Below are 57671 nucleotides of genomic sequence, written 5' to 3'. Positions count from 1 at the left end.
ATCTTTTAATGCAACAGTTCCTGATGTTATATCTGAGTCAATTTCTGTGGGTTCTTGTACCTTTCCTAGGAAAACGATATATACTTGCGAAAACACTTTTTCGTTTTCGGGATACATGATTTGAGCCATTTCAAAAGTCCCTGATTTATCGTTTTTAGTCAAAAGGTTTAAACTATGAACTTGTTTATCTTCTCCAAAATTGCTAAAAATAACTTCCTTCAAATCTTCAATCCCATCTGGAGTCATAATCAGGATATCTTTTCCCTGACCAGGAGCACATGAAGAACCTAGAAATATCAGTACTAATATTGTTATACTATATATTACTTTCTTCATATTATTGATCTATCGATAAAACTCCATTCTCATCTACTTCAAAACGAAAATCATAATAATTAGTCACTATATTTCTACCTTCTCTTGTTGTAGCTTCACCCTTCTTAGTGGCTTCTACATAAAAATAAGAAGTTACTTTTTGGTCTTTATTTACTTCAAATTTCCAACTGTAAAGAGTAAAATCTTCATACTCGTCTGATGCGTCTTCTATAAACTTAACTGCCTCTTCAAATTTTACTGAAATTTGATCCAAGTTAAATTCTGAAGCCTTTATCTTTCCGTATTTTCCTTTCTTTTCAATTCTAGCTTTTTTAGGATCGTCTAAGGTTTTTCTAGAATTAGAGTAATATTGTTGAAAATCAATATCATCTTGATTAAAATCTACACTAAAACTTTCAAAATCACTAGTGAGATGGTCAACCGCTGTAATGTCTAATGTATATAATTCTGTATCTTCTCCATAAGTTTCTGTTAAAAGTGTTTTTAACTCTGTTAAATCTTCTGGGTTATTGATAGACAACGACTTTAATGGATTACTACAAGCCACTACTAAAAAGCCAAAAATAGCTATTGCACAATATGTAATTTGTTTCATAATTTATTATTTATTTGATTTTGCTTATTAAAATTTATTTTCTCTTACTCTTTTGTTTTGTTATATACATCATTTATAAACTAGAAATAGTTTTTTGCATCTACATTCTGTTTTTGGGTTTCAGAAGCATATTCCCATTCCCTCTTTTTCATTCCTATAACAGTTGCAATTATATTAGCAGGAAAACTACCTATGGCATTATTATAATTGGTAATAGTACTGCTTACATATCTTCTCCCGGCAGATATCTGTTCTTCGACCTCATTCCAACTCGCCTGCAAATGTGTAAATTGTGTACTTGCTTTTAATTCTGGATAGGCTTCTAATTGCAGCATTAGGCCTTTTACAACTTCAGTTCCCTGCTTATCTTCTGTAGCTGTAGAGGTTGAATTTACATTCCTTAAAGCCGTTACTTTCTCTAAAGTTGTAGACTCGTAATCAATATATTGTTTCACCAAAGTAATTAGATTGGGTAGTAAATCCGATCGTTTGATAAAAAGAGCATCTAGAGAGGAAATAGCATTTTCTATCTGATTTCTTACTCTAATCAACTTATTAAAAATCATGATTAGCATTACAATCAATGCTATTACTACTCCAAGAATTATTAAATTCGTATTCATCATTATGCTACTTTCCATATGTTAGTACTTAATTTCAATTCTTCGATAAAAGAAAGTTGATCATACAACTCTTTATAAAAACCTTCTATAGCATCATTTTTTGTAATGGATTTAAACAATTTTGTTTCAAATTGATTGATTCTGTTATTATTTGCTATCGTTATTCTATCATCTTTAAAAGAAATAAAGTATTGACCTTCTCTATCCTGTGATAATTGTTTTACTCTTAGCATTAACGAAGTACTTAAAATGTAACGCGCTTCAATTTGATCCTTTGCATAAACATCGTAAAGTTTCATAAACTCTGGATCTTCTAGCATTACTTTTTCCCCCAGGTCAAAGTTTAAATGATCTTTTATATCATTTCCTCCTAAGGATTTCCATGATTTTTTAGGAATAAGAAATACGGATTGATTAAAGCTTTTATTAAACTCTGCCATAAAGACCTGTCCTTTAAACACCTGATCCGGAGAACTGTTTTCTTTAGAAAAACTCAAAGTTCGTTCTACCGTTAGGTCACAAAACTGAAATGGAACGCCTTGATGATTTCCAAGAATTTGATCATTCCCTTTTAGGTCATACTGCTTCTCTTGAAACAGGCCTATATCCAAAAATTCTTTTAAGGTAATATGTCCATGTAGAATATATCGAAAGTCTGGATTCATAAACTGAATCATGGGTTCAAAGATCTTTCTTTTAAACTGGTAGTTAGTATCTGCCTCTATTGATTTTCCCTTTCCTCTTATTTTGGTGAAATATATAACCAAATAGTATATGGCAAACACACCTATAAAAGCACCTATAAATACTTCTGTGCTTATTTTTATCGTTTGGGTTGCCTGTAAATATTGAAAACCATACCACCCGGCCATAAATACACCAATGATAACAAAATATAAGATGTAGTTCTTTTTCCCTTTTACTCTTTCTTCTTCTATTTTTTCTATATCTGGCATCAAGGTACTCTTCATAAACGGTTTAAATAATTCAACAGATTTTAAAGGTTCTTTTGATGTTTTTGTTTCAGTTAATTCGTACCAATCCTTACTATCCTTTGCTTTATTACCACTGCTTATTATCTCTTTCAATGCCGGTATAACGTGATAAGGAACTGCAAAATTATATCCCAAAGTATTGGTTTTTATACCTTCTTTATTTACTAAACCAATATTTACAAATTCTACCGGACATAGGTTTAATTTTATTTTTATTAGTGGTATTACTATTTTATACACTGTATTTTGATGTATTCTTTCTGCCATACATCCTTCTTCTAAATGTGCTATAAACTCAGCTATAAGTGCGGGTCTTTTATTAAGTATATATAATTTCCGAATGGGAAATATTAGATATCCAATAAAAACTAGTGGAAGTATATATTGATAATAATTACTGTATGAAGTTGTCAAATTAGATATGAAACCTTCTAAGGTTTTCACAAAAATTTCTGCAGCAAAAAAATAAATTAAAGATGCAATAATAATAATGGTAAAAAGAATTAAAACATACCCTAATACAGTAAGCTTTTTATCTCTTTGATGTTCTTCTAACAGGTGTTTTCTAAGTTCTAAAACATTCATTATCTATCAATAAAATTATAATTACTTTATTTTTATTTACTATCTATAATGCACATATCGAATGCTAAACTAATCCATAGGTTATGTTTAGAAAACAGCAAATTTATATTCGTTACAAATTTTTTAAAATTCGCTACACGTAAATATTTTTTCGATTTTAGAAGTAATAGTTACTTTATGAAGAAATGTAAAATGAGTAGTAATAAGAGTATTTGAATCAAAACACAGAACACTAGCAATAAGGAGCTACGTTAAGTAATATCATTTTCTTACAGCAATTTTATATTCTAAAAAGAATAGTTATGATGACAATAACATTCTCAAATAAATTAGTTAGAATATTTTAGAAATAATCTCTTCTCTTTTCCTTGTAGATACAGGAATTTTAGTTTCATTTGCCAAAATTAAATACCCTTTTTTATCATATCTATCAATATAATCACGATTTACTAGATATGATTGATGTGATCTAATAAAAACGTTTTGAGGTAATTGTTTTTCGAATTCTACGATAGAACCAGAAGCCAGAAACTTTCTGCCGTCGCTTAAATAAAATGTAGTGTATCCTTTATCTGATTTGCAATATAACAATTGATCTAAAATCACAAACTGAAGACTTTCTTGAGTACGTAAAACAATTTTCTTTCCTTCTCCCTTAAGATGATTCTGAACAATATCCATTTGTTTTAGAATGTCTTTAGTATTGATATTACTTACTTTTTCAATAGCTTCTTTAAGTTCATCTATTTCTATAGGTTTTAACAGATAATCTACTGCCCCTATTTTTAATGCCTGAAGTGCATATTCTTCATAAGCAGTAATAAATATTATTTTAAATTCTAGATTTTTAGTTTGTTCCAAAAAATCAAAAGCAGTGCCATCTGCAAGATTAATATCTAAAAAAATCAAATCTGGTTTACAGGCATTTGCCAAAATAACCGCTTCGTTTACAGATTCACATTCTCCTAATACATTTATCTCAGTATCTAATAATTCTAACAAATTAAGCAAGCCTTTTCTAATATACACTTCATCTTCAATGAGTAATGATTTAATCATATACTATTAATTTTATAAGGGACTACCAAAGTAATTAATATTACTGGTTTGTTATATATTTTTTTAAATTTCAGCCATTTGTTGTATTGCACAAATATCTACTAGTTCATTTTTACCTTTTAATTTAAGAGCTCCGATTTCTTTCACAGAAAACTCTTCTTCTATTTGTATATCACTCAGCAATTCAGAAGAAATCAAAAAGAATTCATTGTACGTGTTGCATTGTGACTGAATTCTGGCAGAAATATTAATTACATCTCCGTGATATGCTAATTCTTTTTTAACCGTCCCTACCTCAGAAACCATTATTTGTCCACCATGCAATCCTGCCTTGAACTCTGGAGAAACTCCGTATTTATTTAGATAATATTCCTTTTTTTCATCTAGATTGTTTTTAAAACTAAAAAATATACCGATACATTTTTGTTGGGATATTCCTTTTCTATAAGGCCAACATAATACCGCTTCATCACCAACATATTGATAAATCTCGGCATCATATTTTGGAACTACATCATTAAGGTCATAAAAACAGTCTTGTATAAATTGGCTATAGGCATAATGTCCTAAATTTTCTGCTATAGTTGTAGAGTCTTTTAAATCTAAAAACATAAATATACGTTTCTCCTCCTGCGGATTTTTGTATTTTCCTAAGAGCATTTTTAGAAAAACTCCTTTGCCAAATTTTTCAACTGCGATTGTAATAAACGAAAAAACAAAAGAAACCAGAACCAGATATATAATAATGGCCCAAAATGACTTATCATCCCTCCACCATCCTTGTTCTGTATTAAAGTCAACGTTAAAGATTTTAGATGAAATCTTTAACATCATGGTAAAAATAGTAATGGTGATAGTAAAATCAATAAAGCTCTTAACAATAATTCTCAACCCCAAAGTTATTTGTTTTGAAAAGAATTTATCAAAAATAAAATCTACTGTAGCATATATTAATCCCAGAAACATTCCTAATATAACAAAAGCAAATAAAGCTTCTTTAAATCTAAAATCTGGATTCGTCTGTATCCCTACTTCTTCATCTATCCCAAAAAATCTAAATATTACATAACATCCCAGGGCAATCCCCCAAAAAAAGATAGATTGCCATAAAAGTGTACTATATTGTTTAAGGTTTCGATTCATCTTCTATAATTTGGCACTAAAATACTCCAACAATTTTTTAGTTTATATTTTCTGTCAATTTACCATTTTTGGTTCTAACCATAGATATCCAATACAGATTAAAAAAATCAAAAAGAATCCTAAAGGGTTTACTAATCTAAAAGCTTTATTTTCTTCTTTACTCTCCTTTGAGGAAACAGCAGAATACTTGTTATTTTCTACTATTTTTTCATAATGAGTCTGCGATCTCCAATGAGAAGTATGAGTAACAAAGTATGGAAAGACTTCTGTTGTATCTTGTTGTATCAACAGAGTGTCCCATCCTAAGGTTTTTGGATATGTAGTAGCACTCCATAGGTTAGATATATCAATATCTTCACGCATTGAAATTTTATATCCATTTATCGTATTAACCATAGGTTTGGCTATAGATGTTCTTAACTTGAATTTAAAAGGTTGATTAATATATGCTATATTTCCTCTTGACCTCCATTCTGCTGAAGGAATTTCCTTATTACTTATACTACTAATCAATTTTGACCATAATTCCTGATAAACTTTAGTCCGGCCATTCAATACTAATTCATACGTGTTTTCTAATACTGTAGTTCCTATTCTTCCTTTCCCCATTGGTTTATATGCAGATAGTACTTGATTGTTGGTATTTTTATGAATTGGATGTAATAAAAATTCATCTTTAAAAAAGAAAGGGGATTTAGAAATTTTTATTTTTGATTGACCTTTAAGATTTGTCTCTACGTTTTTTTGGGTAACAAAATCAAATGAGCCAAAGTTTCTCGAAAATCTAAAAAAGTCCTGATCAGACTGTATAAAAAGGCCTAAACCATTTTCTCTGATCGAATTTCTTAAAACTGTTCTGGATGTTTTTCCTAATTTCTTAAATGAATTTGCATCGATAATAACCAAATCAAAAGGCTGTAGATTTTTTTCTGAGAAAGTACCTATAGGTAGTCTTTCCATATTAAAATATTCATATTTGTATCTTCCTTTGGTAATTTGACTTCTAACTAATACCTGATGCCCCATTTCTGCCAAATAATTTTTTAAGTATTTGGTTTCAAAAGTTGGAAATCCATTCACTATTAATATTTTTAAGGGAATCGGATCTTCTACAAGAAGGGGAATTGGATTTTTAGAATGAATTTTACCTGTAGTATCCTTTTCTATCAGAGAGAAAACAAATTTCCCTGGTAGATTGAGTTTTGTAGATAATCCAAATATTTGTTGCTCATCACCCCCTAATGAAACTGAATCTAAATATACTCCTCCCGGACCTTCTAATACTAGTTGATTTTCCTTTTTAGGCTTATGATAAAGCCCATTAAATATCATTTGTTTTCCCACGGTATTTTTGTGATCATAGGTAAATCTAATCACTCCTGAGGGTATCGAATCGTTAAGGTATTTTACTTTACAATTATCGAATTGCCAAAAGTCGAAGGGTTCTACACCATAGCCCAGTATAAAAACAGAATCCGGAATATTTATATCTTTAAAAATTAACTGATTGATGTTATACTTGTATACTTTAATTCTTTTGTGAACTTTCTTTATACTGTCTAACCTTACCTGATCATAACCTTCTGTCAGTATCACCATTTTTGTAGCATCCCCGGGCACACTTATTACTGGCTTTAATACCAAGATAACAAGAGCACCAATAGCTAAAAATGATATCATTACTTTGATCCAAAATCTAGGCTTCTTGTTTGAATACCATTCTTTCCAAATAAAAACACACCATAACAGGATTGCTCCTATACTTAATGGCCACATCAATTCTGCATTCAAAAAAGTAAGGTTATCAATCATGAACTTCAAGTTCTTTTAATAATAATTCATTAATCTCGCCAGTTAGTACTTTTCTTTTTACTGCATTATACTTTAGTTCTGGAAGTGCATCAAATAAACCTCCTTGTATTTCAACCAATGCGGACAATGGTATTTTTTTATTTTCGGTAGTTCTTTTTAATTTTTGTAATGTTCTTAGATATTTTCCTGGATTTTCAAGTGCTTTGATAGCCAATTCATTTCCTGCTTTCTCAAAAAGTTTTCTATCATCATCATTAATCTTTTCTTTACCTACTATCAATTCTTCTAATCTTAAGATTGTTTGTCGTATCGATGGATATATCTCTGGTTCTTGTAATTCTTCTTTTTTCCTAAAATTAGATACTTCTTCTATTTTACCCGTAAGTCTTTTATCCTCCTTAATAGGCGGTGGATCAAAGCCAATTCGATGTACATAGACACGAGCACTGTTTTTAATCTCCTGTATAAGTTTTAATGCTCTATATTGATATGGCAATGATTTCTCTGGAGTATATAATCTTAAATATAGTTCTGCATCCCACATCTCATTTAAGGCCTGTCTTAGTTTACTTTTTAGAGATTGTGTAAATAGCGTAGATTCTTCGGGATCTTCATGGTTATGTAAGTATTCATGTAAAGGATCGTTCTTTTCTTCACTATCTCCTTCTTTATGATCGACCAGATTGTGCTCATTATCGCTATCATGTTTGTGTGTATATTGCTCCAAAGGATCTTCTTCATCATGATCTTCATCTCCATGTTCGTCTTCATTAGAAATCTCAGGATTTTCTTGATTAACAAGTTCTGATTCTGATTCGTCCCCCATGAATTCTGCATATTTAAGGCGTAGTACTTTTTGGTCAAAGCCTAACTCATTACTTTTAAAATTAAATTCTTTTTTAGTCAATTTTGATTTCTCCCGAATTAACTTTTCTGTATCTATAATCAATTGTCGTTGACTTCTAAAATAATCGGGCATTAAATCTACTCCCATAGTACCTTCAACTGCAAATTGATCAGAGAGTGTATCTTTTATAACTGCAAAAAAGGTTTCACTTCTAGATGTATTAGACATCGGTTGCTTGCGATCCAAAGCTTCAATATAAAAATAAAGTTCATCTCCCGGCTCCATTTTCATCTTATCTAAATCTATACTTTTTAATAACTTCAAATTTTTACTCCCTCTAATAACCTTAGTATCAAAGCTTAATTTTTCTTCTCTAAACTTTACTGATTCCCCAGAGCCTTTGCTTACTGTAGCAATAATATAAACATCTGCAATTCCAAAATCATCAGTAACAGAGGTTTTAAAAGAAAGCTTTTTATTTTCATCAAACTCGAAGGAAGTAAACTGTTTTAGTCCAATAATCTCTACTCCAGGACCCCTATCCTTTATCATTTCTATAGCATACAAATCAGAAGTATATGATGTATTTTGTACATCGGTATATCTAAAATTATAAAACCCCGAAGCATTCAATGTAGAAGTTTGAGTATATATTTCATTACCATAATTCATGGATTGACTACTTCCCATACTTTCTATAGTTACATCTTTTATATGTGTATTAAACTTGATTCGCCAGGTTAATTTTGAACCTTCTACTGCTTTTACATCCATTTTTGTAGTTCTAAAAGAAGGTATTTGTGTATAACTTGGATAATCTATAATTAATTCCTGGTGTTCTAATTTAGGTTGCTTACCTCTTTTTGAAATTGAATCTGTAGCTGTGAAAACTATTGTATTTGCAGGTATTTTTGGTTCCTTTGCCTCTTGTAAATAATTGATTATCTTAAATTGATACATTAGAAATCCTACTATTGCAAATAAGCCCATAATGACACTTCCTCGTAACAAATTGCTTGGTGGACTAATAGTACCCAATTTCTCCACAAGTTCTTTCGCTACTTTATATTGTTGAAGCTTTGCCAGTCCTGATAATTGTTCTTCTGGTAATAATAAAAGGCCAGTACTATACTCTGCTGTATCCAGATGTTGATCTATGTAACCACTTACTTTTTTTAAATTGGGCCTCCATGGTTTTATAAAAATAAACATAAATCCAACTAACACTATCGATACAAGTATTGACCAAAGTAATTTGAAGAATAAAAAATACACCAAAATAGCTGGTCCAAGAGAATACAGTAAAATCTCAACCCACAACATGAATTGCCAACGTCTCCTAAACCGATTTAATATCATATTTCCTGTCATCTTCATTGTCTTCTGTATTTTGCTATTATACGTTCTATAATTAATAAGAAGACTAATACTATCCATAGCCATTGTGAGATATCAAAAATTGAAGCATTTTTTTTATCAATTTTGAGATTAGATACTAAAGGAGATAATTCTTTTATATCCATGACCCGTTTGTCATACAAATCAATTTTTTCTTTTGCCTCTTTATGTATATCGATTAAATATAAAAGTTCTTCAGAAAGATGTTTATTAATACTATTTTCTGTATTAAGGGGAGAGGTTAAGTAAAAGGTTCTGGAAGAAGGTCCTTCTTCAATAATATTATGAGCCAACTCATCTGGTCTATATGCCAATACTTTTGCAGAAGTCTTTGGAATTGGATTCTTAGACAACCATACCATCAAATCAAAAGTATCAAAATCAATCGTATCCTTTTTCTTTTCAATTTGCAATTCTACAGGTCTATTAATATACTTTGATATTGCTCTAAATGCTGCGTTGCAATACTTCATCTCGTTAGATAAACTATCTTCATAAAACAATAGTATAGTAATGGTTTTTTCATTGATTAAAGGGATACTATTTTTTTTCTTTTCTAACGAAAAAATCAAACTATCTTTTGATGTGTTTAATGTTATGCTATCGCTATTAGAAGAAAGAAGCTGCTTATTAAAAGATAAACCATCATGATCACTTGATACTGACAAAAGTTGTATTTTACTTTCTTTTTTAACCGCTTCTATAGGTTGGTCAAATGGTTTTTCCAGATCGAGAATTACCCAGTTAACATCTTTATTTACCTTAGGGCGTATACCTTTTATCCCTGATCTAAATCCATTAGTAAAAACCACAATACTATCGGTTTCAAGAGTTTCCATTTCTTTAGCTAATTGCCAATAGTTTGGTACTTTGATATCAACACTATCTAATTGATCTTTTTGAAGTTCTGGAAAATCGGTTTGTAACATTCTTAAGGATTCTCCCTCTTCTATTGTATCGAGAATAGTATATATTTCTTCATATTGCAATAAAGAGGATTCAAAAATATATGTAATCGGTATTGTGCTTACTTTCTTTTTTATTTGAGGTCCGGCGATAATAACAATAAGCACACTAAGCAACACTAGTCTTAGTACTAATAACCACAACTCATTGATTTGAATACTACTGGTTTGTTTTGAATCTGATTCGTCCAGTAATTTGATACTACCGATTTTGATTGTTTTTCCCTCTTTTTTACTCCACAGATGTATTGCTATGGGAACTAGGAGTCCCAATAAAGCCCATAGATATGTAGGGTTAAGAAAGAACATATTACATTAATCTATTTCGTTTCTTCAAAAATACCTGTAGCGCTTCTCCTATATGCTCATCCAATCTAAAAAGATGATAACTAATTCCATTTGCCAATAAAATGTCTTTTGTCTTTTTCATCATTTCTTCTAAGGATGACAAGTATTTCTTTTTTGCAGTTTTAGTATCTATTTTAAGTTTCATTCCCGTTTCAAGATCTTCAAAAGTAACCGTCCCCTTATAATCAAATTCTAATTCATTCTTTCCCATAAGGTGTAATACCACAACTTCATTTCTTGGGGTTTTTATTTTTTTAATAAAAGAAGTAAGTTCTTTATGATGTTCATATAAATCAGTAATAAAGAAAATCAACTCTTTCTGACCGCGATCATGAAAATTATTTGATTCCTTGGAGTACTCTGGCCATTTTCCTTCATTCTGAATATTAATCAACTCTAATAACAAACGATTATAATGTTGTTTCTGAACTTTTGGATACAAATTATATAAATTATGATCATTAAGTGCAAAAAGACCAACAGCATCTCCTTGATGATGTGATAAATATGCTAAAGAAGCTATTAAGATTCTTACGTAATCCATCTTAGATAATCCTTCCTCCTGATGGAGCATCGACATACTTGCATCTAAAATAAATTTTACTGCAATATTGGTTTCTACTTCAGATTGTTTTATGTAGTACCTTCCTGATCGTGCTAACATTTTCCAGTCCAGCAATCGTAAATCATCACCCGGTTCATAACTCCTGAATTGACTAAACTCCATTCCCGGACCAACACTAATACTATGATTAAGTCCCGATAAATAACCATCTACTATTACACGCGAAATCAATGCTAATCCAGAGACGCTTTTTATGAGTTCAGGTTTTAATAATTGATGATAATCCTGTTTCACTTATTTAATTTTTGGGTACAGTAATCTCCTTTAGTAGTTGACGAGTAACATCGTCAGCTGTTATATTTTCTGATTCTGCTCTAAAATTTACAATAGTCCTATGACGTAATACGGGAATAGCCACATGTTTTATATCTTCTAGAGTAACAGATAAACGTCCTTTAATCAATGCACGAGCTTTGGCTGTTAATATCATTGCCTGACCAGCTCTTGGCCCTGCTCCCCAACTTACCCAATCCTTTACGTATGCATTCTTTGTAGTTTCTGGTCTTGTTGCACGAATTAATCTGCTTACATAAGTGATCAATTCATCACTAATAGGAACTTCTCGAACAAGATATTGTAATCTTATGATATCTTCACCGGTAATTACTTTATTGAGTGTTTCCTTTTTAACACCTGTAGTATTTTTTAAAATCGTAGTTTCCTCTAATTCATTGGGATATCCAATTTTTATATATAGCAAGAACCTATCCTGTTGAGCTTCTGGAAGCATAAATGTCCCCGATTGTTCAATAGGGTTTTGAGTAGCTAGAATAAAAAATGGTTTATCCAACTCATATGTTTTCCCAGAATAGGTTACTTCAAACTCTTGCATCGCTTCTAATAAAGCTGCCTGTGTCTTAGGTGGTGTACGGTTAATCTCATCTGCAAGTATAATATTAGCAAAAATTGGTCCCTTATTAAATTTAAAAAACTTCTTTCCAGTACTATAATCTTCTTCCAATATTTCGGTACCAATAATATCTGAAGGCATAAGATCTGGAGTAAATTGTATCCTCTTAAATTTTAAATCAATTGCCTCTGCCAATGTTCTTATCATCAACGTTTTTGCTAATCCAGGAACACCTTCTAACAAGGCATGCCCACCGGCTAAAAAAGTAATCAATAATTGTTCTATGGTTTCTTCCTGACCTGTAATTATTTTACCTATTTCTTTTCTTAAATCACTAAGCTTTCCGGTTAATATATTTACCTCTTGCTCAATACTTGCTAAATTTTTATCCATCAATATATTTTTTATGATGTAAGTGCATATAATACTATATTCACTCCAAAACGAGTATTATCTATCTTATACCACCTTTTATTTCTAAAATCATAATCCCACTCGCAACCATAATCTTTATTACTAAATAAAACTCCTATTCTACCATTGATTATAATTGCTTTTAAATAATCGTGTACTATATCATCCCCCCATCCATTAAGCTCTTGAGAAGTAGTAGGTGGGCCATCTTCAAATTTGAAAAACACATTGTATATCTCATGATTATTGGGAATTTTCTTTAATTGTCCAGGTCCAAAAATATCTTCCATTTGGCGTTCAAATGATTTTGAAAACAAACCATCTATATCATGATTACAATCATCAGCAAATACAAACCCTCCATTATTGACATACTTCTCAAAATTCTCCCGCTCTTTTTTAGTAAATTGAACCAACTTATGACCTGATATATAACAAAATGGGCTTTTGAATATCTCCTCGCTACTTAATGCTATTATTTTTTCCTGAGTATCTACCTCTAAAGTTGTATACTCAACAAGAGAGTTTAAAAGATTGGAAGGCATCCTTTGATCAACATCCCAATCCCCAGACTCATACTGTAATCGTGTGAAGAAAAATTTGTTACCCAATGCAGTTTGTTGTTTTAAACTTTACTATTACTCCTATTGTTTCTACTATACATTCCTGATGAAGTAATCTAAAAGAAAAAACTGGTCATAATGAACTCATCAAAATGACCAGTATATAGTTATGCTATAGAATTAAACTGCATCTGATAAACTGGTAAATGTAAAATCTCTTACTTTCATATAAGGGACTAAATTACCATTCATCCTAACTTGTTTACCAAGTGTTTCTAGATTATTTAGCATAATGATCGGGCTTTCATTAAATCTAAAATTTTTCACAGGATGTTTTATTTTCCCATTCTCTATGTAAAACGTTCCGTCACGGGTAAGACCTGTATATAATAGTGTTTGAGGGTCTACGGTTCTAATATACCATAATCGAGTTACCAAAATTCCTTTTTTAGTACTTTTTATAAGATCTTCTAGAGATGCATCACCTCCTTGCATAATAAAACCATTAGGAAAAGGAACAGGATCAACTCCCTTCTCTTTTGCCCAATATCGGCTATAAGCTAGGTTTTTTACCACTCCATTCTCTACCCAGCTTGTTTTTTTCAATGGTTGTCCTGCGCCGTTCCATGTACTGGTTGGCACTTCAGGATGTAAAGGATCAGACCATATATTTATGCGTTCATCTACTATTTTTTCTCCTAATTTAGTTCCTCCACCTTCTTTAGACATAAAGCTTCTTCCTTCATCTGCTGTACGGGCATTAAACGCTCTTGCCATATTACCCAACAATCCTATCGATGCTGCTGGCTCCAGTATTACGGTATATTTACCGGGCTCAATAGCTTTAGCTTCTTTTGACATCAATGCTTTGTTTATTGCCACATTAGAAGCTTCGACAGCATCAAACTTACTTATATCATTATAATCTCTAGACACCCAACCTGATCCAGTACCATCATTAGTTCTCATAGTTACTGTAAAATCAGAATTGGTCTCTTGATTATAAGCAAAAAGTCCACTAGAATTTAACATTGCACTAAAACTGGATGAGTCATTAAAAAATCCAGCTGCTGTAATATCTTTTGCAGCTGCAGGTTCAATACTGCTGCTTGCAACAGTAGCCCGATACTCTGGAGTAATCTTGGCTGTAGCTTCACTAAACGTGATTGACTTATCATAGGTCTGAGGACCTAATGGAGCCATAAACTCTGGGTTTTCTGGTGAAAGTTTTGCTAATTCTTCTGCTCTTTTCACAACTTTCTTTAAAGATTCATCATCAAATTCATCAATCGTTGCTGTACCAGATTTTTTACCAAAGTTTGATTGTACTACCAAGGTTTGATTTGATCTGTGTCCTGCTGTAGACACCGTATTACGTGCATAACGAATGTTACCACTTTCACTTCCACTTATATTAATTTCACAAGCATCTGCGGTAGAAAAGCTTAAAGCTTTCTCCATGATTTTTCTTGCTTCTTCTTTTGTATATATTGCCATGATATTGTTAGTATTTGTAGTAAATCAATAGTTTAAATCGCTCTACCTGTATTGATTACATTTACGTTATTAAACCTGGTAGTAGCACTACCGTGAGACACTGCACTTATCTGAGAGGGCTGGCCTTTACCATCGAAAAATGAACCGAACATACGATAATCACTCTGATCACATATTTTAGCACATGAGTTCCAGAATTCTTGAGTATTTGATTGGTATGCAACATCATCTAACATACCTACTATTTCTCCATTTTTAATCTCATAAAACACGGTACCTCCAAACTGGAAGTTATATCGTTGTTGGTCAATAGAATATGAACCTCTACCGGCAATATAAATTCCTTTTTCTACATCCTTAATCATTTCTGCAACAGAGTATTTCTCTTTACCTGCTTCCAGAGATACATTTGGCATTCTTTGAAACTGCACATCATTCCAACTTTGTGAGTAACAACACCCGTGAGATTCATTTTGACCAATCATATGTACTTGATCACGAATTGCTTGATAATTAGTGAGTACTCCATTACGTACAAGATCCCATTGTTTGGTTTTAACGCCTTCATCGTCATAACCTACAGCACCTAAAGATCCTACTTGTGTCTTATCTGCAACCAGATTTACAATATCACTTCCGTATTTAAAGTTTTTTGTTTTCCATTTATCTAATGTGGCAAAACTAGTTCCTGCATAATTTGCCTCATATCCAAGAACTCGATCAAGCTCCAGAGGGTGTCCTACAGATTCATGTATTGTTAATCCTAAATGATTAGGTTCTAAAACAAGGTCATATTTACCAGCGTCTACAGATTTGGCAGTAAGTCTTTCTTTGGCTTGTTTTGCTGCCATGGTAGCATCTTCTACCATATCATAACTTCCTCTATATAATTTTAGGCCAGCTGGGCCTTCAAGTTTTTCTGAATCTAAACCATCCATATATTCATACCCCATTCCCATCGGAGCACTCATTGCCTGACGTGATTTAAATTTGTTCGAAGCCCGATCTATAGCAGTAACTGTAAATGTTGGCCAAATACGATGTACATCCTGATCGATATAAGATCCTTCTGTAGAAGCAAAATACTTCTGTTCATTTACCATGAATAAACCAGAATTCACAAAGTTTGCTCCATTTTTTAATGCTGCTGCGTTAGCACTTAATAATAAATCTACCTTTTCTGAAATAGGAACTTCTTTGAAATCTTTCTTTATTGGCGTTTTCCACGAAACCTCTCCATGAGAAGCTACCGGAGCTAACTTTACCGGTACTTTTTGAATTTTTGAATTGGCCTTTGCAATTGCTACTGCTTGATCTGTAGCTTTTTTAATCCCTTTTTCAGAAACTTCATTGGTAGAAGCAAATCCCCAAGTACCATTTGCAATTACACGAATTCCTATACCAAAGGATTCTGTATTAACAACATTCTGTACTTTATCTTCTCTTGTAAAAACATATTGATTTAAATATCTTCCGATTCGAGCATCGGCATAAGTCGCTCCTAAAGATTTTGCAGTATTAAGAGCTATATCTGCCATTCTTTTTTTGATTGCTATATCCATTCCCGGATGTAGTAATGCTTCTGCGGAAATATCATTTCCTAAGAGCAGGGATGGCATCATTAAAGCGCCTGCTCCTAATCCCGCGTATTGAACAAAGTCTCTTCGTTTCATATAAGCTTCCTTTTTTGATTGAGTGAATATTAGTTTATTATTAGTAAGATTCTTTATGATTACCCTAAAGAATTCTGTATATAATCTTTATTACAAAATTAAAAATAGTAGTATCCCCAAAGCTCCATCATCACTATTTTTACCAACTTTTTTCAATATTCATTGAAGTACTATTAAAATAACCTTTTTCAAGAAACATAACGTGTACATTCAAAACACAGATCATTTTATATAATTCAATAAAAACCATTTAATACCAAGAAAAAGATAATTGTTTCATCTTTTTATAATTAGTATTGCACTAAAAATAGAAAAATTATATCAAATAACAATAATCATCAAAAACGCTTAAAGAAGGATTGTTTTTAAGTTTATCAGTATAAAATCAATAAAAAAAACAAAAGTAAATCACTCAAAAACAGATACTTAAATAAAAAAAGTAAATATCACAGTAAATACATTTATAAAAGTACATGAATAAATCACGATATATCGGCAAGGCTAAACTTTTGTTAAACTTTTGTATTCTTAATCTGACAAAACACATATCAAATTTGGCTTATAAAGTTTAAACAAAGTCAGGAGATGATTTACTTTGAATTAATTATTGATCAATAATTATACATTTAAAGAGTATTAAATAAGAGTTTTATAAGGCATAAAAACCGAAATAATTAAGAAGCATTAACCTAACAACTAAAGATTATTCTTTATTTCCAATAGCAAATCGAATTAAAATCTCGTGGGTTCCTCTGGAAACATTTGCTATTTCATTTTCTAAAGAACCTTCATAAGCATAACCAAAATGCAGCCATTTTTGAATCTTTATGGTAGCAAAACCACTAAACGCATTATCAGTTCTGTAAGCCGTTCCTAGTTCGAATTTATTATAGAACAAAAAACCTCCAGTAAAATCAACCGAAAAAGGGGCTGTATCGACATATCTTAATAATACTGAAGGTCGAAATTCTATATTGTTACTTAATTTAAGATTATAACCGGCCATCCCATAAAAATGGGAACGCTCTGTAGCTGTTGTAACTATTCCAGACTCATCATCAATCCTATCATTATTTAACAATCTTGGAACAGAAATAGATAAAAACCAATCTTCATGTTTTAGATATCCACCAATCCCAATATTGGGGTTAAACTCATTGACATTCGATAATAAAGGGTCCTCTGTAGCTCCAAATGTGAGTAGTCCATTTGTATTTACATCATAAGAATTCCCCCCTGCTTTTAACCCTAGAAAAAGATTTATTCGCTCATTTAACGGTAATTTATATGAAAAATCAATATAGATCCCTGTTTGCTTTTCTATAAAAGTTTGATCATTTACTACTGAAAGTCCAAGTCCCATGTTTTTACCTATGTTAGTATCAAAAGAAAGGCTCTGTGACTCTGGAGCACCTTGAACGCTTGACCACTGACTACGAATATTTGTAGTAAATTGTATATGACCTTCTGATCCTGCATTAGCAGGGTTTAGCACATTTTTATTATATCTATAAAGTGTATAATATGGTTCCTGTTGTGCATATACTCCCGTTATTGTTAAGAAGAGTAAAATGATTACTATATATATCTGTAGTTTCATGTTTTTGATAGATTGATTGTGTGCTTACTTTTTTTGAATTAATAATTTATATATAACCATCCATCCAAAGGTTTAACCCCATTCTTTAGGTCAACGATAAAATAATAAGAGCCTTGAGGTAGTTGATCACTTTTAGACTTGTATACTCCGTTCCAGTCATTTTGATATCCTTGTTTAGCAAATACTTCTTTACCCCAACGGTTATATACTTTTACAACCGAATTTGGAAATTCTTCTATATCCTTAATAACCCAGGTATCATTTATACCATCATTATTTGGAGTCATAGCCTGCGCAATCGAAGTTTTTGAAATGGTCGGAACTATATTATCTAAAACAATAGTTTCCTGATCATTTGCCTGGTTACCGGCTATATCGGTTACCTCAACATCTATGATAATACTTCCTTCTACAAACCCACTTATATCGACATCTGTTGCTATCCAGCTACCATCAGACTCTACAATAGCTGTTGTAGTCACAGAATTTGTACCGTCAGAAAAAGTAACCGTTACCATTTGTCCTTCTTCTACACTTATAGTTGTTCCGGTAATGGTTACATCCTTATCCTCGATATCATTAACAATATCATCCCCTTCTATAGGTGTAATAATATCAACACTTGGAAAATTTATGAGTACGGTTACAGTGGATATATCTGTAGTACAACTGGTTATCATATAATCAAAACTATAAGCCCCGGCAACTAAACCTGAAGTATCTAAAGTTCCGGCGCTTGAATCAAAATTAGTACCGGGAATACTTCCTGTAGTATCCAAACTCCATATCCCGCCAGTATCTGGCGCCCCCAACAGGCTAGAAAATAGATCAATCACTATATCCGGATTGTTAGTATTAATCGTATTATTATTCCCTGCGCTTCTTTCGGTTTGCACGGAAACGGTCACCGATGTTGTCGAATTGACTACACAAGGAGCTATTGGATTCACTGTATAATCAAATGTGTAAACACCCTCTGTTGCTGGATCATACGTTCCCATACCAGAATTAAAATCACTTCCTGGGTTGTTTAGTGATAATGCAGAAACACTCCAAGATCCTGTTTCCTCACCAGAAAGTAAATCATTAAGATTGATAACGGTACCTCCAGTACAAGCATATAGATCAGTTTCAGTTCCTGAATTTGGCTTGTCAATCACTGTAATTTGTACAACATCTTCTGCACTACATCCTAACCCATTATCCATCTGTATTCTATACCAGGTTGTACTAGTGGGTGATACACTTGGTGTTATCGTTCCATTTTCAAAAGGACCACTCCAGGGTCCCGTTGATCCCGTTGTGCTATATGACCATTCATATCCTCCCGTATTACCTATACCAATGTTATTTTGTAAGTTGATAGTAATAGTATTTTCTATCGCTACGGATGGTGGTGGAGTAAAAGGTAGCTCATAAATTGTAGCCGTATTAGAAAAACAAGAATCATCTTTGATTGGTACATTAACAGCTCCACTATCATAAGTTACTATAGTTCCAGCTCCATTATTAAAAACCATAGTTACAGAGCTTATTTCTCCATCATCCAAATCCTGACAATCGTATATTTGTACTTTCCAACCTCCCCGGCTAATGTCATACCCTTCTACTGAAGACATGGTTATTGGTGTAGGACCAAAACCTCCAGAAAATGTTGCACAATTCACATTGTTATTAGAAGGGTTAGTATAATATGCATTATAGGTTCCTGTCAATGCTGGACCTGTCAAGGAACATCCATTATCTCTAGAAAACTTACAAATATCAAAAAACGGCAGTGTAGGAATAATTGTTGTATCATTAGTAAATGTTAAATTTTGTGCATTGGAAGACCCATAGCATGGACTTCCTCGTTCACTTACACCCAATCGAACAGTTACCATACCATCTGGAGATATTAAAGCATATCCTAGATCAGAAATATAGGTATGCGCAATATCAAAAGTAACAGAAAAAATAGTTGATGATGTAACTATAGTAGGAGTGTTTACAGGATCATAATACGTATATGATAAATTTAATCCTGTTCCTGATCCTATTAGACTTACTGCATCTCCATTACAAATAGTTTGTGAGGTTCCAGCATCTGCGGTGAGATTAGAATTCCATATCCAGGCTCTACCCTCTGTTATAGTTCCTGCATCATCTCTTATAATGAGATATCCCCCATCAGCCAAGTTTGTTTGTATTGGTGTAGAGTTTATCGCAAAGGGTACATATGAATTCGTAGCTTCATCAAAAAGGTACCAGTGATATTTTGCTCCTACTACCGTTGGACAACTTAATTCTCCATTATTTCCAGGGGTATCAAAAATATAGATTGGATCATCAGAGCCCGAAGAAAATGTAGCATCTGTGTATTCGGTCATTATAAAACCGCAAGAAGAAGGTGATGTTATTTCTAATTCTTTAGCATCTACAATAATAAGCACGACCTTAACGGATGACCCGTTACAAGGAGTTGTCCCAGTTACTTCATATCTAAACTCATAAGTGCCTGTTGTTAACGTAGTAATATCAACTACACTACCTGTAAGAGCAGCAGTTCCATCAACATCAATCCATGTACCACCAGCATCTTGAGAACCATCCAATCCATTTATTAAATCGGTTGAAGTATCGGTGCTCAAAACCACGATAGGACCTGATACTTTTCCTGAATTTGAAGCATTCACTAAACTTAAATTCCCTGTTGCAGCAATAGATGAATTTCCATAAGTGTCAAATACAATGATTTCAATAGCTCTAGCTATGGTTGTATTTGGGTTTGTGGCCTTATTAATATAATATAATTCACTAATTATATCTTGAAAATCACTAGTCGTTGCACTATTTATATTTGTTGCGATTAAAGTACTGGTTCCATTTCCCGTGATTTGGATGTCTTGAAAATTTGCAGGTATTGATAATTCTTCAAAACCAGTATCCTGCATATTTGTAAGATTAACTTCTATTCGCTCAATCCCATGAGGTGCATTTACAATAATATCAGAACCCTCAAAAGGTTTCGCTCCGCTAGTACAAATAGTCCCATTAAAATCAATCCCTCCAGCTCCTGTAGAATTATTACTATCTAATCTAACCCAGGGATTTGGTGCTAAATCTAGCGTAAATGGTTCTCCAGAAACAACCTCTACGGGATCTGCAACATAATATTCAACCGATAAAGTAGTCAGTGCAATATTGCTTTCTACCATCCAATAGGTTCCTGCTGTAGTGATAGTACTATTAGAACCAATATGAATCTGCGAAGTATTATTATTACTTACAAAATGACCAATCTGTCCTCCTGTAATACTCCCTGAAAATAATACCCCCGTATCTGGACTTGATATTTTAATATTTTCTGTTCTTATGAATTCACTATGCTCTTGCGAACTTAAAATAACCTGAACGGGTTCACTAAATGTATACGTATATGTATTACCCGAGACCCCAATGGTAGCTCTGCTATTATTAAAACTATTCCCTAAAATTAAACCTGGGGGAACAGCATTAATCTCTTCACTCACAGTTGCTGAACCTGATTGGGTAATATCTACTGTAATCAATGAAGTGCCATCTGCATTGGCAGATAAACTACTGGTTTGAAAATCGTTTTCTGGTAAAGTACCAGATAGAGTTCCCCAAGTGCTTATTATCTGTGCAGATACACTAGATGAAATCAATATCAAAAAAAATAGCATTGATATTATGTTTCTTTTTTCTGTATAGAATCGAGTATTAGTTTTCATTAATAATTATTTTGATGTGAGTTGCTCTCCATTAATTTTGATGAATATGTTTTTTGAACCAGATGTTATGTGAAGTACCAAAGATATAGGTGTGTGCATGTTGAATTCCGGGCAATCTTTGTTGAAAATCTGCCAATTCTAAGGTTTCCCCCTTTAGATCATATGGTTTTTGTTATGTATCTATCTTCTCCTAATTAATTCATCAAAATAAAACCTGATTGATCAATACCTTAACTTACCCCCCTTGTATTCTAATATCCAATAATAACTCCCAATAGTATCCCTATAATTACGAATCAAATTTGTGTAATTAATAGACCTGTAAAAAAATAAATGAGTGAATAGATCAATTCTTTTAGTGAATGCCTATTAATTATGAGTAAAGCGAATTGTAGGTAAGAAATTTAAGAAACTTCTCTTCGAAAAATATGAGGTTTACCATATCAAATTCCAGACAATCTCTGTTGAAAAGTTGCCAATTTTAAAGTATCTCTATGTAATCTGTTCGATTCATTATACCTTGTAAAACCATAACAAGTATCTATTGATGATAAGAATCATAATCATTTTATTGTTTTTAATAACCACAAGCATTGCTAAAGGGCAGGCGTCTATAGAAATGTTATCTATTAGTGTTCATGAAGGGGATATTTCATCTAAAGATACTTTAGAAGATTTAGAATGGGAGTCTTTACAAGGGTTTGATACTATGGATAGCACAATCCCAGTATATTGGTTAAAAATAAGACATAAAGAATCCACAAATGATTCAATAAAAAGCGGTGTGCTTTTACTTTCAAATTTGTTTGACCATGTAGAATCCTATAATAGTCCTCATTCTGATTCTGTTATTGCTATTACGGGAAAACTAGTGGAATACCAAGAGCGATCCATTGTTAGAGGAATTAATAAAAATGCATTACCTCTTAATTTTAATGATACAGAAACATTATATATCAAATTGACATGTATTCGAACTGAAGCATTGCTTAAACGCTCTCTAACTGACTTAGAATATATTTCCCAAAAGGATTTTGATGAATATTTCATTAGGACTCATACTTTTTTTGTCCTATTTACAGGAATGGAAATACTTATTTTCCTGATTTTTTTATTCCTTATCTATATAAAACCAACAAAGGATAATATTTACTATGCTTTTATGGTTATTGTAAGTTTATCAGAAGTTATTATCCGCAATAAAGTTTTTGATTCAATTTGGGGGTTAAGTGGTCCATTCCTTGCTAAAATTGAATTTTGTCTTGTGATATTAATGCTCTATAGTTTTTCTGCTTTTATTGCGCATTACCTCGAGATACAGAAGTATTCTAAATTTTGGTACAGAATAATGGCGTGGCCATATATTCTTTTGGGTATTCCTGTATATCTGTATTCAGATTATCCATTTCTTAGTGATTTAAATAATTTTTATTTCCTGATGACTATCATTGGAGCTTCGGTTTGTCTTATCAAATTTCGAAAACAAAACCCTCATAGAGCTAATGTCTTTTTAATAGCTATTAGTCCAATTGTCTTAAACGGAATTTTAATAATTATGGCATGGAAGAAAATTATACCGCACAATTTTTGGACACTTAACAGCTTGTTTCTAACTCTACTTTTTAGAGATGTTATTTTTATGATTGACCTGGTTTGGGGCTTTTTTCAAGATAAATCCTTAATTGCCATCAAAGAAATAGAAGTCAGTCAGCTTCAGGAAGAAAAAAAACAACTCAAAAAAATTGAGGAACTTAAAACCACTTTTTTCAATAATGTTTCTCACGAATTAAGAACACCACTTACCCTACTTTTGGGTCCATTAGAAAGTGTATTAAACAAAGGAAAACTAAATAAGGAAACAGAACAGGAATTAAAAATGTCTATGAAAAATGGAAAATACCTGTTGCAACTCGTTAATGAGATATTAGATTTATCTAAACTGGATCATGGACAATTAAGCATTATTAAGAAAAAACAAGATGTTATTCCTATTTTAAAAGGTATTATTGAATCTTTTAAAAAGTATGCTGCCGAAAATAAGCAAACGATCTATATCACGCATTCATCTGCACAAATATTTATAGATACTGATAGAGATATGTTTGAAAAAATGATGATCAACTTAGTATCAAATGCGATCAAATATAGCAAATCAACGGGAGAAATTCATATAACGGTAAAAGAGCACAAAGAATCGGTATCGATTACTGTGATTGACTCAGGAATTGGTATAGCTCCTTCTGACATAGAAGCTATTTTTAAAAGATATTATCAGGTGGATGGCAAGGAGTCTGTAAGCGGTACCGGAATTGGTTTAGCTATTGTCAAAGAATTCATTGAACTACATGAGGGTTCTGTAACAGTACAAAGTACTATAGGAAAAGGATCTTCGTTTGAGTTGAATTTTCCTGTAATATCAGATTCAAATCAATTGGATAAGCATATCATTCCATATGCAGTTAATCATACAGAATCTATTGATGTTAACAAATCATCAATCTTACTTGTAGAAGATAACCTCGATATGAGGCAATACCTAGAACGTCACTTAACCGAATATAACCTGTATCAGGCGGCTAACGGACACGAGGCATTAAGTCTCTTAAAATCTATCCAAAAACCAGACCTTATCATTACCGATTATATGATGCCCGTTATGGATGGAGTAGAATTTATTAAGAAACTAAAATCAGATGAAGATTTTTTAATGATTCCTTTAATTTTCTTAACCGCACGCACACTACAAAATGATAAAATTGAGGTATTACATATGGGAGTGGATGATTATATTATCAAACCATTTGATATGACAGAACTAAAACTACGTATCGATATTTCTCTCAAAAATTCTTTAAATCAAAAGAAAAGTATGCTATCTACTATTGATAAGTTTTCATTATCAGAGATGGCACAATTCAAAAAAGAATTAGATACTTACATTATTACCAATATATCTAACACCAAACTAAGTAACATCGATCTTGCTTATCATTTCTCAATCAGTGAACGTAGTCTAATCAGAAAAATTAAATCTGCAACAGGGCAAACCCCAGCTGCTTATATCAGAGAAATTCGTCTACAATCGGCAAAGCGTAAGATTGAATACAATGAAAGAGCCAGTATAAGTGAAATTGCCCATGAGTTGGGTATGAGTAACCTTCCTCACTTTACTCAGGCATTTAAAAAAAGATTTGGAAAACTACCTTCTGAATATTTTAGAAAAGATGACTAGTCTTAAAATTTTGACCTTACCACGTAACATCTGCTCATAAATCCTTCATCTCTTTTTGTAACAAGATTATTTTCTCTCTAACTACATAGAAAAGATAAATAGGTTATCTACATCCAAAATCTAACTCCTCCTTATAATCGAGCACTTTGATTTTCAACCAAATATCCGCGAAAATCACGTATAAACACCTACGCATTACACCATAGCTATTTTCTACATTTGAGTTAACATTAATATATTCTAATTTAAACTTTTAAAATCATGGCACAAGAAAAACAACTAGTATCAATGGCACAGCAATTTACGGGCTTGCCTATGGATGACCTTATTGGTGGTCCATTAAATGCCGCAGCAAAAGCTAATTCTGCAATGGCATTAACTCAAACTCGATTTATGCTCGACACCTGTTTTTCATTTGACGATACCACAAAAGGGTATAGTCCAATAATGATTAATATGTCGCTTACCAGAGGGGTTATCATTCCAAGTGAAGAACCAAATGCTGCACCAGACATTAAGCCTATCACAACAAAGTTTGATTTACCAATTCTTACTGTAATACCTTTAAACTCATTAGCAGTGGATAATGTAGACATTAACTTCGAAATGGAAGTGAAATCAAGCTATGGAGAAGAGACCAGTGAAACTCAGGAAACAAAAATAGCTGCAGAAGCTAGTTGGGAAGTTAAAGCAGGTTGGGGTCCTGTTTCGGCCACAATCAAAGGAAGTGCTAGTTATGACAGTAGTGACAGCTCAAGTTTTAGCTCTCATTATGAAAAAAGTAACTCTGCTAAATACACAGTGAAAGTTCATGCTGGCCAGCTACCTCTCCCTAAAGGAGTTAATACCATTATTGAAGCATTTACCAAGGCAATAGAACCCTATGAAATGCCTCAAGAAAAACCTTAATAATTAAGTAGTAATCGATAAAATAAGATGTCTATTCTTATTTTATCGATTTCACTTCTCTAAACACAACAAAATGGCGAAAAAACCTAAAAAAGAAAACCAATATGATTTTACAGGTTCATTGATAAATGAACTTATATCTCAACCATTGGTTGCTGTTGCCAAAGCACAATCTAAAATGGCAGAGGAGCAAATAAGATCACTCCTGGATAATTGTTTTCATTATAATGGAAAACATTATAAACCAAAAATGCTGAAGATGTCGGTTACAAGAGGAGTATTAGAGACCGTAGATGCTATTAATTCAGAACCAGAAATTCAACAGATAACTACATACTTTAGTCTTCCATTAGTTACAATATTCCCATTCAGTCCATTAGGTGTAGAAACAGTTAATATTGATTTTAATATTGATGTCACTTCTCAATATAGTGTCGATGAAGATTGGAATCATGATGACTTTTCAGAAGGGAATACTTCAGATATTAACTGGACAAAAAAAAATCCTTCTGTAGAAATGTTAGGTAAAATAGCTCCTAAAAATAATATGCTTAAGAATACAGATACTAACATTAACACATATGAAAGCAATGATCTAAATGCAGCGTATTCTATAGGCGTAACTGCTGGTACTTTACCTCTTACAAAAGGGCTTCTAACGATCATTGATGTGTATACAAAAGCTATTGAACCTTTAGAAATGCCACTGGATAAAAATTAATATTATAAAACAAACAAAATGATCAACGAACAAAAAATACCATGCCCCGTTTGTCAGGGTCAAATTCCATTCGATATAACCTCTCTTTTACAAGGTGTAAAATTTGCTTGCCCCTCATGTCAATCTGTTGTGGCTTTATCTCCCGAAAGTATTGATGAAACTAGAAATGCAATAGAAAAATATGAAGAACTTAAGCAGGCAGGAGCTAAACTAAAAAATAAATCTTATGATAAATTTTGATCAATTCATAAAAGCAATTAACGATGCTACGCTTTCTGCTAACTCGGCATTAATGGATGAAAATCTAAAAGTGATAGATCGATATTTTGAAAGTTCTGGTGGGACCGAACTAATTACAGGTTCTCTTGATGACGCATTACATGCAGCAAAAAAAATTCTCAGAAAAAAACGTCCTACCAAAGAAGAGTTAGAAGAAGCAATGCAAACTTTTGCTGATGCAAAAGAGGCACTCCAGGATGACAAGGGTATTTCTAAAACAAAAACATCTAATGCACTAAAGCCAAAAACAGTAGTGGTTCAGTATCCAGAACAAACTTCTAGCGGAGTTGTAATGAAGAATGTACATGTGCCCTTAATTGCATTAATACCTATTTCTTCATCTCAGATATCAGAGGTTCGTTTTAAAACAAATCTGGAGATTTTAGTAGAAAATGATGATTTAAAAGTTAGTTTCCCTACAAAAGACACAGAAGCTAATACTGAAAACAATACTCAATTACAAACCAGTAGTTTAGAAATCATTATGCAACCACAAAAAAGTCCTGAAGGACTTAAAAGTTTAATTCAGGGATATGAGAAAGTACTAAGAGCACAAATTCCTAATTAAATAATTTTATTCTGGTTTTAGAATATTGCAAAAGGAAAATTAAGAAATGCCTTGCATGGTAAGTAACGTGGTGCCCCAAACTATTACTGAAGAAAAGAATATCCCCACGGTATTTGCCATAAAAGCTTTTCTTTTTTTGATTTTAAATAAATATGATGCAATACTGCCTGCATATACTCCAGTTCCCGGTAATGGAATCATCACAAAAAACAGAAGACCCCAAAAGCCATATTTTTGAATTTTTTCACCAGATCCTACTTTGGCTTTTCGAGCAACATATATTGCGGCTTTTTTATAATAATGCCATCGTAATAAATAACTATTTACCTTTTCTAAAAAAAATATCATTAAAGGAAAAACAAGAACATTGGCAAGAAAACATACTACAAAAACCAAGTAAATGTTTACTCCATTGAACATTCCATATGGAATCCCAACTTTAGCTTCCCCAAAAGGAGAAATGCTCCATAAAATAGCTATAATAATATCCTGAATCACAAATTTACTTTTCTAAGAGAGCGCAAAGTTAATGTTCTAAATGATTCACACTTCATTTAAAATCATAAAAAACGTTTAAATTGTCAATTTTAGGGCATAATTCAACAATAAAAACAGAAATTAAGGAAAAAAGAACCCTATAAATTAGTTTTTATAGGGTTCTTCTTTACAAATATTAGAATTTAAAATTTATATCCTACTCCAAAACCAAATAACCATGGATTAATATCCACATCTGCTCCAACAGTAGCTCCCAATGCATTAGTCGCATTTACAGTTACATCGGTCTGAAGGAATAGCTTTTTCACATCAACATTTAAAAACCATTTGTCATCTAATGCATAATCCAATCCTGCTTGTAAAGCAAAACCAACACTATTATCATAATCTATATCATCTGCTATTGGTCCTTCATCCACCCCATAAAAAATAGTATAATTTATACCAGTTCCCAGGTATGGTTTAAACGCTCCCCCTGTAAAATGATATTGCACTGTTAATGTTGGTGGTAATAACCATACATCACCTAAGTCAATATTTCCAACCGCTGTAGAAATTGCTTCTACCTCATGTTTTGTTGTTGCCAAAATAAGTTCTGCCGCCCAATGTTCTGTAAAAAAGTAAGTAAAATCCAATTCTGGGACAAACGTAGTAGATATATCTACATCCCCTCCAATGGCATCAATAGAAGCACTTTCATCAGGAGCTACTGCTACCCCTCTAAGTCTTACTTGCCATCTACTAAAATTATTGGTTTCATCTGCTCCTTTTTCTTGTGAATAGGAAGAAAAAGATGCTACCAAACTAACGAATAAAATAACTCCAATTTTTCTCATTACCGTTCTAATTTAAATGATTTAATGCAAAGGTAATTTCGAGTAAAAAAGTAAATTATGACGAATATCATATTTACATTTTTAGCCAGTAAATAGAAGCAAATAATCAGGTATTTACACCTATTAAAATTACTATGATTTATATCATTTTTAAACAAATCGATTTTGAATAGTTTTCGAAAATAATTTCAATTAAGCTATGTAACCTTTGTTACTGATAAGAAGATTTTGAAGTTTTACTTTTATCAAAAAAACAACATAATGTTTGGTAGAGGTTCAAAAATATACAGCATACTATTTTTAAAATGTCCCAGGTGTCATAAAGGAGAATTTTTAGAAGCCAATCCTTATAATTTAGGAAACTTTAATAAGGTAAAAGAAAAATGCCCTAAGTGCGAACTAAAATATAGTTTAGAACCAAGTTTTTACTATGGTTCAATGTATGTTTCATATGGTGTGGGAATTGCAATTAGTGTAGCTGTCTATATTTTGATAAGACTATTAAATCTTGATGTAACTCCTATGATCATTTTTGTAAGTATTGTTACTACTTTATTTGTTTTAATGCCATATATAGGGGCTATATCAAAATCTATATGGGCTAATTTTTTCTTCAATTATGATGAATCTGTTTCTAAACAAATAACACCAAAATCTAATAAATGATCCAGGAACTAAAAATAAGTTATGGGCATCTATTTGAAGATGCTTTGATAAATGACATATTACACGTTGGAACTTTTAAAGAGGTTCCAGCTGGATATAAGTTAATGGAAATTGGGGATTATGTTAGAGGAATGCCATTACTCGTATCAGGAGCAATTAAAGTACTTCGAGAAGATAAAGAAGGAGATGAATTACTATTATATTATCTGGAACAAGGAGATACGTGTTCAATGACAATGACATGTTGTATGGGACAAACCAAAAGTGAAATTCGCGCTATAGCAGAAACAGATACTAAACTTATTATGATTCCAATTAGAAAAATGGAAGAATGGACGGCAAAATATAAATCCTGGAGAAATTTTGTTTTTGAAAGTTATCATCATCGTTTAAATGAACTTCTCCAAACGTTGGACAGTATTGCATTTGATAGAATGGATGAACGTCTTATAAATTACTTAAGAGAAAAAGCTAGAATTAATAAAGAAGATATTATTCATAATACACATCAAGAAATTGCATATGAACTTCATAGTTCTAGAGTAGTAATATCTAGGTTACTTAAAAAATTAGAACAGATTAATAAGATCGAATTGTATCGAAATCATATCAAAATCCTTGATCTATCATAAGTTCATTACTAACAATACCAATAAAAAACACTCAATATCTTATGGATATAAACTTTTGATTAGATGTTAAAACAATACTTTCCAATTTTTCAGTGGCTTTCCACTTATAAAAAAACATACATATCTGGTGATGTCGCTGCAGGTATCACTGTTGGGATTATGTTAATTCCGCAAGGAATGGCTTATGCAATGATTGCTGGCCTGCCTCCTGTATTTGGGTTATATGCTGCATTAATCCCTCAAATTGTTTATGCAATACTAGGAACCTCTCGTCAATTGGCAGTCGGCCCTGTAGCTATGGATTCTTTATTAGTTGCTTCTGGACTAGGTGCTCTTGCATTATCAAGCATTGAAGAATACATTGCAATGGCTATTTTTCTTGCTCTTTTTATGGGAAGCATACAGCTTCTTCTGGGGGTGCTTAGAATGGGTTTTTTGGTAAATTTCTTATCTAAACCTGTAATAAGTGGATTTACATCTGCAGCAGCGATTATAATAGGATTAAGTCAGCTAAAGCATCTTTTAGGCACTGAAATTGAACGCAGTAATCAAGTACATATTCTTTTAAAAAATGCTTTAGACACTATTGATCAAATCAACATATATACTTTAATAATTGGAGTTATTGCAATTATACTTATTAAAAGTATTAAAAAAATAAATCAAAAAATGCCGGCAGCTTTGATTGTTGTCATTCTTGGAATTACAGCTATCTATAGTACTGGCTTGAGTGATTCGGGAGTAAAAATAGTAGGAACTATTCCGCATGGATTACCTGCGTTTGAAATACCATCTATTCAATACTCCAGGATTCCTGAACTCGTTCCTATTGCTCTAACTTTGGCACTTATCGCTTTCATGGAAGCAATATCTGTTGCTAAAGCTGTAGAAGAAAAACATAGCGATTATGAAATAGATGCCAATCAGGAATTAATTGCATTGGGAACATCTAATATCATAGGATCTCTTTTCCAATCATATCCTACTACTGGTGGTTTCTCAAGAACGGCAGTAAATGAACAAGCCGGAGCTAGAACAGGAATCGCAGCTATTGTTAGCGTAATTATTGTAGGAGCTACCCTCCTATTTCTAACACCCTTATTTTATTTTTTACCTAATGCGATACTTGCATCCATCATTATGGTAGCAGTCTTTGGGTTAATTGATACAAAATATCCTATTCAATTATTTAAAAATAGAAAAGATGAGTTTGCGCTATTGATTATTACATTTTTAATTACGCTTACTGTCGGAATCAAAGAGGGAATATTACTTGGAGTTCTGATTTCTTTATTGTTATTAGTTTATAGGATTTCAAAGCCACATATCGCAATACTGGGAAAAGTAAAAAACACTAATTATTTCAGAAATATTGATCGTTTTGGTTCTGATGTAGAGGTCTCAGAAGAACTTCTCATCATTCGTTTTGATGCACAACTCTATTTTGGAAATAAAGAATACTTCAAAAATGAACTTCACCGTCATATGGCTCAAAAAGGAAATAACCTTAAAACAATAATTCTTAATGCAGAATCCATTAATTACATTGACAGTAGTGCTATGCACATGTTACAACAGTTAATTAAAGACCTTAAAAGCAATCAAATACAATTTTTAATCGCTGGTGCCATAGGACCAGCAAGAGACATCATATTCAGCAGTGGGTTAATTAACATGATAGGAAGAGAACATCTTTTTGTAAAAACATATGAAGCTTATGATCATCATATCCATGCAAAACAAAAAACAGCTATTCAGAAAAAAATAGCGCTTCAAACCAAAGAAACATCTGTAACCTAAGTAGCTGTAAACAAGAAATATCAAAGTTAGCTTTATAGCATTAAACCTTAAAGAAAACAATTATGAAAGTAGAACAAATTTATACCGGATGCCTGGCACAAGGCGCTTATTATATCGAAAGTAATGGTGAAGTCGCTATTATAGATCCATTAAGAGAAGTAAAACCTTATCTTAAAAGAGCAAAACTTGATGATGCCAAAATCAAATATATCTTTGAAACTCATTTTCATGCTGATTTTGTAAGTGGCCATATCACACTTGCCAAGGAAACAAAGGCCTCTATTGTCTATGGACCTAATGCAAACCCAGCTTTTGAGGCGATTATTGCAAAAGATGGTCAAGAGTTTAAATTAGGAGATTGTATCATTAAAGTACTTCATACTCCTGGACATACCATGGAAAGTACAACATACCTTTTAAGAGATGCTAATGGTAAAGATTATGCCATTTTTAGTGGGGACACCCTCTTTTTAGGTGATGTAGGACGTCCTGACCTAGCCCAAAAGGCAGCTCATATGACTAAAGAACAATTAGCAGAAACATTATACGATAGTCTTCGTACTAAAATAATGCCTTTATCAGATGATGTTATCGTGTATCCAGCTCATGGTGCTGGATCTGCTTGTGGTAAAAACATGATGAAAGAAACGGTAGATACATTAGGAAATCAAAAACAAGTGAACTATGCACTTCGTGCAGATATGAGTAAAGAAGAATTCGTTAAAGAAGTGACCGAGGGACTGTTACCTCCACCAAAATATTTTCCGTTAAATGTAAAATTGAATAAAGAAGGGTATGATGATATTGATATTGTTTTAGAAAGAGGAACAACTGCTTTATCACCAAAAGCTTTTGAAGCATTAGCTAATGAGACCGGAGCAATTGTATTAGATGTGCGTCGTCCACATGATTTTGCCAAAGGTCATATTCCTCGTTCTATCTTCATAGGATTAGACGGAAGTTTTGCTCCCTGGGTAGGTGCGTTAATTGTAGATGTAAAACAGCCGATTCTACTTGTAACTCCAAAAGGTTCTGAAGAAGAAACTATTACGAGACTTTCGAGAGTTGGTTTTGACAATACACTTGGATATCTAGAAGGTGGATTTGATGCCTGGAGACAGGCGGCAATGGAATATGATACGGTTAGTACTATATCTGTAGATATTTTAAAGAAAATATTGGACGAAGAAAACATTCCCATTTTTGATGTTCGCAAAGAAAGTGAATACATTTCTGAACATATTGAAAGTGCAAAAAATACACCACTAGATTTTCTTAATGAGCATTTAGTAGAATTCCCAAAAGACACATCTTTTTACATTCATTGTGCAGGAGGATATAGAAGCATGATTGCTTCTTCCATTCTTAAAAGTAGAGGGATCCACAATGTTATTGATATTTCGGGTGGTTTTGAAGCGATCAAAAATTCTGATATAGATATTACAGACCATGTATGTCCTACAACATTAAAATAGTTTCCAATTCCATTTTGGATTTTTAGTTGGTTAGTAAAAAGAGTTGTCTTTAGAGATGACTCTTTTTTTTTATAAAAATGCTCCAATGTAACCCATGTTACTGTATTACATAATAATGAGAATTAACTTTACTAAAAAATAAAAACCATGGATATATTAGACGAAAAAAAAATAACTATCCCCAGAATTGGTGATGATGCTCCAGATTTTGAAGCACTCACAACAAAAGGTAAAATAAAGTTCTCTGAATATGCTAAAGATCAATGGATAATCATGTTTTCTCATCCAGCAGATTTCACACCGGTATGTACTACAGAAATGAGTGGATTTGCAATAAGAAAGAAAGAGTTTGACGCTTTAAATACTGAACTTATAGGCTTAAGTATTGATAGTATTCACTCTCATTTGGGGTGGGTAAATAATGTAAGACAAAAAACAGGAGTGTATTTTGACTTTCCTATTATCGCAGATTTGGATATGAAAGTTTCAAAATTATATGGGATGCTTCAACCAAATGAAAGTGAGACTGCTGCTGTACGTGCTGTATTTTTTATTGACCCAGCAAAAAAGATACGTTTAATCATGTATTACCCATTAAATGTTGGAAGAAATATGGATGAAATTCTGAGGTCTTTAGAAGCTCTTCAAACATCAGACAAGTATAAAGTAGCTATGCCATTAGATTGGAAACAAGGAGATAAGGTGATTATCCCACCTCCAAAAACTTTAGAAGAAATGGAAGCCCGTATTAATGACGATTCTATTGAAAAAATAGATTTCTATCTCGCGAAAAAGGATATTTAATTCTAAAAAGGATCACAAAACAAATTTATTATTTAAAGGAGAAGGTGATATGTTATTAATGATCATCTTCTTCCTTATATCCAATATCTAATAATATAATCATGTCAATTTTTAATTTCATTTTTAAAAAATCCAATTCAAAATCTAGTGCTATTAAAATACTTGATGTTTCTTTTTTTAAAAAAGAAATAACAGAAAACAAAGATGCCCAATTAGTAGATGTTAGAACACCGAAAGAATATAACACAAGTCATATTAAAAATGCTATCAATATAAATTATTTTGAAAGAGATACGTTTCAATCTCTATTTCAAAAATTGAATAAACAAGAACCCATTTATATATACTGTAGATCTGGAAACCGAAGTCGTAAAGCTGCAAAACAATTATCTGATATGGGATTTGTGGAAATTAAAGATTTAAAAGGTGGCTATCTAAACTGGAAATAATTCAATATCGATGAGTTCTTCTTCTGACTAAAATATATTGAAGAAAACAAACATTTCTTTGCTTTGTGTAACATGAGTTACATAAATAACAAAAAGATGAAGGTATTTTTAACAAATTAGTTAAAAGAAGAACCAAATGAAATCACATCATCAAATTCTCATTATTGGAGGAGGTACTGCTGGAATAATGACAGCTGCACGCTTACTCAAAAAAGATAAAAGCTTAGATATTGCAATTATAGAACCTGCAGATACTCATTATTATCAACCTGCCTGGACTTTGGTAGGTGCAGGAGATTATGATTACAAAAAAACAGCAAAACCCATGGCAGATATAATGCCTGATCATGTACAATGGATTAAGGATTATGCAACTGCTTTTACTCCTGAAAGCAATATAGTTTCTACAAAATCAAATGGAAACATTACATATGATTTCTTAGTGGTAGCTCCTGGATTAGTTATGGAACCTTCTATGATTGATGGTTTAAAAGAAGGTCTGGACAAAGGAATTGTTTGTAGTAATTACACAGATCCAGAGCATACCTGGGAAGTACTCAAAAATTTTAAAGGTGGTAACGCTGTATTTACTCAACCTACAACTCCTATTAAATGTGGTGGAGCACCACAAAAAATTGCATACCTGGCTGCTGATTATTTTAAAAAGCATAATCTTACTCATAAATCCAATGTCATTTTTGCTACACCTGGTTCAGTAATTTTTGGTGTAAAACCTATAAGAGAAACGTTAATGAAAGTTATAGGTCGTTATGGGATACATTTTAAGCCTTTTTATGCTCCGCATAAAATAGATTCTGAGAATAAAATTATCTATTTCAAACATGTAGATCCAGATGAAAATAAATGTGTTATTAATGAGGATCCTGCTATTGGAGAACTTGCTATAGAAGAGAACATTATTAAAATTCCATTCGATATGTTGCATATCGCTCCTCCACAAGTAGCTCCTAAATTTATAAGAGATTCTAGCTTGGTTAATACTAGTGGTTGGTTAGATGTTAATCATCATTCTCTTCAACATAACAAATACTCTAATATATTTGGACTTGGTGATGTAGCTGGACTTCCTACTGCAAAAACTGGAGCTGCTATTAGAAAACAAGCTCCTGTAGTAGTTGATAATATTCTTAAACTTATAAAACATCAGGAGGCATCTAATAAAAATTATAAAGGGTATTCTTCATGTCCTTTAGTAACTGGTTATGGCAAAATGACATTAGCAGAATTTGATTATGATAGTAATTTTACTCCAGATCCAAAATTAAAACGAATGTTAATCTTTAACAGTGCAAAAGAGCATTGGAGATTGTACATGTTTAAAAAAGTTATGCTACCCTATTTATACTGGAATAAAATGTTAAAAGGACAAGATGTGTAAGGTTTCTTTTTCATGTTAACATCAATAAAAAGTGTATTGATAAATAGTAGTTTACATTTCGATTTGACTTCCAATAAATACATCTTTTTCATTCTTTGGATGCTCTAGGAACGTATTGGCAATCAAAGAAATTTTTTTATTCTTTAGCCACATTAAATTCTAATCAGATTTGATCAGGAAATCTTTTATTAGAATGATTTATCTCTATTCTAACTACATAATAGACGTCAATAAATAATATTATAGAATATTTTATACCAATTTAGAGATATAATGTCGTATTAAAGGCGATGTTACTTTCAGTTATAAAAACACTGTGATTGTATTGCATAGCTTAGCTATGAAATATATGGATAAGGCATTTATAGCTGAAAAGAATGAGATGACATGGGACATTATATCTCTAAATTAGTGTTAATCCTGCTAGAACAACTTGTTTCTCTATTTCTTAGATGTAAGTTCAAGTTTTTCTAACAGGAAGGCTATTCTTTTCTATAAATCTTTCCTCGGCATGAAGAGTCCCAGAACCCAATTCTCTAATAAATTAAAGAAAGTTCTACAAAAATAGATATCACAGTTTATAGGTAAATTTTTGTTCTTCTTTCGCAATTAGATACAATGGATTTTCTATCAATTTATTTTATTTTCAAAATGATAAGAAGGACAGATCCAACAGATTAAGTTAGGTCTGACTCCTATGATGTTTTAGTGATATTACGCTGCTCTGATATTGATAAGAAAATCTGTAATTGGTATAAATCACAATACATAATTTTTTTTTATGCTATATATAATAAATATAAATAAAAATATATGCGTATAATTTTGTAAATTATTAGGATAAAATGATGCTTGACAACTCTTAAAAATTAGATCATGAAAACGTATAATTTCTTTTTATTAATTGCAATACTAATAATATTCTGCAATTGTGCAGTAATAAGACCTGGAGAAGCTGGGGTAAAACAAACTTTAGGAAAATTCTCTAATAAGGTATCCACACAAGGTACCATATTATATAATCCTTTCATCAGTAAAGTAATCAAAGAATCCACCCAAACGAATAACATAAAACTGATCTTAAGCTTGCCCAGTAAAGAAGGATTAAGTGTGAATTCTGAAATTTCAATCTTATACCGTTTACAACAAGATAAAATACCAACTGTTTTAGAAAATTTAGGTCAGGGTTATGAATCTATTATTACTAGTATTTTTAGGTCGGCCTCTTCTGACGTTTGTGCTCAATTTTTTGCGAAAGATATGCATTCGGGAATGCGAGCAAAAATTGAAGATGAAATAAAATCAAAAATGACAGTGAACCTACAAAAACAAGGAGACGGAATAGAGCTTATAGCTGTTTTAATGAAAAGTATTCAGTTACCCAGAGGACTGGCTGGTTCTATAGAAAGAAAATTACAAGCAGAACAGGATGCTATGCGAATGGAATTTGTAATACAACAAGCAAAACTTGAAGCTAACAGAAAAATAATTGATGCAGAAGGAGAGCGGGATGCTCAAAAGATATTGTCAGAAGGATTAACACAAGAAATTATAAAAATTAGAACTATAGAGGCTTTTAATGAACTATCGAGATCTAACAACAGTAAAGTTATCATTACCGATGGTAAAACCCCTCTTTTAATCGAAACTGATGATTAATTCTCCAGGGCATATTCTTAAAACCTAAAGCCTCTATAGTATGATACCCAAAGTGCTATTTAATACAAAGTATTTTATCAACCTTAAACAGTATATACATGAAATTAATAGAAGAAGCATTAGCATTCGAAAGTAAGAAAATTGGTCATATGAGTACTAGTGATAGAGTATCTGCATCCAGAGAAGCTAAGGCATTAGTTCTTAAAATCAATGAAATTTATAAGATTACTAAAGACCCTAAACTTATGGAAATCATGAAAACAATTACCGTAAAAAAACGTAAAATCGAAAAACGTTTAAAAGGTCTACTGAACTCAGCTTAACATTTTAGATTTTCCTCTTTTCTTTAATGTAGCCGGGATATTGATGATGTTTTGTATACTCCCGGCTGCATTAATTAAGTTATTATCGCTTTGTAAAGAAGTATTTTTATTTTCCTGTAAGTTTTTTTGAATTAAAACGCAACTTTCCTGTTTCAATTCCAATAGCGGTTTTGGCAAGTATTGTGAAAACAAAAGCACCAAGTGCCCAAATACCTATAGTAACTCCAATCTCTATTCCGGTCGGCATATATTCTGCAATTTTACCATATGGCCCAGGAATAAATCCAGGAACAATTAATCCAAACCCTTTCTCTATCCAAATTGCAATAAATAGAATAAAACAACAAAAATATAATACCTTAAAATTGTTACGCAGTTTACCAAATGTAAGTAAGATAGTAGCCAGAACGTTTAACGGAATAGCGGTCCATATCCATGGTAATAAGGCAGTTTTACCTTCCAAACCAAAAAATAAATAATAAGCACTTTCACTATGATGTGTGGGAGCATAAAATTCTTTAAATAATTCTGACACCAACATAATGAGATTGATTTGCGCTGCTACAGTAACAATCATTGCTATTTTCTTGATCGTTTTATCTTCGATTTTAAATGCCGTAAATGTTCTTATAACCGCTAATACAAGAATGATTAATGCTGGTCCCGCAGCAAATGCTGAAGCCAAAAAACGGGGACCTAATAATGCATTATTCCAAAAAGGACGAGCCTGTAATCCCTGATATAAAAAAGCAGTTACCAAATGGATTCCCACAGCCCAAAATACTGACATGATTGCTCCGGGAACATATACTTTGGGATTCGCGTCTTTTCCCTGATAATGTCTAAATAATATATATAGAGGAATACTTATATTAATAAACAAATATCCATTAAGAACAATCACATCCCAGGTAAGCATCGAATTAGGAAAATTAAAAACTCCTATCCCAGGTATCATATGCCATAAAACAGATGGGCCTCCCATATCTGCTACGACAAAGGCCAAACACATAATCAAGGCCGCTACTGCCAAACCTTCTCCTATAAGTACAGCTTGCTTAAAGTCAATATCTTTAAGCACATATGTTGGCATCACCAACATTACAGCTGCAGCAGCAACACCTACCAAAAAAGTAAAATTAGAAATATATAATCCCCAACTCACTCTATCTGTCATTCCTGTAACACTCAACCCTTCCTCTATTTGTATCGAATAGCAATACATCCCAACTAACATCACAAAAGTCAAAAAAGCCATCCAAAAATGGTATTTTTTTGACCCTTTGGTAATAGTATCCAGGCTATCTTTAATTAAACTTCCAAAAACTTTGAGTGTCTTCATACTAACTATTTTTTTGGCGTTCCCTTCATTCTTCAGGTCGGGCTATACACGCTACATTGTAGCTTGTTCCTATCCCTTACGCGAGCTTATCTTTTTATTATTAATCCATAAAGTACCAGAACTTAGGTTCTGTACCGAGATCTTCTTTTAACCTAAACACTTTTTTATTTTCTAATACCCATCGTATGGTACTATTTGGATCTAATAAATTCCCGAAAATTCTTGCTCCCGTTGGGCAGGCCTCAACACAAGCAGGATCTTTACCAGATCTCGAACGTTGTACACAAAACGTGCATTTCTCCATGACTCCTTTTTTACGCATTCTATTTCCCAGATAGTGTTGATCTTTATTTACCTCTTCTTCAGGAACCTCGGGAGTGCTCCAATTAAATCGACGTCCATCATAAGGGCAAGCCGCCATGCAATACCTACACCCTACACACCAATCATAATCTACTACTACCAATCCATCATCTTCTCGCCATGTTGCTTGTACAGGACACACCTCTACACAAGGAGGGTTATCACAATGAAAACATTGCGTACCCATATAAAAATGACCTTCGGCAGGGACTTCGTGATAATAATTATCATCAGCTTCATTAAACTTAAATCCTTCTCCGTCTTTCATTTCATGAATACGGATATATTGCATTTCTGAGTTACGATCCTGATTGTTTTCTTCCACACAAGCATTTACACAATCCATATATCCTTGGCATTTAGAGATGTTAAATGCATATCCAAACAATACATCTTTTACTGCATCTGTGGATTTCATGGTTATAGTTGAATTTTTACGCAGTTCATAGGACCGTACCAAACGATTTACCGTAGCATTTCGCTCCTCATCTGTCATTAATTTATAGTTTCCTTTAAACTGCTCTTCCCAATCTATTTGTGCTTTTTCTTTTGTACCCTCTCCAGTAGTGACACTACAAGATGTACTTACCGCTCCAGCTCCTATAAGCAAACTAGCGGTTAATTTTCTAAAAGCGGTACGACGATCCATTTTCACATCAAAAACCTGATCGAAACCATCTTTTTTACGTTCATTACCAATAGAAGCTTCAACTGCTGCTTCAAAAAATTCCTCATCATTAATCTCAGGTTCAGTATGAGAACCACATCCTCCTGAAGTGCTTCCACAACCACAAGATGTTTTTACAGGAGCTGGTTCATTTACCCGAGAACTACAACCTCCCGAAGAACTTCCACAACCACAAGGTGATCCAGAGGTCTGTCTAATTGCACTATTTAAATTCAATTTAAAATATTTTCCAATCCCACTCATAATTTAAATTTTTATTATAATCACTGTAAAGTGATACTGGATTATTCTCTTTCTTTTACTTTTTGTGTATTAAATCTCGATGGCCATCTGGATTCTATATGTGGCTTATGTGGATTGTGGCAATTTACACAGGTCATCGCAGCTCTTGGGTTAGCCCACCCCCCTATATTCTTACCATGAGCACCACCTTTCCAATCCTCAAATTGTTGGGTATGACATTGACTACATAATTGATAACTTCTATTAAAATCAATCGCATTACCTGTAAGGCTTTGTAAATTATCCATATCATTACCATTATGGCAAGTAGCACAATTCATAGTTGTTGTATTAGCATGCACTAATTCGATATCCCAATGTGCTTTTTTAAAATCTGCTCCCTTAATTTGTTCTAAAGGTTTAGAATGACATTCTGTACAAGCATAAGAAGTAATTTGACTTTTACGATCCGGAATTAAAAATGTATGCTTTCCTTCTGTAATTTCGACAGTCTTCATATCTCCTATATATGCTTCAGAAGAAATAGGAATACCATGATAATCTTTACTTTCTTCTTCTATTTTATCAGTGAGGCTATGATACTCTCCTTCTCCTCCATGCTTACAAGAAAAATGCATAAAAATGAACATGCAAACCAGAAGATATATATAATATTGTCTATTCATTTTGATGGGTATTAGTTCTTGTAAAAATTTCTGTATCTACAAGCTCACGAATATCGGGTACGTGACATTGGCGACAGTTTATTCTTTCAGGATGTGTAACTCTGATCTCTTTTGGCGCAGCAGGGCCAGCATGACAGGACAGGCAATTCTCCCTCATCTGGATATCATGCGGCATCATTGGCGGACTGCCCGGCAAAGCACTATTTACACCTACTTTGGGAGCATGTATTTCGGAAAAATTAGTGTCTGTAAAAAGTGTCTGTGTATTTTGAGCTACATGACATTGTCGACAATTGATCAACTCGGGATGCGGAGTTACAGGAGCGTATGCATTAAATTTCTCTACAAATCCACCATTTTGATGACACTGTAAACAAGCCTTTCCGCCGATACCTCTTTCGCCTTTTAGTAACTCATGAGGAATACTTGGCGGCGCACCGGGATATGCCCGGTTATCATAATATGTAGTTAAACTTCGTTGATGTTCTTCATCAATCGGCATATTCAGGTATTCTAAAGCAAATTCTGACCGTGCAAATACTCCTTTTTCTGAAGGAATGGTAGAAACAGGAACTTCTTCAGCAATTGGAATATATGCTTCTTCTAATCCTTTTTTATAGCTAAAATTCCAGATCACTATAAAAGCTATGAATAAAAGTATAAACAACGATATGATACCTAGTCTCTTTTTCATAGCCTATGCTTTTTCGACTTTAACAGCACACTTTTTATAGTCAGGTTCTTTAGAAATCGGACAAAAAGCATCTAAAGTAACATCGTTAATCATCATGTTTTCATCAAAGAAAGGAACAAATACCTGCCCCTTGGTTGGCAAACCTCTTTCATTTATCGAAGCCGGTAATATACAAGACCCTCTGCGTGAAGTCACTTTTATATTTTCTCCATTCCTAATTCCCAATGCTTTTGCATCTTCTGGATGAAACTCTGCATAAGCACTCGGCATAGCTTTATGTAGTACAGGAATCCTACGTGTCATAGACCCTGTATGCCAATGTTCAATAACCCTTCCTGTATTCAACCAAAAAGGGTATGCGGCATCCGGGACTTCTGGAGCAGGTTCATAGGGTCGTTGCCAGATTACTGCTTTTCCATCTGGTTTCCCATAGAAATGAAAATCTTCTCCATTAGAACATGCCGGATCATATTTTGCGTTAAAACGCCATTGTGTAGATTTTCCGTTTACATATGGCCATATGACTCCGGATTCTTTTTTTAGCACTTCCAGAGGAGCCATTCCGTGTTTTGCTCCTTCATGAAACTGTCTGTATTCATTATAAATTTCTTCAACATGATTTTCTTCACTGTAAGGAAATAAATCACCATATCCCATTCGTTTTGCAACTTCAATCGTCATCCATGCATCTGGTGTTGTTTCTCCCGGACCATCAACCATTTTGTCCCAATGTTGTGTTCTGCGCTCAGAATTTCCATACAATCCACTTTTTTCAATATGCCAGGATGCTGGTAAAATGACATCTGCCACATCAGAAGTTGGTGTGGGAAAAACATCAGAAACGACTACAAAACAAGAGTCTTTTTCCATACCAGGACGATACCTACTTGTCTTTGGTAATGAAACCAGTGGATTAGTAACTTGTGTCCAAATAAATCTAATATCTCCTCGATCAACTGCTCTGAACATTTCTGTTGCATGATAGGTCGGTTTAGCAGGAATACGTTCATAAGGTACTTTCCATATTTTTGCAGCCAAACGTCTGTGTTTTTCATTCGTTACCACTCCTTTGGGTAATTTATGGGTAAACGTACCTACTTCTCTTGCTGTACCACAAGCAGAGGGTTGACCAGTTAATGAAAATGGCCCATTTCCTGGTTGTGAAATTTTTCCGGTAAGTAAATGTATATTATACACTAAGTTGTTGATCCAGGTTCCTCTGGTATGTTGATTCATTCCCATACACCAGTAGGAAACCACTTTTTTATTTGGATCTCCATATATTGCTGCCAAATACTTAATGTCTTTTACAGATACTTTGGAATATTTTGCTACTTTTTCTGGAGTATAATCTTTTAAAAACTCTTTGTATGCTTCAAAATCTATTGTTGAGGGCTTGTCATTAAACTTATAATTATCTTCTAAGCCATATCCCATATTAGTTAGCCCTTTACTAAAGTTACAATGCTTTTCTACAAAAGAGTTATTTACCCATCCATTATTTATAATTTCATAACAAATAGCATTAGCTACTGCCAAATCTGTCTGAGGTTCGAATAATATTGATCTATTAGATGCTGTGCTGGAACGCGTTGTTCTTGTTGCAAAATCAATGATTTGAGCCCCTCTTCTACTCTTTTGTTCTAACATTCTGGAGAATAACACGGGGTGCATTTCTGCCATATTATTTCCCCATGTGATAAAATAATCTGCATGATCTATATCCTCATAACATCCCATAGGTTCATCAGCCCCAAAAGTGGTTAAAAAACCAGCTACTGCACTTGCCATACATAGACGAGCATTACAATCCAGGTTATTGGTTCCTATGGCGCCTTTCATCAATTTAGATGCCACATATCCCTCTGGAATTGTAGATTGCCCAGAAGTATACATAGCAACAGCATCTTTACCATGCTCTTGAATAGTTTCTTTCATTTTATTAGCTACAATATCCAAAGCTTCATTAAGGGGAGTCTTTACATATTGACCATTTTTCTTCACCAATGCATGAGTAAGTCTATCTTTTGATTGAATACACATCGTTTGATGATACCCTTTTACACAAAGCAATCCTTTATTGACCGAAGAGTTAGGATCTCCTTTTACCGCTACTGCTTTTCCATTTTCGGTACCCACCAAAATACCACAACCTACACCACAAAAACGACAAGGTCCCTTTTTCCAGTCCAGATTAGCTCCATTAGGTATCCCTTCTTCTTGCTCATCTGCAAATAAAATCCCGGGGAACATTGTAGCCGCAGCTGTCATTGCAGACAACATTGCCATTTTTTTAATAAAATTTCGTCTGTCGGTAAGTATAGAATTGTACATATGCTATTTATCTTTAGGAGTATTAAATCCAGAAACCATTGCTAATAATTTCAGGCTTGAGATGGTTTCTAGTTTCTTAGTTAGAATATCCTCTTCGTATTCGTCTGCGGTATCTGTGACCAGAACAAGAATATCTTTATTTTCTGCGGGAAGTACTTCACACTTTTCTAATGTCGAAAGTGCAGTGATGAGTTCGTCTTTTTTTCCTTGGTGCGGATGTGCTAAATAACTTTTGATTGGCATGGTGGTATAGTTATTGGTTTAGCCAAATCAAGATTTTGAGGCAGAACTCAAATAAAAAAGAAACATCTCCCACCTTCTAACTACCTATTGACCTGATGATTTGTGGTTATTAAGATACAAAAATCGTGGTTTAATCAGTAATAAAAACTGACATTTATCATATATCTAAGTTTTATAATTCACTAACAGGAATACCTCTAAATAATCTACTAATTTATTTTCGAACTATTATCTATTCTCTTTGTTGGTTAATATATTTACCAACAATTATTGCGGTGAGAATAACCAAATAAAACTGTCCCATCATACCAATTAGAACTGCTGCTTTTTGTGCCAAAATAGAAACAGGAACAATTTCTCCATAACCAATAGTCAAAAGAGTGATATAACTATAGTACATTAATCTTTCTGTTAATATTTCAGGTTGATTCATTGTGGCTAACAAACCTGTAAAAGATCCAGGATAAGACATTTCTATAGTCAGGCACATAAAAAAACCTATTAATCCTAAAGAGATGTATCCACTCATTAGACCAAAAATCACATTTTTATTAATAATTTTTGTTCCCCAGATTTGTTTTATGATTTCAAAAGTTACCACAACATAAAACAAAAAATAAGTTCCCATGTTTAGAAAGTTGAGGAACCTTATCTCTTGTTTTTCTATCGTTCTTATTCCGAAGAAAATAGTAGAAAATATAAGTAATACGATAAAAAACCACATTAACTTTTTGTTCTTTGAAATTAAAAGAATCCCTGCTCCAAGATTAATTAAAAATAGTACTGGTGATAATATATTTTCAAAAAAATCGGATGGGAATAGTAGTGATCCGAAAAGGATAACTATTTGACTAAAAAAGAAAAACTCAAATCTGTACTGATATAGTTTATTAAGCATTGTATTTTTCATAAAACAAATTAAGGCCCATAGTATATAGATATACTATGGACCTATTAATTTATCCTTGTTTATTCTAACAGTTCTTCATTAAAAACATACTCTTTATAGTTTACTTTATACAGTGCACTATATAATGAAGGAATAAATAATAATGTAATCACGGTACCAAACAATAATCCTATCATAATACTTACCGCCATACCTTCCCACATCTCACCACCACTAATATATAATGGAATAAGCCCCAGAACTGTTGTAAAAGTAGCTAACAAAATTGGTCTGAATCTTTGTAAACAAGCGGCTATTACTGCATCTTTTTCGGTACGCCCGAGATCTTTTTGTTCTATTTCCATTCTATCTATCAACACTATTGCATTATTGATTACTATTCCTGCTAAGGAAATTACTCCTAAAAATGGCATAAATCCAAATGGCTCTCTAAAGACTAGTAATCCTATAACAACTCCTATAATAGCCAAAGGAATAGTAAACACAACCATTACCATTTTTCTAAAGGAATTAAATTGAATAATAAGTAACAATACAATAATAAAAGCACTTATAGGTAAATACCCAATGACCGATCCCATACTTTCTTCAGAGTTCTTGGCATCTCCTCCAAACTCATATACATATCCTTCTGGCCAGTTCTTTATTTCTTCTTCTAACCATGGTGTTATTTCGGCAGTAATAGCAGATGCATTACCAGTTAATCTCAATTCGCTACTAATATTAATAGTACGGCGTAAATCCAAACGTTTGATTTTAGAATATTGCCATGCAGGAACAATCGAAGCGATTTGCAATAAAGGTACACTTTTGCCAGAATTCTGTGCATAAATATTCAGCGTTTCAAGAGATGCCAATGATTGTTGTTGATTATTATCACTTCGCATAAGAATAGGAATCGATTTATCATCTTCTCTATATTCTCCTGTTTGAAATCCATCTAAAACGGTTTGCAAAGAAGTAGCAATATCTTGACTGGATATACCTGCTGTTTGTGCTCGATTTTGATCAATTTGAATTAAGAATTTTTTACTCTTTGGACCCCAGTCGTCTTTTACATTCTTGGTCCCCGATATTTTTGATAATTTCAGTTTTACTTGTTCAGCTATTTTGGACAGTTCATCTGGACTACTTCCTGAGACTTTAATTTCTATAGGAACCCCACCACCACCAGCTCCTAGTGGACCAACTTTGATATCTGCATTTGGAAAATTAGAGAAGGTAAACTTATCCAGTTTGGCGATCATATTGTTATTTTCGTTAAAAGACGAAGTGTTTACCAGAATATGAGCATAATTAGAGTTTGCTTCATCGGGAGAGTAACCCAAATCATAAGATTCTGGTCCTTCACCAATATAAGATGACCAATCTACGATACCTGTAGATCGTGATGAATTTGTTTGTAAAGAATCAATCATGTATTGCTCTATTCGTTTCACTACATCTACCGTGCGCTCTATTTTATTCCCTTCGGGTAGATTGATATCTATAGTGATCATATTTCTATCACTATCAGGGAAGAAAATAAATGCGACTTTGGTAAATCCATAAAGAGAAACAAAAAAGCAAATAAAAATTCCAATGATGAATTTATATTTATTGGTTAATGCCAATAGAATTAAATTTTTATAATAATTCTTCATTGAATTGATTACCCTATCAATAAAGCTAGGTTTCTTTTCACTCTTAGGAGTTACTTTTAGGAATAAATAACAAAACATGGTAATAACTGTAAGTGCTATAATCCATGAGGATAATAAGGCAATAGAGATTACCACAAAAATGGGCCCTACGATATCTCCCATATTTGTCGGAGATAAATAAAAGGCCAAGAATGCTGCCGAAGTTGTTAATGTAGAAATTAATAAAGGCATCCATAATTCTGTAAAGGCTTCAATAGCGGCTTTCTTTTTCTCAATACCTTCTTCCATCTTTACCAATATCGTTTCAGCAACTACAATAGCATTATCTACCAACATCCCTAACGCCATTATCAAAGCAGCTAATGTAACCTGGTTAAGGCCTATATTCATTAAACCCATGATCATAAGTGTCATGATCGTTACAATAGGAATAAGACTAGCAATTACAAACCCTGTTCTAAACCCGAGAAAGACAAGCATCACAATTAATACGATCCCAATAGATTGCATTAAATTATTTATAAAGTCGCTAACTTTAAAATCAATATAAGTATCTAGAGATGATACACGATTTAATTCAATACCTATTGGTAGACGTTCCTGCCATCTCTTTACTACTTGATTTACTTCTTCGCCTAAGGTAATTACGTTAGCATTATCTTTGAGATTTATATGTAATGAGATAGCATCTTTACCATTAACCCTAACCTTTTGAGTCGGAGGATCTATGTATCCTTTTGTAATAGTTGTAATATCTCCCAATTTCACCAATTGCGCACCATTACCTATTGCGATAAGCATATTTCTAATATCGTCTATGGAATTAAAGTTTCCGGTAGGCTCAAGAATAATACGTTCATCTCCTACATTAATTTGACCACCAGAATTCAATATATTTATTTCTGCGATACTCTGCTGTAATTTGGTTGCAGATAATCCATATTCTTTTAGTCTTGTATTATCAAATTCTACAAAAATACGTTCTTCCTGTTCTCCTCCCATTTCTACTTTGGCAGCATCTGGAATTTTAATCAGGTCATCTTTGATATCATCTGCGTATTCTTTCATTTCTGCATACGAATAGCCATCAGATGTCAAACCTACTACAATACCATATACGTCTCCTATACCATCATCGTCCAAGTTTGGAACAACTCCATTGGGTAACCCCTTAATTCCCTCTAATTTTCTACGTAATCGATCCCAAACTGCCTGCATCTTATTTTCTGGAACTTCATCTTTTAGAGTAACACTAACTACAGATAACCCTGTTCGTGAAGTACTATTTACTTCTTTTAATTCTGGGAGTTCCTGCACTATTTTTTCGATCTTATCTGTAACTAATTGTTCTACACGTTCAGGACTTGCCCCTGGAAAAGTAGATACTACAGATGCCACTCGAATAGTAAACGGAGGCATACTATCCCTGGATAAGCTAAAATACATCGAAATACCTAAGAGAATTATGGTACCTAGGACCATAAAAGTAATTCTATTCTTTTCTATAGAGAATTTTGCTAAATTCATATAATTATGCTGTTGGTGATTATTGTAATTTTACTTCTTGTCCATCCAAAAGTGTCTGTAAACCTGCTGTAGCTATCTTTTGCCCTACCAAGAGTCCTGATACTACTTCAAAACCTTCTCCTGATAGATTTCCGATAGTGATTTGCTGTTTCTTTACTTTAGCTGTATTATCATTCTCTTCTATTAAAAACACAAAACGTCCATTACTATCCTCACCTACTGCATTAGCTGGAACTACCAATATTTTAGTATTCGTCTCACCTTCACCAAAATCAAAAGTTACATTAGCTGCCATACCACTTTTTATGTCGGTTGTTGGATTAATTACGGTAACTCGAACCGGATACGTTGCTGTATTGCTATCTACTGCCGGAGAAACTTCTGTTACTTTGGCTTTAAACTTTTTATTCTCTATTGAAGTAAAATTAACCGTCACTTCCATTTCTTCCTTTACTCTATTGATTACACTTTCTGGAATACCTAATGTAATTTCCATATCAGCTCCGGCATTCAATATTGCTACTGCTTGTCCCGAGCTTACGTTTTCATCTATTTCTGATGTTATAGCAGCAATTACTCCATCTTCTGGAGCATATAGATATCCATATAGTATTTGTTCCTGCTGAATATCAACTCCTCTTTTTGCAGATTCGTGACTTTCTTGTGCTGTTTTGAAAGAATTTTTTGCAGCTTCAAAATCACTTAAAGAAGAACTTCCTTTTTCATACAATGATCGAACACGGTTTAGACTCAATTTTGCCGTATTCATTTGTGAGGCTGCACTGTTTAATTGACTAACCGATTGCTCATAAGCCAATCGAGATTGTACATTATCTAATTTGGCTAGTAACTGTCCTTTTTTTACTTTTTGTCCGAGTTTAATATCAAATTGAGTAATAATTCCTGTGTTTCTAAAACTCAAATCAATAATCTTATCTGTTTGTGCCGTACCACTAAAAGTTCTTACTTTTTCCCCTCCTAAGAAAGAAACTTCCTGATATTTTACTGGTCGTACTATTTTTTCTTCTTTTTTTTCTTCCTTACCACAAGAATATATCAGCATTGATATAAAAATAAGTGTAAATATTTTGTGTATACATTTCATTTTGTTGGAATTTATGTGTTTTGTGGATTAGTTTCTTGTATTTAAAAATTCAAAAAAACGTTGTTTAAATTCATTATTATCCTGATCAGAATTCAATAGAAAATAATATCCCAGGAATCGCTCAAGTTGAAGCGAGTTTATAAGATAATTATAGGTAGCATTGGCACGTGCCAATTGAGCATTCAATAGGTTGTTTTGCGCATCTAGTAATTGTACAATATTTACTGAGCCACTAGAGTATGAAGCTTGGGTAAGTTCTAAGGCTTCTTTTGCTGTCTCTTCTGAAACTCTCGACAACTCTATGTTGGATATCTGATTTACCATATTCAATACACCGGTTCGAATATTTGCGGCTATACTTAACTCAGTATTTTCTTTATTAATTTCTATTTGATCTTTTTGGATCATAGCCGTTTGACGATTAATATTGGTTCGATTCTGATTAAATATGGGTATAGAAACATTAAGTCCCACATTATAATTATCATCTACTAATTGAAAACCTGCAGGGGCAACGCTTCCTTTTCCGCTTCTACTAAATGTTCTATTATACTGCCCTTGTAAGGCAACAGTAGGTAAAAATCGGCCATAACTATTAAGCTTAATATTACGATCTGTAGCTTCCAGATTATACATTAAGGATTTAAGTTCTGGGGCATTTTTTTTTGCTTCTTCTACCAAAAATTCAATAAAAGGTTCTCTTAAAGATGGATCATCTAATAACTCTGCTATCTCATCATAATTATATTCTTCAAAAATTCCCTCATCAAGCATCACATCCTCTACACTTATCTCTAAGTTAATTGGGTTATTTAGCACTTGATTTAACGCTATAAAACCCTGTTCTAATTGATTAATAGCTTCAACCATAGCTTGGGTATTTTGTGCCATTTCACTACGGAATCGCAATAAATCTGATTTTCCAGATTGCCCCGCTTCAAAATTTTGCTCTGCAATCTGTAGGTTCTTTTTTGTAAGCTCTAAATTTTGTACTTGAATTTGTGTATTTGTTTTAAGAATAAGCGTATTAAAATAGGTATTAGATGCATTAAAAATAAGATCCAATTGAGCTGCATTAAATATCTCTTCCTGAGCTTTTTGTAGCTTTTTTTGAATTACAATATTTGCATTAGCCGATTCTGAAAAAATAGTCTGCTGTAAAGTAACATTCCCTGAAGTTGAAAATTCAGGACTCTGTCCATTGCTAACTTCTGCTGCATCTGGATCGACGTACGTTCCCGTTCCTGAAGCTGTGAGTGATGGCAAATAGTTACTTTTTGCTGTCTTTATATCCTGATTGCTAAGATCTACATCTTTTTGGTCTGCACGAATCGATAAATTATCATTTAGTGCATCATTAATAACACTAAGTAAATCATACTGCTTTTCTGAAAGTACATTTTTAAATTCACCAACAAAGTCTGTTTGTGCAATCAAGCTATATTTTATAGGCACTCCAATTACTTCTGCCGTATTAAAATTAATGGTTAGACGAGGTGTATAATCTATAAACACTGGTAAATCAGCCAAAGAAGCACCATTAATTTGTGCTTCTACAGTTAATGCGATACGCCGAAAAAATTGTTCCAGATTCTCATTAGATTGGTTAGTAGCCATAAAACCATTTTGTACATCTTCGGTACCATTAATCGTAAAAGAAGGTAATTTTTTCTCCATAAAAACTTTGGCCAATTGGATATTCTCTTCTTCTTTCAAAAAGAATCCTCCTGCCATGTAAATAGCATCAATTCCATCAAGGTTAGAAGAAATATCTTCAGCTTTATTAAATGGAATCAGCTTATAATTTGATTGTAAAGCCTGTAACTCTCTATCAAAAGTTTCTTTTAATGGTAAAACGTCTACAAAAGGAGCATCTATTGCAATTCCTAAATTTTTAAAATTAGTAAGCTCTTTAAATGTTTCAAAATCCTCTTTAAACGATTCTGATTCGACCAAATATGTAAAGTTGTTAATTCCTGAAGTTTTTTTGGTTAAATCAATACCATTAAAATCCCGATTTACTGCTCCAAACAAAATAGTCGGTTTTTGATGTAATTTTTGCTTACTGATGATTTGATTGTTAATTATCCCAAATGCTAAAATAATATCAGTATCATTAGCCAGAAGCGTATTATAGTTTTGTAGCGCTGTATCAAGGTTATAATTGTTGACCAAGGTACTTTCTTCTGGAAAATTTATTGTGGCATCTTCACCTACAACCGATCTTATTTCTGATTTAAGTTTTGTTAATAATGGAATGACCTTAGGAGTTTGATAATCAGTGAGGATTCCGATGTTATAGTTTCTTTTCTGTGCAGAAAGCATAGCAGAGAAACACAATAAAACAAGGAACAATATATTTTTTTTCATAGGTTACTTATTAATGGATTGTAACGTTTTTTTGAAACGATTCTTTGAGTTTTTATCTACAAATTGTAACATTTTTGAGTGAAATTCTATTAACTCTTCAATAAATTGGTTGACTTCTTTTTCTTCTTCATTTCGTAATTTTAAGGTTTCTTTTAATAAATGAGTTTGCATTTTGAATCCATCAATATATCGTTGTATTCTATCGATATTCCCTTTAATATCCAGGTAAAAATGACGCTTACGTTTATTGCCTTTTAGCATTTTATAATTAACCTCTCCAAAACCAATCAATAGTTTTAACGCCTTACTAGTAGCACTTTTGCTAGCTCCAACTCCCTTCATTAACTCTTCAAACGTAAAGTACTTTTGGTTGGAAGTGAAAAACAACCCTACCATTTTCCCTGCAACAGGAGGATAATTCTCTTCCTTATATGCTTCAGCATATAAATCTAATATTGATTCAGATTTTTTCATTTTAATATCAAAATTTCAGCAAATATATATTTTAGTTTCCAAATATGGAAACCAAAAAGGATAAAACATTTTTATTCCTTCATCGAATTTTCTTATCTAGATAAATTTGGGGGATAAAAATCAAATATCATTTTAAACACTTATAAATAAAATGTTTAAAATTTATAACTGTAGTTTTACTACTATTAAGATCTTTTGACACAGAAAGAAGAACTATTCTTTTTTCCAGCCTTTTCTATTATAGACACTGGTTACAATCTTACTAAAGCTTTCTCTATGTATTTGATATTGTTCTTTTGTTAGGATTTCTTTGACTTCATCATTTAATTGAATTACCATAGCGTCAAATTTTGTTTTGATCTCAGCTTCTGTATATCCTTTTTTCTTGTCTCCAATACGACCCATTTTATTAGTGTAATACAAAATGATTCCGTAATAGTCATCTCTAAGTTCTTCCGTTAGTTTCATTTTATCTACCTGCTCTTTAAAAAAGAACTGTAGATTATCTCTTTCTCCAGATGTAAATATCTCAACTTTGTTTTTTTGTCTTTCTATTTGTTTTTCTTCTTGCGTTTGTCCGAATGTAGATAAACAAACCAATAGCAATAGCCCTGTGGTGATGATTCTCATAGTTAATACGTTAGTGAGTCTGATTTTGTGAGCTTAAAAGATAATTATTTATTCAAATAACTACCTAATTTTAGTGCATAAAATATTTTAAAGGCATAGTAATTCTATACTTTTTAGATTTTAATTTTGATTGAATATTTTGAACTCGTTTGTTTTTCTTCGTTTATAGTTTAAAAACTTCATGTTGTTTATATTGATTATTAAAATTTGAGAGCTAATCGTTAAAACAAGGAAAATGAGAAAAAGCCCTTGATAATTTGATTTGTTCATTCATTGCTTTTAATTATGTATTCTATAAACCAAATAGGGTTAAGTAAGACATGTTAAAAAGACTTAACATTAGTATACCAAAACTTTGTTTCCTAAAATTTATGTTATGAGATATAGGTAAGATAATGACCATGTTAGAAATAAGTCTTAATGGTTTAGTTCTATCTATATTAAAATGTAGCATAGTATCTGCCATTTATATCAATTATTAAAATAATTAAGATCCTTATCTTATTCATAACTCTTTGATTGATTATTACCTAATTTGCAATTACCATCTTGATATAATTGACAATGAGGTTTTAGGGTTCTCATCTCCATTTGGATCAATTACGGTATGTTTATCTACCTCGATGTACACAGGGATACCTTTTTCTTTAATACATAAATCAACATTATTGTCATTGTCATTAAGGTCTGCTATTTGAAACGGCTTGACTTTTATGGAATCGGTATCTCTTTTTAAGGTTATAGTAAATTTTTCTAATTGATCATTCCCTAGTTCTTCACCATTAATTGCAATAACTCCTCCTGCCCACACGGTTCTTACAATCGTTGTAGTTTTATTTTTTACACAATCGCATCCTTTTTTTTCTTTGTTATATGGGTAATTTTCATCAAAAATAAAATGCTCAGCATAACTGATAAAAGGCCCATCATTGAGGGAGGTAACTTTCATTTTTTGCCCTTGTAGATTTTGTCCATCCCTGCTTTTTAATTCTCCGATGATTTCTATATTTATAGGTTCATTATCCGGATGGTCACCATATTCACCAATGAGCAAAATGGTTCTCAATTCAAATTCTTCAGAAGCAGGCCGTAAAGTGACAAAATCTGCATATTTTTTCTGTCCTTTTGCAGTAGTAATAAGGAAATCATTTGCTTGCATCGTGTTTGGATCTATCTCGTGAGAGAAAACCAGAGGCATACCATCCTGACCGGGAGCTTCTTTCCATAGTGCTCTTGATATTAGTGGTAGAGAATTGTCTAAGCCAAAGAATGCGGAGATTATTTGGGCTTTTCTTTCTTTGGTGACTGGTGGGTTTTCATCAGATAAGGTATAATCCGGTTTTGTGTTGCAGGCTATAATTAACAGAACAAGAATCAATAGGTTTATTTTATTCATTTGGATATTATTTATTAATGAGTGTTTATTGATAGCATTTTTTACCTAAGTAACCGTCATGAATATTGTAATAGAAACCCCTCTTTCATGAAGGAGAAATGATGAGAGGTTTCATATCACAAAGTATGATTCTTTAAAATTTATAAGCCAATGACAAGCCCATATTAAAAGTGATGATATTGGGTTGGTACTCTGAGTAAACGACAACTCCTCCAATCCGTGTAACACTTTCCAGAGTAATAAAACCGCCTGTAAAGGTAAAAGTGGGCATTAAGGCAAAGTGCTTACCTAAATCTCTCTTTAAACCAATACCCACTTCATAACCCAAACCTGTAGCAGATTCTCCATTTCTCAAATAATCAACTGTACTTGAAATATTAGTTGCGGTAACAGAAACATCGGGACTGTTTATAATCATAGGGCCAATACTTAGACGTGGAAGAACAGCAAATTTGTCTGAAATATTCATTTGATAAGCGACCCCGGCTAATAGATACAAGATGTTCCAATTATCTGAATTATCGGTAAAATCGATACTGGGATTATTTGTTTCAAGGGTATTGATAAGGTCATCGGTATCAATATCATAATTTTGGATTCGTATTGTTCCAGTTAGAATCATCTTTTCTTTTATTCGATAACCTCCATAAATATCAAATTTAGCACCTGTTTTGGCGAAACCAGCATTTTCGTTATTTTCTGAAGCATCTTTAAAATCACCAAGAGGAAAACTTGATCCTGCAGAAATCCCCAGGTAATATTTAGAATCGTAATTATTCTGCGAAAAAGCGGAAATTGTTATAGTCAAAAATCCGATAAGGAAGCATTTTTTTGAAGTAAAATACATAACGATTGAGTTTAGTTAACGTGTGTTTAGTTCTTATTGTTTGGTCCAGATCAATGTTTTTGAAACAAATCCTTTACTTACTTTGACTTTTAATTTTTGACCATCTAAAATCAATTCGCAAGCCATTTTTTTTCCATCTTTAGGTTTGGTTAATGTACCTTTCCATTTTTGATTACTAAAAGTAATATCCTCCAAAATCAACTTATCTTTTTCGATAACAATACCTTTAAAACTGTCACCTAATTTGGTAATATGAACTATAAAGCCTTCTTCCATTTTCCAGTTTCCTTCAAAATTATCTGTTGATTTTTGTGCTATTGTGATTGAGGATACAAACAATAATATTGATAAAGTGATCTGTTTCATTCTGAGTTATTATTTATGATTTGTAGACCGCTAAGAAATATTTTTTAAGAATAATGCAGAAATAAGGAATGGCAAATAAAGTCCGGATTGTTCAATCTGGACTTATTAAGAATGATAGAAGGCCCTTTTGTTGAATGTTTATAATGGTGTCTAAAACAATACGAATATTGACATAATAGTATTTATTAAAATATCATTATAAAAAATCCTTAAAGCCAAAGGGTTATTAAAGTTTTGATTTTACGAAATCTGACGGGGAAATCCCTTTATGTTTTTTGAATATGGAATAGAATGATGATTTACTATTAAAGCCAGCTTCAAAAGCTAAGGTAAGTAAAGTGAATTTTTTGTTTTTGGGATGTTTCGCTTTCTCAATGAACTCCTCTACACGGTATTGGTTGATAAAATCATAAAAAGTAGTATTTAATCCAATTTTTAAAATTGTTGATAGATGGTAATAAGGGATTTTAGAAATATCAGCCAAAGACCGCAGAGAAAGCTTGGGATTAAGATAAGGCTTTTCAGAATATATACAATCTAATAGTTTTTGTTTGTATTCTAGAATCTGTTTTTCTTCCAGAACATTGTTTATATCTTGCTTTTTATCTGGCTCTTTTTTTTTATTATTTTCAGGTATTCCGTTAATTTCGGTAAGAGCAACATCATTTCTTATACCATAAATACCTATATATAACAACGCTAAGGAAAAAAGCAAGAAAGGATAAATCTGTATTTGATCATATGAAAATTCTGATCTGATTATGATAAAATGAGAAACTATAAGACATATCCAGGTAATAAAAATAGAATATAATAAACGTCTCAACCAATTAATGCTGATCCCTTCAGAATACGAAAGTTGCATTAATTGTAATTTCTCATGACTTTTTATTTTTCTCCACATTAAATATATGTAAAACGGAATGATCAAAAATTGAATAGAAAATCTAATTATTTTGATCCAGATTGTTAATCCATTGATTTGCATTTGCTCAATTAACTCAATCTTTTCCTGAATACTTAAAAGAGTATATTTAGAAAGTACTATTAAAACAATAATAATAGAAGGTAAAAAATGTAAACTATCTGTCCATCCAATTTTTTTTGTTTGGGAAGAAATATATAAATATAATTGAGCAAATATTAAAGGTCCAAATGGCATTGATACAAAAAAGTATTTTGCCTTGGTAATATCGTAGTTAAAATTTGTATAAACATTTATCTGAATAACAGTAAATGATAAAACGAAAAAACAAAACAAGAACCAATCTGGTTGATTTTTTTGCTTCTTCAGAAAGACCAAAAAAGCAAAAAATAAGGATTGGAAAGATATTATTGATAAGGTGTTTACTAAATCCATATTAGGAGATCAATTTACTAATATAAATAACGAATTATGATTTATGAGTGAATAAATCTAGTTTTAAAATTCGCATAACTATTCATATTATTTTTAGCTTCTTATTTTTGACAAGCTTCTAAGTGAAGTAACCAAAATTAAAAGTGAAGCTTCTGAATTTAAAAATCAAATACTTCTTGAAGTTTAGATAACGGCAAAACACCTTTCTCTGTTATTGAGAAAGGTGTAGATCAAGAAACGTATAAATAAGGAATATTAATAAACAATATATATCTGTAAAGGATTAAAAGATTTAATCCTTTTTGGCTCGCATCCTATTATTTCGTTTATTATGCTCAACTTCAGCTAGTCCTAATGCTTCCATAAGTGGAGGAACATACATTCCTACCCGTCCTCTAAGTCCTTTTTTAAGTCCGTACCAACCCCCTATTGGATTATCAGAAGATCGTCCCCAAAATTCTACAGTACCTTCTTTTGCTTCTGCTTTTTCATCTTTACTACCCAACAGCATCCAATCCCCATGAGATTTCAACATTTCATATAAATCATTGATAATTCT

General features: G+C 32.5%; 49 protein-coding genes (2 of these 49 only partly in view). 14 read left to right on the top strand and 35 right to left on the bottom strand.

Annotation, left to right across the window (positions count from 1 at the left end; all coding sequences use genetic code 11):
- From DK442_RS14645 to DK442_RS14570, 16 genes are all read right to left on the bottom strand, one after another.
- Window positions 1-336: the 5' portion of a hypothetical protein gene (locus tag DK442_RS14645; RefSeq protein ID WP_109436645.1), read on the bottom strand. 273 nt of this gene lie to the left of the window's left edge; the window shows 336 of its 609 coding nt (coding positions 1-336); the start codon lies at window positions 334-336; the stop codon falls past the left edge of the window.
- Between the two features lies 1 nt (window position 337).
- The gene (locus DK442_RS14640) at window positions 338-931 is read right to left on the bottom strand and encodes a hypothetical protein (protein ID WP_109436644.1); all 594 of its coding nucleotides are present in this window, start codon (window positions 929-931) and stop codon (window positions 338-340) included.
- A gap of 80 nt (window positions 932-1011) precedes the next feature.
- The gene (locus DK442_RS14635) at window positions 1012-1572 is read right to left on the bottom strand and encodes a LemA family protein (protein WP_235010963.1); all 561 of its coding nucleotides are present in this window, start codon (window positions 1570-1572) and stop codon (window positions 1012-1014) included.
- Window positions 1557-3134 carry a DUF3137 domain-containing protein gene (locus DK442_RS14630; RefSeq protein WP_109436643.1) on the bottom strand — a complete coding sequence of 526 codons (1578 nt, stop codon included), beginning with the start codon at window positions 3132-3134 and terminating at the stop codon, window positions 1557-1559. Before DK442_RS14630 ends, DK442_RS14635 begins: the two co-directional genes overlap by 16 nt.
- A 333-nt stretch (window positions 3135-3467) precedes the next feature.
- Window positions 3468-4193: a LytTR family DNA-binding domain-containing protein gene (locus DK442_RS14625; RefSeq protein WP_109436642.1), complete on the bottom strand. Its 726-nt coding sequence runs from the start codon at window positions 4191-4193 to the stop codon at window positions 3468-3470.
- A gap of 63 nt (window positions 4194-4256) precedes the next feature.
- Window positions 4257-5336, bottom strand: coding sequence for an adenylate/guanylate cyclase domain-containing protein (locus DK442_RS14620; protein WP_109436641.1), 1080 nt, complete (start codon window positions 5334-5336; stop codon window positions 4257-4259).
- 54 nt (window positions 5337-5390) lie between these two features.
- On the bottom strand, window positions 5391-7148 hold the full coding sequence (locus DK442_RS14615) for a hypothetical protein (RefSeq protein WP_109436640.1): 1758 nt from the start codon (window positions 7146-7148) through the stop codon (window positions 5391-5393).
- A complete protein-coding gene (locus DK442_RS14610; protein ID WP_109436702.1) occupies window positions 7141-9372 on the bottom strand; it encodes a tryptophan-rich sensory protein in 2232 nt (743 codons plus the stop codon). The genes DK442_RS14615 and DK442_RS14610 overlap by 8 nt, the downstream gene beginning before the upstream one ends.
- Entirely contained in the window at window positions 9369-10667 is a 1299-nt protein-coding gene (locus DK442_RS14605) for a BatA domain-containing protein (protein WP_109436639.1), read from the bottom strand. The genes DK442_RS14610 and DK442_RS14605 overlap by 4 nt, the downstream gene beginning before the upstream one ends.
- Window position 10668: 1 nt before the next feature.
- Window positions 10669-11565, bottom strand: a complete 897-nt coding sequence (locus DK442_RS14600; protein ID WP_109436638.1) for a DUF58 domain-containing protein — start codon at window positions 11563-11565, stop codon at window positions 10669-10671.
- 4 nt (window positions 11566-11569) lie between these two features.
- The gene (locus DK442_RS14595; protein ID WP_109436637.1) at window positions 11570-12574 is read right to left on the bottom strand and encodes a MoxR family ATPase; all 1005 of its coding nucleotides are present in this window, start codon (window positions 12572-12574) and stop codon (window positions 11570-11572) included.
- An 11-nt stretch (window positions 12575-12585) separates the two neighbouring features.
- Window positions 12586-13206 carry a DUF4159 domain-containing protein gene (locus tag DK442_RS14590; RefSeq protein WP_109436636.1) on the bottom strand — a complete coding sequence of 207 codons (621 nt, stop codon included), beginning with the start codon at window positions 13204-13206 and terminating at the stop codon, window positions 12586-12588.
- 132 nt (window positions 13207-13338) lie between these two features.
- Window positions 13339-14655 carry a TldD/PmbA family protein gene (locus tag DK442_RS14585; protein WP_109436635.1) on the bottom strand — a complete coding sequence of 439 codons (1317 nt, stop codon included), beginning with the start codon at window positions 14653-14655 and terminating at the stop codon, window positions 13339-13341.
- A 32-nt stretch (window positions 14656-14687) separates the two neighbouring features.
- Window positions 14688-16328 carry a TldD/PmbA family protein gene (locus tag DK442_RS14580; RefSeq protein ID WP_109436634.1) on the bottom strand — a complete coding sequence of 547 codons (1641 nt, stop codon included), beginning with the start codon at window positions 16326-16328 and terminating at the stop codon, window positions 14688-14690.
- A gap of 703 nt (window positions 16329-17031) precedes the next feature.
- Window positions 17032-17928, bottom strand: coding sequence for a type IX secretion system membrane protein PorP/SprF (locus DK442_RS14575; protein ID WP_109436633.1), 897 nt, complete (start codon window positions 17926-17928; stop codon window positions 17032-17034).
- A 38-nt stretch (window positions 17929-17966) separates the two neighbouring features.
- Complete coding sequence (locus DK442_RS14570) at window positions 17967-21662, bottom strand: gliding motility-associated C-terminal domain-containing protein (protein WP_109436632.1); 3696 nt, start codon at window positions 21660-21662, stop codon at window positions 17967-17969.
- A 547-nt stretch (window positions 21663-22209) separates the two neighbouring features.
- Between DK442_RS14570 and DK442_RS14565 the strand changes: the two genes are divergently transcribed.
- The 5 genes from DK442_RS14565 (at window position 22210) to DK442_RS14545 (ending at window position 27371) form a co-directional block, all read left to right on the top strand.
- On the top strand, window positions 22210-24894 hold the full coding sequence (locus DK442_RS14565; RefSeq protein WP_109436631.1) for an ATP-binding protein: 2685 nt from the start codon (window positions 22210-22212) through the stop codon (window positions 24892-24894).
- Between the two features lie 261 nt (window positions 24895-25155).
- Window positions 25156-25803: a DUF2589 domain-containing protein gene (locus DK442_RS14560; protein WP_200825114.1), complete on the top strand. Its 648-nt coding sequence runs from the start codon at window positions 25156-25158 to the stop codon at window positions 25801-25803.
- Window positions 25804-25876: 73 nt separating this feature from the next.
- Complete coding sequence (locus DK442_RS14555) at window positions 25877-26524, top strand: DUF2589 domain-containing protein (protein WP_109436630.1); 648 nt, start codon at window positions 25877-25879, stop codon at window positions 26522-26524.
- 18 nt (window positions 26525-26542) lie between these two features.
- The gene (locus DK442_RS14550; RefSeq protein ID WP_109436629.1) at window positions 26543-26764 is read left to right on the top strand and encodes a hypothetical protein; all 222 of its coding nucleotides are present in this window, start codon (window positions 26543-26545) and stop codon (window positions 26762-26764) included.
- Window positions 26751-27371, top strand: coding sequence for a DUF2589 domain-containing protein (locus DK442_RS14545; RefSeq protein ID WP_109436628.1), 621 nt, complete (start codon window positions 26751-26753; stop codon window positions 27369-27371). The genes DK442_RS14550 and DK442_RS14545 overlap by 14 nt, the downstream gene beginning before the upstream one ends.
- Window positions 27372-27410: 39 nt before the next feature.
- On the opposite strand, the gene DK442_RS14540 is transcribed toward DK442_RS14545, so the two are convergent.
- Window positions 27411-27869, bottom strand: a complete 459-nt coding sequence (locus DK442_RS14540) for a small multi-drug export protein (RefSeq protein WP_109436627.1) — start codon at window positions 27867-27869, stop codon at window positions 27411-27413.
- A 182-nt stretch (window positions 27870-28051) separates the two neighbouring features.
- Window positions 28052-28705 (bottom strand): OmpW family protein, encoded by a 654-nt coding sequence (locus tag DK442_RS14535; protein ID WP_109436626.1) that lies wholly within the window; start codon window positions 28703-28705, stop codon window positions 28052-28054.
- Window positions 28706-28966: 261 nt separating this feature from the next.
- Here DK442_RS14535 and DK442_RS14530 point away from each other — a divergent pair, with 261 nt between their 5' ends.
- From DK442_RS14530 to DK442_RS14490, 9 genes are all read left to right on the top strand, one after another.
- Complete coding sequence (locus DK442_RS14530) at window positions 28967-29371, top strand: DUF983 domain-containing protein (protein WP_109436625.1); 405 nt, start codon at window positions 28967-28969, stop codon at window positions 29369-29371.
- Window positions 29368-30003 carry a Crp/Fnr family transcriptional regulator gene (locus tag DK442_RS14525; RefSeq protein WP_109436624.1) on the top strand — a complete coding sequence of 212 codons (636 nt, stop codon included), beginning with the start codon at window positions 29368-29370 and terminating at the stop codon, window positions 30001-30003. The genes DK442_RS14530 and DK442_RS14525 overlap by 4 nt, the downstream gene beginning before the upstream one ends.
- Window positions 30004-30066: 63 nt before the next feature.
- Window positions 30067-31803 carry a SulP family inorganic anion transporter gene (locus DK442_RS14520; protein WP_109436623.1) on the top strand — a complete coding sequence of 579 codons (1737 nt, stop codon included), beginning with the start codon at window positions 30067-30069 and terminating at the stop codon, window positions 31801-31803.
- 62 nt (window positions 31804-31865) lie between these two features.
- Complete coding sequence (locus tag DK442_RS14515; RefSeq protein ID WP_109436622.1) at window positions 31866-33278, top strand: rhodanese-like domain-containing protein; 1413 nt, start codon at window positions 31866-31868, stop codon at window positions 33276-33278.
- Window positions 33279-33425: 147 nt separating this feature from the next.
- Complete coding sequence (locus DK442_RS14510) at window positions 33426-34082, top strand: peroxiredoxin (RefSeq protein ID WP_109436621.1); 657 nt, start codon at window positions 33426-33428, stop codon at window positions 34080-34082.
- Between the two features lie 101 nt (window positions 34083-34183).
- Window positions 34184-34531 carry a rhodanese-like domain-containing protein gene (locus tag DK442_RS14505; protein WP_109436620.1) on the top strand — a complete coding sequence of 116 codons (348 nt, stop codon included), beginning with the start codon at window positions 34184-34186 and terminating at the stop codon, window positions 34529-34531.
- Window positions 34532-34667: 136 nt separating this feature from the next.
- A complete protein-coding gene (locus tag DK442_RS14500; RefSeq protein WP_109436619.1) occupies window positions 34668-35930 on the top strand; it encodes an FAD/NAD(P)-binding oxidoreductase in 1263 nt (420 codons plus the stop codon).
- Between the two features lie 876 nt (window positions 35931-36806).
- Window positions 36807-37589 carry a prohibitin family protein gene (locus tag DK442_RS14495; protein WP_109436618.1) on the top strand — a complete coding sequence of 261 codons (783 nt, stop codon included), beginning with the start codon at window positions 36807-36809 and terminating at the stop codon, window positions 37587-37589.
- A 98-nt stretch (window positions 37590-37687) separates the two neighbouring features.
- Complete coding sequence (locus tag DK442_RS14490) at window positions 37688-37912, top strand: hypothetical protein (RefSeq protein WP_109436617.1); 225 nt, start codon at window positions 37688-37690, stop codon at window positions 37910-37912.
- A gap of 106 nt (window positions 37913-38018) precedes the next feature.
- Here the strand turns inward: DK442_RS14490 and dsrP are convergent, their stop codons facing one another.
- From dsrP to DK442_RS14405, 17 genes are all read right to left on the bottom strand, one after another.
- A complete protein-coding gene (gene dsrP, locus DK442_RS14485) occupies window positions 38019-39254 on the bottom strand; it encodes a sulfate reduction electron transfer complex DsrMKJOP subunit DsrP (protein WP_109436616.1) in 1236 nt (411 codons plus the stop codon).
- A 100-nt stretch (window positions 39255-39354) separates the two neighbouring features.
- On the bottom strand, window positions 39355-40548 hold the full coding sequence (locus DK442_RS14480) for a 4Fe-4S dicluster domain-containing protein (protein WP_109436615.1): 1194 nt from the start codon (window positions 40546-40548) through the stop codon (window positions 39355-39357).
- A 41-nt stretch (window positions 40549-40589) separates the two neighbouring features.
- Complete coding sequence (locus DK442_RS14475; RefSeq protein WP_109436614.1) at window positions 40590-41213, bottom strand: cytochrome c3 family protein; 624 nt, start codon at window positions 41211-41213, stop codon at window positions 40590-40592.
- Window positions 41206-41907, bottom strand: coding sequence for a cytochrome C (locus DK442_RS14470; protein WP_109436613.1), 702 nt, complete (start codon window positions 41905-41907; stop codon window positions 41206-41208). The genes DK442_RS14475 and DK442_RS14470 overlap by 8 nt, the downstream gene beginning before the upstream one ends.
- A 3-nt stretch (window positions 41908-41910) precedes the next feature.
- A complete protein-coding gene (locus tag DK442_RS14465; RefSeq protein WP_109436612.1) occupies window positions 41911-44241 on the bottom strand; it encodes a molybdopterin-dependent oxidoreductase in 2331 nt (776 codons plus the stop codon).
- A 3-nt stretch (window positions 44242-44244) separates the two neighbouring features.
- Window positions 44245-44484, bottom strand: a complete 240-nt coding sequence (locus DK442_RS14460) for a hypothetical protein (RefSeq protein ID WP_109436611.1) — start codon at window positions 44482-44484, stop codon at window positions 44245-44247.
- A 232-nt stretch (window positions 44485-44716) separates the two neighbouring features.
- Window positions 44717-45394, bottom strand: coding sequence for an ion channel (locus DK442_RS14455; protein WP_109436610.1), 678 nt, complete (start codon window positions 45392-45394; stop codon window positions 44717-44719).
- A 59-nt stretch (window positions 45395-45453) separates the two neighbouring features.
- Window positions 45454-48564, bottom strand: a complete 3111-nt coding sequence (locus tag DK442_RS14450) for an efflux RND transporter permease subunit (RefSeq protein ID WP_109436609.1) — start codon at window positions 48562-48564, stop codon at window positions 45454-45456.
- A 19-nt stretch (window positions 48565-48583) separates the two neighbouring features.
- Window positions 48584-49669, bottom strand: a complete 1086-nt coding sequence (locus tag DK442_RS14445) for an efflux RND transporter periplasmic adaptor subunit (protein ID WP_235010962.1) — start codon at window positions 49667-49669, stop codon at window positions 48584-48586.
- Window positions 49670-49696: 27 nt separating this feature from the next.
- Window positions 49697-52039, bottom strand: coding sequence for a TolC family protein (locus tag DK442_RS14440; RefSeq protein ID WP_109436607.1), 2343 nt, complete (start codon window positions 52037-52039; stop codon window positions 49697-49699).
- A 3-nt stretch (window positions 52040-52042) separates the two neighbouring features.
- A complete protein-coding gene (locus tag DK442_RS14435; RefSeq protein WP_109436606.1) occupies window positions 52043-52513 on the bottom strand; it encodes a hypothetical protein in 471 nt (156 codons plus the stop codon).
- Between the two features lie 213 nt (window positions 52514-52726).
- On the bottom strand, window positions 52727-53143 hold the full coding sequence (locus DK442_RS14430) for a hypothetical protein (RefSeq protein ID WP_109436605.1): 417 nt from the start codon (window positions 53141-53143) through the stop codon (window positions 52727-52729).
- A gap of 541 nt (window positions 53144-53684) precedes the next feature.
- The gene (locus DK442_RS14425; RefSeq protein ID WP_109436604.1) at window positions 53685-54539 is read right to left on the bottom strand and encodes a hypothetical protein; all 855 of its coding nucleotides are present in this window, start codon (window positions 54537-54539) and stop codon (window positions 53685-53687) included.
- Window positions 54540-54672: 133 nt separating this feature from the next.
- A complete protein-coding gene (locus DK442_RS14420) occupies window positions 54673-55386 on the bottom strand; it encodes an outer membrane beta-barrel protein (RefSeq protein WP_109436603.1) in 714 nt (237 codons plus the stop codon).
- 33 nt (window positions 55387-55419) lie between these two features.
- Window positions 55420-55752 (bottom strand): DUF2147 domain-containing protein, encoded by a 333-nt coding sequence (locus DK442_RS14415; protein WP_109436602.1) that lies wholly within the window; start codon window positions 55750-55752, stop codon window positions 55420-55422.
- 226 nt (window positions 55753-55978) lie between these two features.
- Window positions 55979-56914 (bottom strand): AraC family transcriptional regulator, encoded by a 936-nt coding sequence (locus DK442_RS14410; RefSeq protein WP_160114192.1) that lies wholly within the window; start codon window positions 56912-56914, stop codon window positions 55979-55981.
- A gap of 490 nt (window positions 56915-57404) precedes the next feature.
- Window positions 57405-57671 carry the 3' portion of a DUF6855 family protein gene (locus DK442_RS14405; RefSeq protein WP_109436600.1) on the bottom strand. The gene runs 141 nt beyond the window's last position, so only the last 267 of its 408 coding nucleotides appear in the window; the start codon falls outside the window, past its right edge; it ends in the stop codon at window positions 57405-57407.

The organism is Aquimarina sp. AU119, from assembly GCF_900312735.1.
In the GTDB taxonomy this organism is placed as follows: Bacteria; Bacteroidota; Bacteroidia; order Flavobacteriales; family Flavobacteriaceae; genus Aquimarina; species Aquimarina algiphila.
Note: the sequence above shows the minus strand (reverse complement) of the source record. Positions and strands in the feature narration are given on the sequence as shown.

Coding starts and splice junctions, on each gene's coding strand:
- DK442_RS14640 (WP_109436644.1), bottom strand. CDS start 931: ATGAAACAAATTACATATTGTGCAATAGCTATTTTTGGCTTTTTAGTA.
- DK442_RS14635 (WP_235010963.1), bottom strand. CDS start 1,572: ATGGAAAGTAGCATAATGATGAATACGAATTTAATAATTCTTGGAGTA.
- DK442_RS14630 (WP_109436643.1), bottom strand. CDS start 3,134: ATGAATGTTTTAGAACTTAGAAAACACCTGTTAGAAGAACATCAAAGA.
- DK442_RS14625 (WP_109436642.1), bottom strand. CDS start 4,193: ATGATTAAATCATTACTCATTGAAGATGAAGTGTATATTAGAAAAGGC.
- DK442_RS14620 (WP_109436641.1), bottom strand. CDS start 5,336: ATGAATCGAAACCTTAAACAATATAGTACACTTTTATGGCAATCTATC.
- DK442_RS14615 (WP_109436640.1), bottom strand. CDS start 7,148: ATGATTGATAACCTTACTTTTTTGAATGCAGAATTGATGTGGCCATTA.
- DK442_RS14610 (WP_109436702.1), bottom strand. CDS start 9,372: ATGAAGATGACAGGAAATATGATATTAAATCGGTTTAGGAGACGTTGG.
- DK442_RS14605 (WP_109436639.1), bottom strand. CDS start 10,667: ATGTTCTTTCTTAACCCTACATATCTATGGGCTTTATTGGGACTCCTA.
- DK442_RS14595 (WP_109436637.1), bottom strand. CDS start 12,574: ATGGATAAAAATTTAGCAAGTATTGAGCAAGAGGTAAATATATTAACC.
- DK442_RS14585 (WP_109436635.1), bottom strand. CDS start 14,655: ATGGCAATATATACAAAAGAAGAAGCAAGAAAAATCATGGAGAAAGCT.
- DK442_RS14580 (WP_109436634.1), bottom strand. CDS start 16,328: ATGAAACGAAGAGACTTTGTTCAATACGCGGGATTAGGAGCAGGCGCT.
- DK442_RS14575 (WP_109436633.1), bottom strand. CDS start 17,928: ATGAAACTACAGATATATATAGTAATCATTTTACTCTTCTTAACAATA.
- DK442_RS14570 (WP_109436632.1), bottom strand. CDS start 21,662: ATGAAAACTAATACTCGATTCTATACAGAAAAAAGAAACATAATATCA.
- DK442_RS14565 (WP_109436631.1), top strand. CDS start 22,210: ATGATAAGAATCATAATCATTTTATTGTTTTTAATAACCACAAGCATT.
- DK442_RS14560 (WP_200825114.1), top strand. CDS start 25,156: ATGGCACAAGAAAAACAACTAGTATCAATGGCACAGCAATTTACGGGC.
- DK442_RS14555 (WP_109436630.1), top strand. CDS start 25,877: ATGGCGAAAAAACCTAAAAAAGAAAACCAATATGATTTTACAGGTTCA.
- DK442_RS14550 (WP_109436629.1), top strand. CDS start 26,543: ATGATCAACGAACAAAAAATACCATGCCCCGTTTGTCAGGGTCAAATT.
- DK442_RS14545 (WP_109436628.1), top strand. CDS start 26,751: ATGATAAATTTTGATCAATTCATAAAAGCAATTAACGATGCTACGCTT.
- DK442_RS14535 (WP_109436626.1), bottom strand. CDS start 28,705: ATGAGAAAAATTGGAGTTATTTTATTCGTTAGTTTGGTAGCATCTTTT.
- DK442_RS14530 (WP_109436625.1), top strand. CDS start 28,967: ATGTTTGGTAGAGGTTCAAAAATATACAGCATACTATTTTTAAAATGT.
- DK442_RS14525 (WP_109436624.1), top strand. CDS start 29,368: ATGATCCAGGAACTAAAAATAAGTTATGGGCATCTATTTGAAGATGCT.
- DK442_RS14520 (WP_109436623.1), top strand. CDS start 30,067: ATGTTAAAACAATACTTTCCAATTTTTCAGTGGCTTTCCACTTATAAA.
- DK442_RS14515 (WP_109436622.1), top strand. CDS start 31,866: ATGAAAGTAGAACAAATTTATACCGGATGCCTGGCACAAGGCGCTTAT.
- DK442_RS14510 (WP_109436621.1), top strand. CDS start 33,426: ATGGATATATTAGACGAAAAAAAAATAACTATCCCCAGAATTGGTGAT.
- DK442_RS14505 (WP_109436620.1), top strand. CDS start 34,184: ATGTCAATTTTTAATTTCATTTTTAAAAAATCCAATTCAAAATCTAGT.
- DK442_RS14500 (WP_109436619.1), top strand. CDS start 34,668: ATGAAATCACATCATCAAATTCTCATTATTGGAGGAGGTACTGCTGGA.
- DK442_RS14495 (WP_109436618.1), top strand. CDS start 36,807: ATGAAAACGTATAATTTCTTTTTATTAATTGCAATACTAATAATATTC.
- DK442_RS14490 (WP_109436617.1), top strand. CDS start 37,688: ATGAAATTAATAGAAGAAGCATTAGCATTCGAAAGTAAGAAAATTGGT.
- dsrP (WP_109436616.1), bottom strand. CDS start 39,254: ATGAAGACACTCAAAGTTTTTGGAAGTTTAATTAAAGATAGCCTGGAT.
- DK442_RS14480 (WP_109436615.1), bottom strand. CDS start 40,548: ATGAGTGGGATTGGAAAATATTTTAAATTGAATTTAAATAGTGCAATT.
- DK442_RS14475 (WP_109436614.1), bottom strand. CDS start 41,213: ATGAATAGACAATATTATATATATCTTCTGGTTTGCATGTTCATTTTT.
- DK442_RS14470 (WP_109436613.1), bottom strand. CDS start 41,907: ATGAAAAAGAGACTAGGTATCATATCGTTGTTTATACTTTTATTCATA.
- DK442_RS14465 (WP_109436612.1), bottom strand. CDS start 44,241: ATGTACAATTCTATACTTACCGACAGACGAAATTTTATTAAAAAAATG.
- DK442_RS14460 (WP_109436611.1), bottom strand. CDS start 44,484: ATGCCAATCAAAAGTTATTTAGCACATCCGCACCAAGGAAAAAAAGAC.
- DK442_RS14455 (WP_109436610.1), bottom strand. CDS start 45,394: ATGAAAAATACAATGCTTAATAAACTATATCAGTACAGATTTGAGTTT.
- DK442_RS14450 (WP_109436609.1), bottom strand. CDS start 48,564: ATGAATTTAGCAAAATTCTCTATAGAAAAGAATAGAATTACTTTTATG.
- DK442_RS14445 (WP_235010962.1), bottom strand. CDS start 49,669: ATGAAATGTATACACAAAATATTTACACTTATTTTTATATCAATGCTG.
- DK442_RS14440 (WP_109436607.1), bottom strand. CDS start 52,039: ATGAAAAAAAATATATTGTTCCTTGTTTTATTGTGTTTCTCTGCTATG.
- DK442_RS14435 (WP_109436606.1), bottom strand. CDS start 52,513: ATGAAAAAATCTGAATCAATATTAGATTTATATGCTGAAGCATATAAG.
- DK442_RS14430 (WP_109436605.1), bottom strand. CDS start 53,143: ATGAGAATCATCACCACAGGGCTATTGCTATTGGTTTGTTTATCTACA.
- DK442_RS14425 (WP_109436604.1), bottom strand. CDS start 54,539: ATGAATAAAATAAACCTATTGATTCTTGTTCTGTTAATTATAGCCTGC.
- DK442_RS14420 (WP_109436603.1), bottom strand. CDS start 55,386: ATGTATTTTACTTCAAAAAAATGCTTCCTTATCGGATTTTTGACTATA.
- DK442_RS14415 (WP_109436602.1), bottom strand. CDS start 55,752: ATGAAACAGATCACTTTATCAATATTATTGTTTGTATCCTCAATCACA.
- DK442_RS14410 (WP_160114192.1), bottom strand. CDS start 56,914: ATGCCATTTGGACCTTTAATATTTGCTCAATTATATTTATATATTTCT.